Origin of the sequence: Streptomyces sp. AC558_RSS880, assembly GCF_019049255.1 — a bacterium.
GTDB lineage: Bacteria > Actinomycetota > Actinomycetes > Streptomycetales > Streptomycetaceae > Streptomyces.
On the sequence record NZ_JAGMUJ010000134.1, the window covers coordinates 122656 to 170557 of the forward strand.

Here is a 47902-nt window from a genome sequence, read left to right on the forward strand (position 1 = left end):
TGTTCTCCTTCATGGCCGCCTACGCGATCGTTCGCGGTTGGCGCATGCGTGTCCTTCGCGCGATGAACGGGCTGTTCCTCATGGGCCTGGCCATCCCGCTGCAGGCGACGGTGATCCCGGTCTACCTGATCATCATCAAACTGCATCTGTACGACAATCTGCTGGCACTGATCCTTCCATCGATCGCCTTCGCCATCCCGCTCTCCGTGCTGGTGCTCGCCAACTTCATCCGTGACGTGCCCAAGGAGCTGTTCGACTCGATGCGGGTCGACGGCGCCACCGAATGGACGACGCTGTGGCGGCTGGCGGCGCCGCTCACCCGACCGGCCATCCTCACCGTGACCATCTTCAACGCACTGACCATCTGGAACGGATTCCTGCTGCCGCTGGTCCTCACCCAGAGCCCCGACCGCCGGACCCTGCCGCTCGCGCTGTGGACCTTCCAGGGCCAGTACGGGGTCAATGTTCCCGCCGTTCTCGCCGCCGTCGTCCTGACCACACTGCCCGTCCTGGTGCTGTACGCGTTCGGCCGCCGCCAGCTGCTGAGCGGTCTGACCGCCGGATTCAGCCGTTGATCGACACTGACGCTGTGGCCGGTGGCCGGCCTGTGGTGCGAGACGTTCCGTGCGCTCCAGGATCGAACTCCGACAGAACGCGGTGAGACGCGGCAAACCAGGCTCCGCAGCCGTTGCTCGCACGTCCCGATCCCGGCCGGCACCTCGCCCACCGGCTCGGGCGGGACGGCCTGCATCACCCCTGGAGGCATCGGCGGCCTCGTCCCCGGGCGAAGCGGATCCGGGCCGATGCCGGAGCCCGGACGCGACCTGCCCCGCCTTGAGTCCTGCTCGTCTACCTGTTCGCCCGTCGCGCCCCGGCCAAGGGGCTGAGGGGCGTGGGAGGAAAGTGAACGCCAACGTGACTGTAGAGAACACCTCCGGAATCTCCCTCTGGAACGACCCCACCCTTTCCGTCGCCGCGAGAGTCGACGCCCTGATCGACGCGATGACCCTTCAGGAGAAGACCGCCCAGCTGTACGGCGTGTGGGTGGGCGCCTCCGATCAGGGCGGTGAAGTGGCTCCCCATCAGCACGACATGGAGGAGGCCGTCGATCTCGACGCACTCCTGCCCCACGGACTGGGCCAACTGACCCGGCCCTTCGGCACGGTCCCGGTGGACCCCGCCCTGGGTGCGCTCTCCCTGGCCCGCACCCAGACCCGTATCGCCGCCACGAACCGGTTCGGCATCCCCGCTCTCGCGCACGACGAGTGTCTGGCCGGCTTCGCCGCCTGGGGGGCGACGGCCTACCCCGTTCCGCTGTCCTGGGGCGCCACCTTCGATCCGGACACGGTGCGGCGCATGGCCGCCGCCATCGGCCGCGACATGCGTTCCGTCGGCGTCCACCAGGGACTCGCGCCCGTCCTGGACGTGGTGCGCGACGCCCGCTGGGGCCGGGTCGAGGAGACCATCGGCGAAGACCCGTACCTCGTCGGCACCATCGGGACGGCATACGTGCAGGGTCTCGAGTCGGCCGGGATCGCCGCCACCCTCAAGCACTTCGTCGGCTACTCGGCCTCTCGCGCCGGCCGTAACCTCGCTCCCTCCTCCGTGGGCCCGCGTGAGCGCGCCGACGTTCTGCTGCCTCCCTTCGAGATGGCGATCCGTGAAGGCGGCGCCCGGTCGGTCATGAACGCCTACACCGACACCGACGGCATGCCCTCCGCGGCCGACGAGGAACTGCTCACCGGGCTGCTGCGCGACACGTGGGGCTTCGACGGCACCGTCGTCGCCGACTACTTCGCCATCGCCTTCCTGAAGACCCTGCACGGCATCGCAGCCGACTGGGCCGACGCCGCCGGCACGGCGCTGCGCGCGGGCATCGACGTCGAACTGCCCAATGTCAAGGCATACGGCGCGCCCCTGGCCGAGGCCGTCGCCGACGGCCGCGTTCCGGAGGCGTTGGTCGATCGCGCCCTGCGCCGGATACTCACCCAGAAGGCGACACTCGGCCTGCTCGACCCGGACTTCGACCCCGTGCCGACCGCGCTCGACGGGGCAGACCTGGACGACCCGGCCGCCCTGCGCGGACGGATCGACCTGGACGGTCCGGAGAACCGCGCGCTGGCCCGCGCGGTCGCCGAGAAAGCGGTCGTGCTGCTGAGCAACGACGGCACCCTGCCGCTCGAGAGGCCGCGCCGCATCGCCCTGCTCGGTCCCAACGCCGACGAGCCCGTCGCCGTACTGGGCTGCTACTCCTTCCCCCAGCACATCGGCGTCCGCCACCCCGGGACCCCACTCGGCATCGAACTGCCCACGCTGCGCGACGCTCTCGCCGCCGAGTTCCCCGACGCCGAGATCACGGTCGCCCGCGGCACCGGAATCGACGACGGAGACCGCTCCGGCATCCACGAGGCCGCCCGGGTGGCACGCGAGGCCGACATCGCCCTGGTGGTGCTCGGCGACCGCGCCGGGCTCTTCGGGCGGGGCACCAGCGGCGAGGGATGCGACGTCGAGACGCTGGCGCTGCCCGGCGCGCAGCAGCAACTGCTCGACACCCTGCTCGACCTGGAGACACCCGTGGTCACCGTGCTGCTGGCGGGACGACCGTACGCCCTCGGCCGCGCCGTGGAGGAGTCCGCTGCGATCGTGCAGTCCTTCTTCCCGGGTGAGGAGGGCACTCACGCGATCGCCGGGGTACTCAGCGGCCGTACCAATCCCTCCGGACGTCTCCCGGTCAGCGTGCCGCGCAGGCCGGGCTCCCAGCCGGCGACGTACCTCGGGGCGCGGCTCGCTCACGCCAGCGAGGTGTCCAACATCGACCCGACCCCCGCGTTCGCCTTCGGCCACGGCCTGTCCTACACGCGGTTCGACTGGACAGACCTGACCGTGGACGTCCAGGAGGTCCCGACGGACGGCGAATTCACCCTCACCTTCACCGTCCGTAACACAGGCGGACGGTCCGGAACCGAGGTCGTCCAGCTCTATCTGCACGATCCGGTCGCCTCCGTCGTCCAGCCGGTGCAGCGCCTCGTCGGCTACGCCCGCGTCGAACTGAAGCCGGGCGAGGCCCGGCGCCTGCGTGTCACGGTCCCGGCCGACCTCGCCTCCTTCACCGGACGCGACGGTCGGCGCGTCGTCGAACCGGGCGAGCTGGAAGTGCGGTTGGCCGCCTCCAGCGCGGATCCGCGCCTGACGGCCAGGGTCACGTTGACCGGAGCCGAGCGCCACGTGGATCACACGCGGCGCTTGCACGCCACGGTCGGGCAGGAGCCGGTCGACCGGGTATGAACCGGGCGGGCGCAGCGCACGTCGCAGCAGCGGCAGCGCTGCGCACACGGGGCCGCAGGGCGGGACCGCAGGGCCAGGCGTGTGGTGGTCCGAGCCCGGTACTTCCGGGGTGACCCGTGACCACGCGGCGTGGTGCGTATGCACGGGGAGCAACGTGCAGAGCACGCACCCACACCTGGAGGAAGGGGGCCGTATGAGTCTTCGTCATCTCACAGCAGGCCGCGCTGAGCGAGGTTGCGCATCAGCGCTCGTACGCCGAACGTCCAGGGCGCGGCCTGCTCGCTGGGGATGACGGTGTTGACCAGAGCGCCGAGTCGCGGGCTGGAGATCCGCACGACGTCGCCGTACTCGTGGGTGAAGCCCGCGCCGGGTGCCTGTCGGTCCTCGGTGGGGGCGAACAGCGTTCCGGTGAACAGCACGAAGCCGTCCGGGTATTGATGGTGCGGACCGTGCGTGGCAGCCACCAGGTCCAGTACGTCGCGGCTGATCTCGCGCATGGAGCTGCTGCCATGCAGTACGTAGCCGTCCGTGCCGTCGATCCGCAGGTCGATGTCGAGCCCGCGTACGGTGTCGAGGTCAAAGCCCTCGTCGAGCAGGCGGATGAACGGGCCGATCGCGCATGAGGCGTTGTTGTCCTTCGCACGGGACAGCAGCAGGGCGCTGCGTCCCTCGATGTCACGGAGGTTGACGTCGTTGCCGAGCGTCGCGCCGCGTACCCGGCCGCGCGAGTCCACGACCAGGACGACCTCGGGCTCGGGGTTGTTCCACACCGAGGCACCGAGCACTCCGATACAGGCGCCGGTGCCGACCGCGGACAGTACCGGGGCCTTGGTGAACACTTCCGGGTCCGGCCCGATCCCGACCTCCAAATACTGCGACCACAGTCCTTCGGAGACGAGCAGTTCCTTGGCCTTGTCCGCTTCCGGCGATCCGGGACGGATGCCGTCGAGCGTGCCGCCCACCACCTGCCCGACGCGGGCCCGCACCCGTGCGGCCTGCGCCGGGTCGCCGCCCGTGCGCTCCTCGATGACGCGTTCCAGCAGACTCCGGGCGAAGGTGACGCCCGCGGCCTTGATCACCTGCAGGTCGATGGGGGCGAGCAGATGCGGAACGTCACGGCGGCCGGCCGGTGCCGCGAGCAGTGCGTCCAGGCGCCAGGCGTGTCCGCCGTCGGCCTCGCGGACGACTGCCGCCGCGTCGTCGCGTTCCATGAGGTCGGAGACGGTGGGTGCGGTGGCCGTCAGGTCGACGACGTGCTCGCCGCGGACCGCGGCCACACACGGTCCGCCCCGTTCCGGGTCGTGGACGCGCGCGACGAGGGCGGCTCGGTCGGCGTCCTCCGGCAGGACGGAGCCGGTGGTGAGGATCGGACGAGGGTGCGCTGCTGCCGATTCCACGATCGGTGCTCTCCTGGATTCGAGGGGGACGGTCGCCCGGGGCGGACTCAGTGGGAGTCGCGGGGGACCTCGTGGCCACGGCTGCCGCGCAGGAAACCGAAGTCGGCGCCCTGGTCGGCCTGTTCCACGTTCTGGGTGTAGAGCCAGGTGTAGCCGCCGGTGTACCGCTCGGCGGGCGCCCTCCATGTCTGCCGGCGTCGCGTGAGCTCGGCGTCGTCCACGTCCAGGCTCAGGGTGCGGTTCGGGACGTCGAGGACGACGGGGTCCCCGTCGCGCACCAGGGCGAGAGGTCCGCCGACGGCGGCCTCGGGCGCCACGTGCAGGACCACCGTCCCGTACCCGGTGCCGCTCATCCGGCCGTCGCAGACGCGCACCATGTCCTTGACGCCGGCCTTCAGCAGCTTGGCGGGCAGCGGGACGTTGGAGACCTCGGGCATGCCGGGGTAGCCCTTGGGGCCGGCGTTGCGGATGACGACGACGGTGTTCTCGTCGATGTCGAGTTCCGGGTCGTCGGCCACCTCGTGATAGGCCTCGGGGGAGTCGAAGACGCGCGCGGGGCCGCGGTGGGTGAGCAGGTGCGGTGACGCGGCGGACTGCTTGATCACGGCGCCGTCGGGGCACAGGTTGCCGCGGAGGACGGCGATACCGGTGCCCGCCGGCTGGAAGGGGGCTTCGAGGCCGGTGATGACGTCGGAGTCGACGCGTTCGGCATTCCCGGTGTTCTCGGCGATGGTGCGTCCGGTGACCGTGATCTGTTCGCCGTGCAGCAGCTTGCCGCCGAGCAGCTCGGCCATGACGGCCGGCAGGCCGCCCGCGTAGCAGAAGTCCTCCATGAGGTAGGTGCCACTGGGCATCAGGTTGACCAGGGTCGGCACCGCGCGGACCAGGTCGTCGAAGTCCCGCAGGCTCAACTCGACGCCGACGCGTCCGGCGATGGCGGTGAGATGGATGATGGCGTTCGTGGAGCCGCCGATGGCCGCGTTGACCCGGATGGCGTTCTCGAACGCCTCCCGCGTCAGGATCCGCGAGGGGCGCAGTTCCTCCTCCACCATCCTCACGATGCGCTGCCCCGCCGCCTGCGCGGTCTCCATCCGCCGGGAGTCGACCGCGGGCCAGGCCGCCGAGCCCGGCAGCTGCATGCCGAGCGCCTCGGCCATGCAGGCCATCGTCGAGGCCGTACCCATCGTCATGCAGTGCCCGTCGGAACGGGCCATGCACCCTTCCGCGAAGAAACACTCCTCCTCGGTCATCCGGCCGGTCTTCAGGTCCTCCTCGAACTTCCACACATGGGTGCCGGATCCCACGTCCTGGCCCCGGTACTTGCCGTTGAGCATCGGCCCGCCGGTGACCATGACGGCGGGCAGATCGACGCTGGCGGCGCCCATGAGCATGGCGGGGGTCGTCTTGTCGCAGCCGGACAGCAGCACGACACCGTCGAGCGGATTGGCCCGGATCAGCTCCTCGACCTCCATGGCCATGAGGTTGCGGTAGAGCATGGCGGTGGGGCGCATCAGGGTCTCGCCGGTGGCCATGGTGGGGAACTGGAGCGGTAGGCCGCCCGCCTGCCACACGCCGCGCTTGACGGCTTCGGCGACGCGTGTCAGATGGGCGTTGCACGGGGCGAGTTCGGAGGCACTGGTCGCGACGCCGATGACGGGACGCCCGTCGAACACCTCGTGCCCGAGCCCTTGGTTGCGCATCCAGGAGCGGTACAGCATTCCGCTGCGGCCCTGTGCGCCGAACCATGCCTGGCTGCGGCGGCTCGTCTTCTGACCGTCGGTCATGTAGGCACTCCTATGACTCTGGCGTCGTCCGCTTCGCGATGGGGCGTTCTCGGGTGAGGACCTGCAAGCCGTACCCTGTGACACAATCATTAAATGATTCGATGAATGGCGTCCAGGGGGCGAGCGGAGATCGTGGTGCACTTCCTGACCATGCACCAGCGCGTGGTCGACGAACTCGGGCGGCGCATCGTGGGTGGCGCGTGGGAGCCGGGGGATCCGTTGCCGGTCGAGGACGCGCTCGCGGCCGAGATCGGCGTCAGCCGAGGGGTGTTGCGGGAAGCGGTCAAGGCACTGGTGGCCAAGGGGATGCTGCATGTACGCCCGCGCACCGGCACGCGCGTGCTGCCCCCGGAGCACTGGAACCACCTGGACCGTGACGTACTGCGCTGGAAACAGGCCGGGGACGCCACGGCTCTGCTGCGCGACACGGGTGAACTGCGCCGGATCGTCGAGCCCGAGGCGGCCCGGCTCGCTGCCGAGCGAGCCGGGCCCGACGATGTACGAGTCCTGTACGACTCCCTGGCGGCCATGGAGGCGGCAGCGGCGGAACCCGGTCGCAGCGGCTACGTCGCGGCCGACATCGCCTTCCACCGGGCCCTGCTCGACGCCAGCGGCAACCGTCTCCTCGGCTCACTGGGCCGCGCTGTCGACATCGCGCTGGAACACAGCTTCCTCGTCAGCACCCGGACCCCGGGCGCGGTGGAAGCCTCGCTGCCGGGTCACCGCGCCATCGTGCAAGCCGTCGAGGCCCGCGATCCTTCGGCCGCGGCGGCCGCCGTACTGGCCATCATCGAAGCCGCCGAGAAGGAGATCGCCCAGTCACCCGGAATGCCGAGCGATGCCGTATGACCTGTCACGGCTGCGACCCTGCAGTGCCACGGGCAAGGGCACGGAAGCGGTCGCCACGACCGTGACCCGGTCCTTGGGAGCTGCGCTCACCCGGGACGATGCGGGCGTGGACGGCGGAGCGGAAACTTGCGACGTGACCCGCCGGGGATCCGAAGCGGTGACGGAGGGGCCGCCCTTGCTGTCGGCCCCTTGCCATGTGAGGGCGAGGAGGCCGCCCACGAGCGCGCTCGTCACGACCGCGGCCACGACCAGCAGGATGATCACGCGGGGCGTGCGCGAGGGTTCGGCCGGTGCACCCCGGCCGATCTCCGGTCCCGCGTGTCCGTCCAGCAGCGTAGACGAAGACACCGCCCGGCAGTCCGGGAAGCCGGGTTCAGCCGCCGCGCCGCACCCGGGCCGCCCTGCGGGCCTCCGCGAGCTTGCGGGCCTCGCTGCTCTTGCGGGACGACCTGCCGCCGGAGCCGCTCTTCGCGTCCTTGGCGCTGCCCAGACCGCGGAACGGGACGTTGTGGTTCTTGGGGCGCGATACGGCCGGCCCTCCGTCGAGAGGCTCTCCGGAGGGGGCCCTGGCGCCGGTGATCCGGCTCAGCTCCGCCTCACCGGACCGCACTTTGGTGACCTTGGGGGCGACGTCGGCGTCCGCCATGACCTGGCTCGTCTCGCGGCGCTGTGCCGGCAGGACGAGTGTCACGACGGTGCCGGAGCGGCCGGCCCGGGCCGTGCGGCCCGCACGGTGCAGATAGTCCTTCGGGTCGGTGGCCGGGTCGACGTTGACCACGAGGTCGAGGTCGTCGACGTGCAGGCCGCGTGCGGCGACGTTCGTCGCCACCAGCGAGGTGACCTCCCCGTTCCTGAACCGCTCCAGGGTCCGGGTGCGCTGCGGCTGGGACTTCCCGCTGTGCAGGGCGGCGGCCGCCACGCCGCTGGCCCGCAGATGCCGCGTGAGCTGGTCGACACCGTGCCTGGTGTCCAGGAACAGCAGGACGCGGCCGTCCCGGGCGGCGATCTCCGTGGTCACGGCGTACCGGTCCGGGCCGTGCACGACGAAGACGTGGTGCTCGATCGCGGAGACCGCGCCGGACGAGGGGTCCACGGCGTGGACGGCGGGGTCGCGCAGGTAGCGTTGCACCAGCTGGTCGACGTCGCGGTCGAGGGTGGCGGAGAACAGCATCCGCTGCCCGTCGGGACGCACCTGGTCCAGGATCTCGGTGACCTGCGGCAGGAACCCCATGTCACACATCTGGTCGGCCTCGTCCAGGACCACGATGCGCACCCGTCCCAGTCGGCAGCCCTTGCGCTCGACGAGGTCGTGCAGCCGACCGGGCGTGGCGACGACGATCTCGGCGCCGTCCCGCAGCGCGGCGGTCTGCCGTCCGATGGACACTCCGCCCACCACGGTCGCGAGCCGCAGCCGCAGCGCCTCGGCGTACGGGGTGAGCGCCTCACCGACCTGCTGCGCCAGCTCCCTGGTGGGCAGCAGGACGAGCGCCAGCGGCTCTTTCGGCTGCGCGCGCCGCCCGGCCGTCCGGGCGAGCATCCCCAGGCCGAAGGCGAGCGTCTTGCCGGATCCCGTGCGGCCCCGGCCCAGGACGTCCCGTCCCGCGAGCGCGTTCGGCAGCGCCGCCGCCTGGATGGGAAAGGGCACGGTCACACCGTGGTCGTCGAGCACCCGCAGGATCTCGGCCGGCAGCCCCAGTCGCGCGAAGGACGTCACCGTGGGCAGCGCCGAAGTGACCCCCGACACCCCGGGCGCACAGTCCTGCCGCCGGGCATCGCCACGTACTGATTCGCTCACAGAAAGCCTTCCTCCGAAGGGACCGTACCGAGGAAGGCGCGGCGGGGGCGCGGTCACCAGCCAGGACACCGAACGGAGCACCGGCACAGCGACACTGCAAACAGTGAACGCTAGCACGGGGCGCGCCGCGGGCCTCCCCCGGCCGTGCCGCTCAGCCGAGGAACGACGGCGTGACCTGCCTGCGCGGATCGTCCCGACACGTCCGGACCACAACGCCCTCACCTGTGCAGACAGCCCTGCCCCGGACCTCGTGGACGCCATCCGGGCGGCCCGACACGGAAGCCGCTCTTCGTGATCAACGCGATGCCTCGCGCCGCCGTCCGAACTCCGAGTGAACCCGTTGAATCCGTCCCGGACCGAACGGCGTCCCTGTGGCACCGCTTCCGACGGGCGTGTCCGGCGCGCGCTCACCGTGCCGCCGGACCACCGGTACTCACCTCCACGAGGACTCAGTCGTCGTTTCTGGTGTTCTCGCTCGTCTCGCTCGGCAGGAACCTCTGGCGAGCCCAGAGGCTCAGCAGTGCCGTTCCGCCGGCCAACAGCGGTACCGGGTCCCGGGCGAGCGGAGCCAGCACATATCCCAGCGCCGTGACCGTGCAGACCGTCAGGGGAACGAACGCCGCCGCGCCCTCCATCCCCCACCGCAGCGCGGGCTGAGCGATGCCCAGGGCGCTCGCCCCGCCGGGCACCCAAGGGCCGACGGCGAGCACCAACAGTCCCGCGGTGGCGCAGGCGTCGGCCGGCTCACAGGACATCAGCCCGGGGTCGTGCGGGCCGACCGCCCACAGTCGCAGGGTGTCGCCGGCCAGTACGAGGGACAACCCGGCGATCGCGACCCACAAGGTGGCTCTCTGGTCGCTCCGTACGAGACGGCGCAGGGCGAACAGGAAACTCAGGAACACGACTTCCGCGGTCCACAGGACACCCACCAGTCCCGTCCCCAGCCGCCAGCCGTCACCGGCCCCCCGCAGCAGTACCCATCCCGTCATGAACACGGCCCCGGCGGTGACGACCCCGTCGAGCACGCGCCGCAGCAACACGTGCCGGCCCGCACCGGCGTCGGCCGCGACCACCAGACCGGCCATCCCCAGACCGACCGTCAGCGTCACTCCGGCGATCACCAGCGAACTCGGCAACGACCGCGCGTTCCCTCCCGAAGCCGGAGGCTGGACCGACAGCGCGACGACCGCTCCCCGGTACACACCTGCGGCCACCGCGGAACCTCCCAACAGCAGCAGACGCGTCCGCACCCGTCCGCTCGTTCCCCTCGCGCGGAGCATCAGGGAGGCCGCCAGCCCCCAGCAACCGGCGGACGGCCCGAAAGCCACCATCCGCGCCGCCCCGCCACCGGCGGCCCACGCCCCGCCGAACGTCAGCACTGTCCCCACGAGACATGCCACGCCGACCGAGCCCCAGGTCCGACGGCAGCGGCCCGCCCGGGGCCCGAGCGCACCCGGCGCCTTCCCCAACCCCGACATCAGGCGCGCCTTTCCACCGGTCTCCCGCCCGCAGGGCCTCCCCCACAGCCCTCCGGTTCCTTTCAGCAACCGTAAGGACCTGGGCACCGGCTCCGAACGGAACCGTCGGTTCATTCACTCGTACTGCGTACTCAACACACGGAGCACAGTCGTGCCCGTCACCTTCGACAGTCATCGGCCTCGACGCCGGTCCCGGTGGGCAGGTGACCGGCTTGCGCCGAACCGGGTTCCGCGGCCTGGAGCCGGCCGAGGGCGACACGTGCGCCGCGGAGACCTCCGCCCGGAACTTCCCCGACCGCCGGGGCGTCCAGAGCCGCGTAGCGGAGTACCTCCCATCGGGGACCACGAATCTCTGGCGCTCGCCCCCTCAGGGACGCAACCCCCGTCCTCGCTCGCCATGGCGCGTTGCGCGCCCCCGGCGCACAGCAGGTCACCGTGCAACGGACAGTTCGTACCCTGCCCTCCGCCGACTGCCCCGGCCCGCACTCCGAGCCTTAGGCTGGCCGCCCCTTTCGTCACGCCTCGGGGGAAGCGTTCATGGGAGACACCGCCGTACGTCCGGCTGCCCTGCTCGCCGCACGCGGGGAACGGCCGGCGCAAGTCGACACCGCCGCCCGCCGAGGGAGCGCGGTCAGCGCGGGACCGGCCGAACCGGGCCCCTCCCTGCCCCCGATACCCGGATGAGGAGGCCCCCCACGTGGTGGTGACCCGTGACCTGCTGCTGTCCCTTCTCCTCACCGGGCACGGCACGCCCCCGCCCGGCGGCGTCCCGCCGGAGGAACGCCCCCTGGCCGAGGCGGCGGCCGCGCTCGCCGCAGGCGAACCGAAACGTGCGCTGCGGGCCCTGGACTCCGGCGCGGGACCGGCCACCGCCACCTCGCGCACGGCCGTCCACGAGGTGACGGACGCGCTCCGCGTCGCCGCGCTCGCCCAGGACCTCAACTGGTTCCCGGGCGGCGGCGGGGCGGTGATGTCCCAGGAGGACATCGACCGCGCCGTCCGCCCGGTGCCCCGTCCGGTGGCCGACCCCGACGCCGCCCTCCTCGTCCTGATCGCCGCCCGAGTGATACCCGACATCCGGAGCGCCCGGGCCGTCGCCGACAGCTCCCGGACCGCCCAGGACGTCCTCCCGGCCCAAAGGGCGCTGGACCGGCTCACGGCGCGGGACGCCCGACTGGCCGCGCTCGCACCGCCGTCGGTACGCGCCCATCTGTGGATCGCGACGGCGGACGTGGCCCACCGTGCCGGGCTCGTGGACGAGACGGCGGCGGCCCTGACGACCGCCCGGTCCCTCGCGGGCACCGACCCGGCGGCCCTCGCCCGGCTGGAGACCCTCGAAGGGGACATGGCGCTGGAGCCCCGGTCCCGGCCCGAACTGCTGGGCCTGCGCCTGGACACGCCCCTTCCGGACACCGTCCGTCCGGATGCGGAGTCGGCGTGCGCCCGCTACGCCCGTGCCGATGCCCTGTTCACCCGGCTCGGCTCCGGCGGTGGGCGCGCCGCCATCGCACTGCGGCGGGCGCATCTGGCCCGTCGTGCCGACGACTCCACGACGTGTGCGGCGTTCCTGGACGCGGCCGGGCGCGCCGCGCGGGAGTCGGGTGCCGGAGCGCTCGCACGGCTCGTGGAGGCGCACCGGGCCGTCGACCGGATCGGCGGCGGCGAGGACGTCCCCGCCGACGCGCTCGACGCGCTGTCCCGCTGGTCCCGGACCGACGGGAGCGACAGCTTCGCCCGCGGTCTGGTCCGGTTGCTCGTCGTGCGCTCCCGCACCTGGCGGGACGAAGGCGCGGCCCTGCCCTCGCTGCGCTGCCTGCGTCTGGCGCGTCGGCTGTCCGTGTCGCTGGCCGCGCCGGCGGAACGTGATCTGGTCGAGCGGGCCCACGTCGAGCTCGCGGACCGGCTCAACGTCCGCCGGGCCGCGGCCGTGTTGCTCGCCGCCGACACCGCGGAGGCGATCGCCCGACTCGGCGGCGGGCCCGTCGACGCACTCGCCTTCGGGCGCGCCGCGAACCAGGCGATCTCCTTCGACAACGCCGTCCAGGCCCTGGGGGACCCGGATCTGGCCGTCGTCGACGCGGCGCGGCTCGGTGAGCTGTGCCGGCTGTCGGCGCGGGTCACCGACGTCTCACCGATGACCGCGCAGATCATCGCCATGGTGCGTACCGCCGCCCATGAAGCGGTCCAGATGCTCCCCTACCACGAGGGGCAGCGGGCGCTGGCCGCCGGGTACCGCGACGAGGCGCGCCGGCACTTCGCCCTGGCGCTCGCGACGGCCGAGCGGGAGGGAAACGACCTGTTGCGGTGCCTCCTGCTGTACCTGCTCGACCGCCGGGAGGAGGCCCACGAGGTCGCCCTCGGCCTGTTCCTCCGCGGTGCTCTCCCTCCCGACCACGCGGTTTCCCTGTTCCTCCGGCTGGCCGACCCGGCCACCGGGGAGCGGGCGCTGGCCGCGCTCGACCGGGACCGCAGGCCGGGCCCGCCGGACCGGCCGTGGGCGGACCCGGCCCGCCGGGCGGAACTCGCGATGGCACTGGGACGGCACCGCGAAGCGGCCCGGCTCTCCGGCACGGCCCTCGGCCTGTTCGAGCGGCACGCCGCCCAGCTGGTCCGTGACACGTTGCGCAGCGCGGCCACCGACCACGTCGACGTGGCCGGAATGTTCCACACGGCCGTCCGCGCCGGTCTCGCCCTGGCGTCGGAGGACGCGGACCGTGCCGCGCTCGCCGCCTCCTTCGAACTGTCCGACCGCTGCCGCGGTTTCGCGGTCGACACCCTGCGCTCCCTGAGCGGTCTGCCTCCCGGGCCCGCTCGGGACGCCGCGCTCGGCTGGCTCCGGGCGGGCTCCCGATGGGCGGCGACGTACGAGGAGTTGACGGGCGCGGTGCTCACCACGGAGCCCGTGGCCGGCCGCACCGGTTCCGCCCTGCGCCCGGAGGTGCTCGGTGCGGAGGACGCGCTGGACGCGGCGGAGTCCGAGGTGGCCCGCCACGCACCCGCGCTGCTCCTGCACCACCGGGGACGGGAGCGGGGCTCGCTGCTGGAGGAGGTGCGGGCGGCTCTGCCCTCCGACACGGCCCTGCTCATGTACCAGTCGTTCGACCGGGAGCTGATCGTCTGGTCCGTCGAGCGGAACCGGGTTCGTCATCGTCAACTCCCTGTCCGCGCACGGGATCTCGCTTGTGACGTACGCCGGTTCCACACCGCGTGCGCCACGGGCGGCGTGGACGGTGCGGGGGCGTCGGCCCTCGCGGAGCAGCTCCTCGGGCCCGTCGCCGACGCGGTCGACGCCGCCCGGCGGTTGTACGTCGTCCCTCACGGAGCCCTGTCCCTGCTGCCGTTCCACGTGTTGCCCCACCGCGGCCGGCCGCTCGGTGCGTCCCGGACGGTCTCGTACCTGCCGTCGGCCGCGCTGCTGCCCCTGACCGGGGCCGGAGGGCGGCCCCGGCCCGGCGCCCCGCCACTGCTCGTCGGCGACCCCGCGTACGCCCCGGACCGAGGGCTGGCCCGGCTGCCGGGCACGGGGACGGAGGTGGCCGCCGTCGCGCGCGTGCTCGGCGCGGGTCCTCCGTTGACGGGACCGGGGGCGACCGTGCGGAACGTGGCCGCCGGTGCGGCGGGCGCCTCGGTGCTCCACTTCGCGACACACGGCCTGGTGGACGAGCGCGGCCCCCACCTCGGCCGTGTGGCCCTGGCCGGTCACGACCAGCTGTTCGTCGGCGACTTGACGGGACTCGATCTGACCGGGTCTCTGGTGGTGCTGTCGGCATGCCACACCGGGCGCGGCACCGCCACGATCGGCGGTGACGTCGTGGGCCTGACCCGGGCGGCTGTGACGGCGGGCGCCCGGCACGTCGTCGTCTCGCTGTGGCCGGTGGACGACGAAGCGGGCTGCCTGACCATGGTCGCGCTGTACGAGCGGCTGGCCGAGGGCCGGGGGGTGGCCGAGGCCCTGGCCGCCGCCCAGTGCTGGGTGCGCGGTCTCGGCGCGGCAGGCCGGCACGCCGCCTACGAGGCCCTGCGGGCACAGGAGAACACCGCGGCGGCGGCACCCCGGGCGAGGGACGGCCAGGTGCCGCCCTTCGCACGGAAGGAGGACCCGGACGACCTGCCCTACCACTGGGCACCGTTCGTCCACGTCGGCGGCTGACGGGCGGGCCGACCGCCCCGGAGAGGACAAACATGCGCAAAAGGGCGTTGCTGATCGGCTGTCAGACCGGGGGCCTCACAGGAGTGCACGCCGACGTGGAACTCATGGGCGACGTGCTCGCCCCCTTCGGTTTCGAGACCACCCCGCTCACCGGTGAACGGGCGACGCGCCACGGCATCGAGGACGCGTACCGGAGGCTGATCGCCGACAGCCGGCCCGGGGACGCCGCCCTGGTCTACTACTCCGGGCACGGCGGCCGTGCCCGCAACCCGGCGCCGGCGGGCGACCCCTCCGTACCGGCCTGGCTCCCCTACCTGTGCCCCCAGGACCTCGGCGGCACAGGGTTCCGCGGCCTGCTGGCCGCCTCGCTGAGCCGGTACCAGGAGCAGCTGACCCGGCGGACGGCGAACGTCACGACCGTCCTCGACTGCTGCTTCTCGGGACGCATGGCCCGCGGGCGGTCCCTGCCCAAGGCACACCCACGGCCGGGCGAGACGCCCTGGGAGGAAGTGCGTGGCGCCTGGGAGGCGGAACGTGCCGTGTCCGGCGGGGTCGGTGCCCCCGCCGCGGACGCCAACCCCCTGGCCGTCCGGCTCGTGGCCTGCGCCCCGGACCAGAGCGCGTACGAGACCGACGTGCCCGGCCTCGGACGCCATGGGGTGCTCACGGCCTCGCTGGCCCGGCTGCTCCGTCGCCCGGGCAGCTCACGCCTGACCTGGCGTCAGCTGATCGGGCAACTGCGTCCCGCCGTCGCCCATCTCGAGCCGTTCCAGCGCCCGGACGTGGAGGGTCCGGCGGACCGCTTCCTGTTCGACGTGCGCGAGACGTCGGGCAGCGGCGTCCTGCCCGTACTGGCCGCGGGACACGGGGTGTTCATCGACGCCGCAGAGCTCTTCACGGTCGAGGAGGGTGACGTCTACGCCCTGGTGGGGCCCGGCGGAGAGGTCCGCGCACCGCTCGCGACGGCGGTGGTGGAGCGTGTCACCGGCGGCCTGGCCCGGCTGCGGCCGGTGGCCGGCGCCCCGGCGTTTCCTCCGCTGCCCGAGGGGACCGAGGCCCATCCCCTGCGGGTGTCCCTCGGGCGCAGGGCGGTCGCCGTCGTACCGGCGGGTCATCCGGACCGCGAACGCACGGCCCGGGCCCTCATGGACTCGGCGCCCGTACGGATCGTGCGGGCGGAGGAGCCCGTGATGGCCACCGTCGTCCTGTCCGAGGACGGCATCGGGCTGCTGGACGAGCTGGGCGAGCCCCTGCTGGACCGTCCCCGGGCCCGTACCGCGGAGGCACTCGAACTGACCGGCGCCGACCTGCGGCGTTTCGCGAGGGCCGCACAGGTGCGGGAGCTGGCCTCCGGCACGGGGCCGGCGGCGCTCGACGGCGGGCTCGACCTCGACTGCGCACGGCTCCTGCCCAACGGCTCCGAACGGCCGCTGGAGCGCTCCGGCGAGCATCTCTTCCGCGGCGACCAGGTGGTCGTCCGACTCCGCAACCGGGGAACGGCCCGTAGGTTCGTCTCCGTCTTCGACATCGGTCTGCGCGGCACGATCTCGTTGCTGACCACCAGCGAACGGTCCGGGGTCGGCGTCGGTCCCGGCGAGTGCTACGAGCTCTACCGGCACCCGCGGACGCACGAACTGGCCGGCGTCACCCTCTTCTGGCCGGACGGCCTGCCCGAGGGTTCCCCACGACCGGGCACCTTCCTGGCCGTCGTCACCGACCGCCCCCAGGATCTCTCCCGGCTGGCGCAGGAGGGCGTCAGGCACACGCCCGAGGCACGGGACTCGTCCCTGCAGCGTCTCCTGGGCGATCTGCTGAACGGTGTGCGCGACGGGCACGCCCCCGCGTGGGCCGACGGAGGGAACCAGGTGGTCCGGTACCGGGTGGAGCGGTTCGAGGCGTACCTCCACCCGGAGCGGCGCGCGGATCCGCGGTTCTGACCGCCTACCCGTCTCGGGTCTGTCAGGAGCTCTCAGTGAGGGAAGGTGCGGGGCGGCCGGGTCACCGTGGATTCGCGGAACTCGGCGATCCGGGAGTGGACTTGACGCATCAGATAAGTGTCCTCGATGCGGTCCAGGTAGAGGCACCGGGCAGCCAGGCCCGGCAGGTCGAAGGCGAAGTACAGGGACATCAGCGGGTTCACGAACAACTCGCTGCCCCGAGTGCGGTCGGTGAACCGGACGTCGCCGAACGAGCCGCGTACGGCTGCCGCGATCGAGCCGTTCACGATGCTGGGGCGCTCGGGGGTGTGGTGCTGGGCGTGCGCCACCGCGTCCAGGTACAGGGCGCCTTCGCGGGTGGCGCGTGGTATCGAGAACGCGCCGAGGTACGCGCCGTCGCGCTCCAGTGCGGCGATGTTCTCCAGGACCTGTACGTGGTTCACGCCGTGGTGGGCGTCCACGCCGAAACCGACCGACACCACGAGCCGGTTCGGTATGCCGTCCAGCGCGGCGAGCGCCGCCACGCTGGTCAGGTCCTCCTCCGGTGTGCCGAGGCCGGCTTCGTCACCGCGCAACAGGATGTCGGTGCCGCCGTCGACCAGCACCACGGCGTCGATGCCGTGCAGTTCGATCAGTGCCCGGTAAGCGGCGCGCAGCGGGCGTACGCCAATCTGCGGGAAGGCGTACACGGTGGGCGGGTAGCCGTGCCGGCGCAGCCACTGGGCGAGGGTCCGCTCCGGGAAGTAGCTCTGGTGCGGGGCGGAGTCAGGAGTGACGGCGGCGAGGTCGTCGGCGGCCCAGTTCTCGGCGGGAAGACCGGCGAGTGCGCTGAAGGAGAGGTTCGCGAGATACACCTCCTTCTCCTGGTGCAGGAGGGAGAGGGCCAACGGCAGGCCGGAGTAGATGTCGAAACCGCCGCCCGCGCCCGCGACGAGGATCCGTCGGGAATCGGCGAGCCGGGTGAAGAGCGGGTTGCTGTGGAGGGATGTCACGACGGTCATTGTCGTCCGGCGCCCCTCGGTCGTGCCGCACGGTGCGGGGCACAGGTGCGCGGAGGTGTCGCGGGAGTCCCGCGGCCCGGTGGCGGAAGGGCCGGACGGGGCCCGGGCACCTGCCGCGAACCGGCGGCAGGTCCTCGGACGACGGGCGCTGCCCCACATTCCGTGATGCACGCGGACCGGGCGTGCGATCATGCCGTCCCATGACCCCACGCGACCCGAAGGCCGGGATACGGGAGCTCCTCCACGAACTCTGCGTCGACCTCGGCTTCTGTCTCCCGCCCCACGAGCAGCGGCGTCTGCGGGAGGCACCGCCCGCCGACGCGGACGGCTTCACCGACGCCGTGTTCGCCGCCGAGGGAATGGACCCCGGCCATCACCCGCGACTGTGGCACCAGGTACGGGAGAGGGTCGACCGGCACCTGCACGGATGAGGAAACCCCGGGCGCCGGAGGAAGGGCCGCTGACCGGGCGCTCACGGTCACCGCACGCCGTCGCCCGGTGCCCCGGTGCGGACGGGCCGAGCCGACGAGGCCCCTGCCCGGACGGCTCTCCGGCCGGGCGGGGGCAGGTACTCGAAGGGGCTCCGTACGTCCTCGCGCGGCCACGAGTGCCGCGCGAGGAACGTCCTTTCAGTGCGAGGTCGGGGCCGGGTCCTGGGTGCTGAGCCGCAGTTCGGGTGTGGGACGGCGGAAGCCCTTGGTGATGACGGCGAGGTAGATGACGCCGATGGCGAGCCAGACGAGTCCCAGTTTGGTCGCGGTGGAGCCGAGCTGGGTGATCAGGTAGACGTCGACGGCCGCGCCGGCCAGGGGGAGGATCAGGAAACCGAGCAGTGCGGGGCGGCTTCCGGACCGCCACTGCCGTACGGCGTGGGCGATGACGCAGATGTTGACCAGGGTGAAGCCGAGGAACGCGCCGAAGTTGATGAACGAGGTGGCGTCGGCCAGGGACAGGCTCATCGCCGGCAGCGCGACCGCGGCCACGATCAGGATGTTCGGCACCGGGGTGAGCAGCTTGGCGTGGAGGCGTCCGAAGACGGGGCGGGGAAGGACGTTGTCACGGCCCATGACGAACATCAGGCGGCTGGTGCTGGCCTGGATGGCCACGCAGGAGGCGAAGCCGCCGAGCATGGTGATGGTGTTCGCCACGTCGGCGAAGCCCTGGCCGCCGACGAGGGTGGAGACGGCGTACCCGGCCGAGGACTCGTCGGCGAAGGTGCCCCCGGGATGGGCCCACTGCATCACGAACGAGAGCACCACGAAGATCACGCCTCCTGCCAGCACGGTGAGGACGATGCCGCGCGGGATGGTCCGCCGGGGATCCCGTGCCTCCTCGCTGAGGGTGCTGACGGCGTCGAAGCCGAGGAAGGCGTAGGCGGCGACGGCCGCGGCCGCGGTGATCGCCGAGATGCTGGTGGCGTCGTTCCAGAGCGCGTGTCCGGCCGCCGCGGTTCCACCATGGCCGAAGCCGTGGCGGACGCAGAGCACGGCCAGGACCAGCAGGCAGCCGGTGACGGCGATCAGCAGCGTCCTGTTGACCTTGTCGGCGACCTTGAGGCCGATGATGTTGACGACGGTGGCCGCCACGATGTTGATCACCAGCCAGAGCCACTGCGGTACCGACGGGTACTGCGCGTGCAGGTAGATCGACTGCACCAGGAAGGCCACCATGGGCAGGAACAGGTAGTCCAGGAGCATGGCCCAGCCGGCCAGGAAGCCGAACCGCGAGTCGAGCATGCGCCGCGCGTAGGTGTAGACGGACCCCGAGGACGGGACGATCCGGGCCATCTTGGCGTAGCTGAGGCCGGTCAGCAGCATCGCGCCGGTCGCGACGAGGTACGCGGTGGGGGCGGCGCCGTCGCTGGTCGCGGCGATGACGCCGAAGGTGGAGGTGACGACGGCCGGGGCCATGTAGGCGAGGCCGAACAGGACGATGGACAGGAGACCGAGGTTGCCTCTCATCCGGGTGGGCTGACCGGTCATGGTGTGCTCTCTGCGGGGACGGGGGCGGAGCCGGGGCGGGCGGTACGGCCGCTCCAGGTGGCGGGGTCGATGCGGCCCTGGTAGAGGGGCAGGGCGAGCGGGCTGTCGTCGGGCCGGAACTGCTGCCAGGGGCGGTTCAGGGCGGCGGTGCCGAACTGCCGGATGTTACTCACCTCGTCGAGGTCGATGACATCGGTGAGGGACGTGTCACCGTCGCCCGGAGCCTGCGAGCGGACCGTGCCGGAGGGGTCGACCAGCAGGCTGCGCCCGGTGCCCACGGGGGCGGCGCAGTTCACGCTGGCGGTGAAGACCTGGTTGACGATGGAGTTGGCCCGGGCGAGGACGATCTCCTGGGCCCGGTCGCTGGTTCCGGTCTCGACGAAGTTGAGCACCAGCTCCGCCCCCATCCACGCGAGGTGGCGGGTCGTCTCGGGGAACCACGCGTCGTAGCAGATCGACAGGCCGACACGGCCGACGCCGGGCATGTCGAAGACGGTGAACTCGGCGCCGGGGACCGTGGTCTCGTAGGGCCGCCAGGGGAAGATCTTGCGGTAGGTGGCGACGCGCTCGCCGCGCGGGGAGTACACCGCGGCGGTGTTGTGGACGCGGCCGTCGTCACCACGTTCGTAGACGCTGCCCGGGGCCAGCCACACCCCGAGGTCGGCGGCGATCCGCGCGAGCGCGGTGTCACGGGGGCCGTCCAGCGGTTCGGCGGTGGCCTCCGGCAGGTCCGCGGGGTTCAGCGGGGAGCCGCCCGGCGCGCCGCACAGGTGCAGCTCGGGGTAGACGACCAGCGGCTGCGCGGGCAGGCCCCGCGTGCGCCGGGCGACATCGGCGGCGAAGCCGTCCAGGTCGTCGGCGGGACGCCGGGCGGCCTGGGCCATCACAAGGGGAAGGGGACGCGACATGGAGCACCAGGTGTGTGAGTGGATTAATTAAACGAAATTTAGTTAATGAATCCGCCGGGGGTCAATGGGTGTGCGCCGGGAGAAGGCACCGTGTGTGCGAGCATGTGGACCATGCCCCGACCGAGGAACCAGGTGGAACGGCGTGCCCAGCTGATCGACGCGGCCTCGCGGGCAGTCATCAGCACGGGGGCGACCGCCCTCAAGCTGCGGGACGTGGCCGCGGAAGCGCAAGTCACTCCGGCCTCCGTGCTCTATTACTACTCCGACCTGCAGGAACTCTTCTCAGCGGTCTTCGAGCACGCTGCCGCGACCTACTTCGGCACCCGCAAGGAGGCGATCGCGGCGGCCGAGGGGCCGGTGGAACAGCTGCGGGCGTGCATCCGCAGCGGGGTGCCGTGGCCGGGAGCGGGCGAGCGGAGCACCCGGCTGCTGTTCGAACTCTTCCCCGTCGCCCTGCGCAACGAGGCGGTCGGCCGGGCGCACCGGGTCTTCGTCGACCAGCAGACCGACCTGTACCGCCAGGTCCTCGCACACGGTGAGGACGACGGACACTTCACGCTCACCGCAGCCCCCCGCGCACTGGGCCGGTCCTTCGTCGCCCTGGAGGACGGCTATGCCATGGACCTGCTGATCGGCACCGCGACAGCGTCCGAGATCGAAACACGGCTCCTGGCCCACGCCCGCACGGTCACCGGCAACCCCGCCTTCACCTGACCCGCAGCCGCTCGCCCCCACGACTGAGGGGTCACGTGTTTCCGGGGAACTCGGCCGTCAGAGCCGCATGAGGAGACACCATGAGCAGCCCTCACGACAACGATGTGCTCAGCAATGCCGGTGTGCGGGGCGACGACGCGGTCCCCGGCGCCAAGGACCGGTCCGCAGGGCGTGAGCAACCATGACCGTCTCGATCACTCAGCGGGACGCTGACGCGCTCGGGGGAAGTGACAGCATCCTGATGCGCCAGCGCCGGGATCACGCTCGGCTCGACACGATGATCAGCCGCTGCCGGGCCGAAGACGTCGGGGACGACGAGCTGGACGACCTCTGGCAGGACATCGTCCAGTTGGTGTTCAGTCACGCCTTCGCCGAGGAGACCGTTCTGTGGCCGATCCTTCGACGTGTGGCCCCGGGCGGCGAAGATCTCACCCGCCGGGTCGAGGAAGAGCACCAGGCGATCAACGAGCTGATCGCACGGGTCGAGCGATCCCCGGGCGATCCCCGGCGCGCCACATGGATCCAGCAGGCGTTCGCCCTCATCCGCCAGGACATCCGCGACGAGGAGGACGAACTGCTGCCCCACCTGCGGGACGCCCTCGACGACCGTACGCTGCGGCGCATCGGCGCCGCGTGGGAAGCCGTACGGGCGACCGCTCCGACCCGCCCTCATCCCGGCGTTCCCCGGCGCCCGCCGGGCAACGCCCTGCGAGGAGTCCCCCTCGGCGTCTTCGACCGCCTGCGCGACCTCGCGCCGGGCACCGGCCCCCTCGCGCGCCGCGTTTCCCTGACGATCACCGGCGCGGTTGTCGCCGTGGGTGCCGTCGTTCTGCTGGTCCGCTCCGCACGTCGTCGGACACGCGCTTGAGGGTGAAGCAGGCGTCCGCGGGCCCTGGAGAACCCGAAGGGACTCCGGGCGCACGTTCCGCAGGGCTGCCGAAATGCCGGTCGTCGTCCCTGCTCACACCCGGAGCGACGGCCCCGGCTCACCCGTCCGGGGCGGCACCGACCGCCCGTCGCGCTCGCCCGCGCCGCGTCCGTGGCGGGAGCCGGCGTACGCGGCCTCGCGCAGACGGCTCAGGCGTCGGGTGGGGCGCAGGCCGGGCAGGCTGTGGGCGTAGGGGTCGTAGGAGATCGTGGTGGTGGCGGAGGCGGCGTGCACCTCTTCGAGGGACAGCGCGGCGAAGGTACGCCAGGGTTCGTCGGACGCTGCCGCGCGCAGGTCGAAGCGGACGGGCCGGCGAGCCAGCTCCTGCCACAGTGTCGGCAGGGTGGCTTCCGGCGGGCCGCTCGGGTCCGGGACGGGAAAGGCCGCCAGTACGCGCTCGCGATCACCCACCCGGTAGGAGAGCAGGGTGGAGTACGGTCCGCTCAGGGCGTCGGGCCGCGGGAGGGGCAGATGGCGGCCGAACCGGCCGACGCCGCTCGACGTGAACAGCAGGTCGAGCTCGTCGCCCGGGTCATCGGCGTCCTCGACCCGGAGGGCCAGTCCCAGGGCGTCCGGCAGGCGTCGGGGCAGGCCGAGCGCGCGGGACCAGCGCACGGTCGCCGCATAGGAGCGTGGCCGGTCCAGCCACGGCACGCCCCACTCCGCGCCGGTGCGGCCGCTTACGTCCAGGGTGCCCGAGCACAGCACTCCGTGGGGATGCAGGGCCGGTGCCGCACGCAACCGGGCCAGCCGGTCGGCGGCGCGATGGGTGGCCGCGTCGAGCATCACGGGGGCGTCTCAGTACTCGGGGCGGATGACCGCGCGCACGCAGCCGTCGGTCTTGTGCTTGAACATGTCGTACGCCGTGGGGGCCTGGTCGAGTGAGAGGGTGTGGGTCGCCAGGTGGGCCGTCTCGATCTCGCCGGCGGCGAGCCGCTCCAGGAGCATGGGGATGTAGCGCTGCCCGTGCATCTGGGCGCCGCGTACGGTGAGCCCCTTGTTGATGACGGCGCCGAGCGGAAACTTGTCGACGGCGCCCGCGAACACTCCCAGGATGAACACCGTGCCGGCTTTGCGGCATGCGTGGATGGCCTGGCGTACGGCGGTCGGCCGGTCGGTCTGCAGCCGGAGCTGCTGCTTGGCCTGGTCGTAGAGGTGCATCGGGCCGTCGCTGTGTGCTTCCATGCCGACGGCTTCGATGCATACGTCGGGGCCCCGCCCACCGGTGCGTTCGCGCAGTTCGGCGGCGACGTCCGTGGTGGTGTAGTCGAGGGTCTCCGAGCCGACGTACCGCTCGGTCATCGCCAGCCGCTCGGGGATGCGGTCGATGGAGACGACCCGCTCCGCGCCGAGCAGGATCGCCGCCCTCGCGGCCATCTGCCCGACGGCCCCGCAACCCCAGACCGCCACCACGTCACCGGGTTTGACACCGGCGAGGTCGGCGCCCATCCATCCGGTGGGCACGGAGTCCGAGACGAACAGGGCGCTGGTGTCGTCGATGCCTTCGGGGACGGGGAAGGCGCCGTAGTCGGCGAAGGGGACACGCACGTATTCGGCGTGGCTGCCGCGCAGGCCGCCCATGGCGTGCGAGTAGCCGAAGATGCCGGCGCTCTCGTAGCCGAACAGCGCCTGGCCGATGCCGGGGTTGGTGTTGGTGTTGTCGCACAGGGACCACAGGTCGTTCGCGCAGTACCAGCACCGCCCGCAGCCGACGAACGAGCAGACGACGACCCGGTCGCCCACCTTGTGCCGGCGCACACCGGAGCCGGTCTCCACGACCTCCCCGACGAACTCGTGGCCGATCACGTCCCCGGCGCGCATCGCCGGGATGTAGCCGCCGATGAGATGCAGGTCGGAACCGCAGGTCGTGCCCGCGATCAGCCGCACGATGACGTCCTGGTCGTTGCGCAGTTCCGGGTCCGGGACCTGCTCGACGGACAGTTTGTTCACGCCTTCCCAGCACAGGGCCTTCACAGCACTCCCTCCCCGCCGGACCGGCGGCCGAGCAGTCCCACCAGCCTGCCGCCCGGTGTGTCCCGGGTCGTCGGTGGTGCGTCCGGGCGCAGTACCTCCCCGGCTTCCAGAACGGCCTTGGCCTCGCGCAGGGCGAGCCGGATCTCCTGCCGTGGATCCTGCCCGGCCAGACGCGCGGGTGCGGAGGTCGACCAGGCGGGCGTCGGCTCCTTGGGCCGGACGGCCAGCTCCGTGCCGCGGTCGCCCGGTGCCGGACGTATCCGTACGTCGATCCCGTCCGCGAGGCGCTGCAGGGCATCGGGCAGCTTCCCGTCCTGCCGCACATCCTCCGTCGGGCGGTTGACCGTCACCGTGAGCCATCGGTCGCCCGCCCCGTCGTCGCCGTGCCGCGCCGCCCCGGCCTTCCGCGCCGCCGCGACGCCGGCAGCGACGACCGGAACCATCCACAACGCCTTCTTCATGGGCTGCCTCCCGATCGAACCGGCCGTGACAGTCGTGCGTCGGGTTTCCGCGGCCGTCGAAGCGAAACGGCGACACTCCAGGGCACCGGAATTCACCTGCCGAAGTGAGGGCGGAAGGGGAGGGTACCCGGGGCCGCATGGTGAAGAGCGCACTGTGGCAGGGGTTGGTCGCCGGTACGGCCGGGGTCCTGGTGATGACTCTGGGAGAGAAGGCGGAGCAACGGCTCACCGGTCGTCCCGACTCCCATGTGCCCGCACGTACCCTGGAACGTCTGAGCGGCCTGCCAAAGCGCCCGGGCCGTCAGTCCCTGTCGGCCAACCTGGCCATGCACGTGGGGCAGGGCGCCCTCCTCGGCGTCCTGAGGTCGGTGATGTCGCACGCCGGGCTGCGCGGAGGGTGGCCGTCGGCGCAGTTCGCCGTCGTACGCCTCACCAGCGACCAGATCCTGGAGAACGCCACCGGCGTCGGCGCCCCGCCATCCACCTGGCCCCGCGGCGAACTCGTGATCGACCTGGTGCACAAGACGGTGTACGCCTTCGCCACGGGAGCCGTCGCCGACGCCCTGGCCGCCCGTACGGGCCCCGGCCCGGGGCAGCGCCACGCCGCGGTGCGTCCCGGCCGCCACGCGGACGTGGGACCCTTGCCCCGTGGTCGGGCCCTGGGACGGTGAACGCCGCACGAGGACATCAGCGGGTCACGAGGTGAGGCCCGTCTGCCCGGCGCTTCCGGTCGGCGTTCCTCGCCCGGCGCCGGCCGGTGGCCGTGTACCACTGGACGGCGAGAACCAGCGCCAGCACGACTTCGACCGCGTCACCGCCGTAGTACATGACCTGTGCCCCGAGTCGCAGGTCGTGTGTCGCGAAGGAGGTGCCCGGCGGACCGGTGGCATGGACGCTCTTGGCAAGGACGGCGTGGGCCGTCCCCGCCACAAGCAGCGTCGCCGCCCGCAGCGGCAGGCTCCACCGCCGGCGTACGGGATCGAGCTGGCAGACGGCCGCGGAGAAGAACAGGCCCGCGAGCAGCATGTGCAGTTCGAGGGCCGCGCTCAGGGCGGGGCGGTGATGCGCCGCGGACAGCAGCTCGGTGCGGTACAGCACCCACAGCCCGCCCATGTCGACGGCCGCGGCCATCGGAGGACACAGCAACCACGCGGCGAAGGGAGAGTGCGCCACGCGCAACAGCCCTCGGCGGAGCGGGCCCGGCGGCAGCACGCGCAGGGCGAGGGTGAGCGGGCGCGCGACGACGAGCAGGACAGGGCCGGCCATGGCCACGAGCAGGTGCCGCGCCGAGTGGGCGGTGAGCGGCCCGCCCGGCAGCCGCCCGCACAGTCCCCAGATCAGAGCCGCGCCCCCGGCGACGAAGGCGCAGTCCCGTCGCCACGGCCAGGCGTCGCCGCGGCGCCTGAGCCCGGCGGCGGACGTGGCATACGCGACACAGGCCAGGACGCACGCGAGGACGGCCAGGGGAACGACGGCCGGAAGCGGACGGTCCGTCACGGTGACCGTCGCTCTTGTCGCACGGCTCGGGCGACGACCCCCAGACCGACCAGGAGCAGGGCGAGGCCCGTCAGGTTCCACGCCCAGTCGTACGGGGTGACGTCCACGCCGTAACGGATCTGGTGCAGGCGCAGCAGTTTGTGGTCGACGACGCCGTCGAAGACCTGAAAGGCGCCGAGGCCGAGGAAGATCCCGCCCCAGGCGTGTGCGGGGGACAGTGCGTGACGGCGCCGCAGGTCCGCGAAGAGGAAGAAACCGGCAACCAGCGCCAGCAGCTCCGCGGTGTGCAGCAGACCGTCGGACACCAGACCCGCACCGGAGGTGGAACGGTCGTAGAAGTGATGCCAGTGCAGGATCTGGTGGAAGACGATCTCGTCCACGGCCGCCATCACAGCCGCACCGATCACCGCGCACACCAGCAGCGACCGCCGGGGCCCGGGCCGTCCCGTGTCGCCTCTGTCCGCCCGGTGGTCACGGGTCCTCACGGTGTGCGTCCGCCTTTCCGAAGGAGATCGTCTGCCGCTCTCCGTCTGCCCGCGGAGCGTGAGCCCGGGTCGGCCGGTGTCGTGGACGACGTCCGGCCGACCCGGGCTCATCGGGACATCAGTCTTTCCCCATGGCTTTGCGGACGGTGTCCTTCGTGCGGTCCATCAGGGCGGCGACCGGTCCGAGGGCCACGTTGGCCGCACCGGATTCGACTCCTGGGTGGGGACGGGTGGGCGCCATGGCCTCCGCGGCCTTGATGGCCTTGGCCATGGCGGCCAGGTTGGTCGCACCGGCATTGCGGCGGATGTGGGTGAACTCGTAGCGCTCCTCCGCCCGGGCGTGCATCTGCACGTCTGTGCGCAGCCGCATCAGCTGCGGGAGGAACTCCGGGTCGTCGGTGTCCATCTCGTCGAGGGCGGCGAGGGTTTCCTTGGCCTCGCGTTCCTCGGTGAGCCGGTCCTCGACGACCTGCTCGCCGCCTGGCACCGCCCGCCGTACGAAGGGGTGGACGACCTCCTCCTCGGCGGTCTCGTGGACGGCGAGCAGGCGTACCAGGCGCCGGAAGGCGTCGCGCCGCTCATCGCCGGTGGTGGCCTCGACCTCGTCGAAGAGATTGCGGATGTCGCCGTGCTGACGCATCAGCAGGGCGACCACGTCATCGTCCCGGGCACGATCGTCGCCGGCGTGCGGGGTGTGCAGGTCGGACATTCAGGTCTCCCCTACTTCTCGCGCAGGGCGGGGTCGGGGTGCTCGCCCTCGGTCTGGACGCGGTACTCACGGCCGAACATCTCGTCGTGCTCGGTCATGACCCGGTCGCTCGGCGGCGCCTCCCCGCCGTGGACGGCCTCCTGCATCCGTTCGAACCGCTCGTGCGCCTCGCGCACGTAGCCGGCGCCCAGCGTGGTCAGGTCCATCTGGGTGTCCAGCAGCTCGCGCACGTACTGCTTGTTCGGCTCGAAGGTGAGCACGTTCGGCAGCTCGGGCGCGAGGACCTCCTGCGGCTCACGGCCGTCGTGCCGGCGCATCAGGTCGCAGGCGGCGTGCAGGTGCTCCAGCTCCATGTTCAGGTGCAGCTCCCAGATCGCCTTCACCTTCGGGTCGCTCTCCTGCTCCATGAAGGAGTGGTACAGGTAGCACTCGTTGTACTCGTGGTTGACCAGCTGCTCCCACCACGTCTCACCGGGGTCCACGAGGGACTCGTAGTGGGTGACGTGCTCCTCCTCGATCAGCCCGATCTCCTGGTAGAGCTGGCGGGCGATCGGCTCCATGTAGGTGGGGCCGGTGTTCATGTAGAAGTTCATCGTCTGCTGCTCCGCCGACATGATCGTCAGTGCGTGCAGCTTCGACAACGGGTCCGTCCGGTCCTTCTCGTACGGGTCGCGGACGTTGTCGACCGGATCACGGTGGTGGAACCGCGTGGGGCGGCCCGGCATGACCTCGTTCAGGTTGTCGACGATCGACTCCGCCTTGCGGTGCTCGATCATCTCGTACAGGTTCGCGTACCGGTACAGGTGGTCGAAGTCCTCCAGCACACCGAACTGGTACGCCTGCTTCAGGTACGGGTCCGGCTCCATCCGCGCCACCCACGCCGTCAGGTCGACCGCGACCTGCTCGTAGGCGATCGTCGTCTCCAGCACCGAGGAGACACCCGGGAGCAGCCAGTTGACCGCCTTCTGCTGCTGCGCCTCGATGTACCGCACCCGGGCCAGCTGCCGCTTGATCTCCGGGTCCGCCGTGTGCCGGGCGAGCTGGTGGCTGAACAGGATGGCCTCCACCTCGATCCCGTTCATCGTGATGATCCGGCACCGGGTGTACGGATCACACCGGTCCGGGTCGATCGGCTCCACGTTCAGCTCACGCCAGCTGCGCAGCTGCCGGTCCAGCGGGATGCCCCGCTGCTCCAATGGATTGAACGTCATGGGGAGTGCCTCCTGCGGGCGTGGGTTGCGGGGCGCGCGCCGCGTCGCCGAGGTACCCCGGTGCAGGCAACGAGCACGGATCCGCTCACCAGTCTGTTCATCACAGGTGCTTTTGAGCCACCGCTCACGCGTGCAGGCCTCGTTGTTCCCCTGAACGGGCCAACGAGAGGGGAGGTCCGCGCTCGCCGGTGAAGCGTGCCGGCGTCTCGACGGAAACCCTCGAAACCCCCTGTTCCTCCTTCGAGAGGAACCACCGGTCACCACAGAGGGAAGCTCACGGCCACACGGGTGCCTCGAACGGGGACCGGGTACGTCACCCTGTTCGTCCTTGCCGCCGAGGTCACCGGAGCGGACGCGTCCGTGGCGGAGCCGTTGCCGCGGGCGTCAGTGGCGCACCGGGTGCGTGGGCACGCTGGAGAAGGCGCGGGTTCCGGCCCGTGCCACGCGCCTTCCCGCTCCTGTACACCACAGGGCTCGCGTCCGCGCCGGGATCACTCGCCGGTCGTCCTGTTCACCAGCGCGTTGTACGCCAGCTGCAGCGCGTCCGCGCCGGCCAGCGCGGTGAGCGCCCCCATGGTGGTGCGGGTCGCACGCGGCCAGAGCAACTGTCCGGCCGTGAGGGTCGAGGCCACCCAGACGCTCATGCAGAACGGGCAGGTCACCAGCTCGCCGACCGTGGCGTCGCCGTCGTCGGACCGAGCCTCCTCGTGCAGTTCGGCCGGCCCCTGCGGGCCGACGAACGTGGTGAAGGGGGCCCTCAGCGGACTGGTCACCGACGCCTTGCTCAGCAGCCGGCTCAGCCGGAACGTCGCCACAGCGGTCAGGGCCACGTCCCAGGGCACGGGCCGGTCCGGCAGGGGACGCCCACGCATCCTCACCACCGTCGCCCAACCGGCTGTGTACGCCCCGAAAGCCGCCATGGCCGCCAGATAGCCGCGCAGCGGGCGCTCGTCCCCCGCCGCGTAGGCGTGTTCGGTGCGTCGCAGCAGTTCCCTGAGACGTGGTGCGAAACGGCGGTCAGCTGCTGTGCCCATGACCTCTGCTCCGTCCTGTCCTCGTCACCGGCTCGTCCGTTTCGCCGCCGTCCACCGTCTCCTGCCCCTCCCGGCGCAGGCTGACCTCGACATGCCCGGCGACGACGCGGCTGTCGAAGGCGGGCTGGGGCGCCGTGGCGGGGCCGCGGACGTTCCAGCCGTCCGAGAGCCGGAAGACACTGCCGTGCCAGGGGCACCGGACACACCCGTCGGCGACCGTGCCCTCGGACAGCGGTCCCGCCAGATGACTGCACCGCTCGGCCAGCACGTGGATCGCTCCACCGATCTCGCGCACCACCAGGACCGGCACATCGTCCACGGTGCGCCGTACGGGACGGCCGACGGGGAACTCGTCCACCGTGCCGATCCGGTGCCAGCCCCGCCCGACGATGTGCGGCACCTCCTCGGCGTGGTTGGCACCGGAAGCCTGCCGATACGCCATGTGGCCGCCGAGCACGCCCCCCAGACCGACCGCGGTCAGACCGAGGAAGCCGCACGCGCGGCCTGCCCCGGCCCGCCCGGAGAGGCGAAGGAGGAGTGAGGCGCCGTACAGACCCACGGCCGTCGTGTTGGCCACCGCGTGCACCAGCCCCACCCGCTTCTGCTGACGGTGGAGTTCCGCCCAGTCGACCGCGCCCGCCAGGGCTGCGGGGCCGGCCGCCGCCAGCCCGACGCCCACCAGGAGGCCGGCCTCCCGGGACCGGCCGGGCCGCAGGTCGAGTACCGCGGCGGACATCCAGGTGCCGATCGGCACCTGCACCATCAAGGGGTGCACCGGATGGCCGAGCCATCTTCCGTGCAGCACGTCCCGTGCGCGGCCGAGCGGCAGCGCCCGCACTCCTCTGCCGAGCACGTCGATCACCGCGTCCGTCCTGGGCTCGCGCTCCAGGGCGTCCAGCAGCCACAGCACTCGGTTCTGCCGCATACGGCGGCGACCCGGCTTCTTGTTCATGAGCGCAGGGTCCCCCGAGGGCCGGGGGGCAAACAGCGGCTCCGGCGGCCCTGCCGGCCCGCGGCGTGCGAGGGCTCCGCGTCCGCCGTCCGGTCGCCGGACGCAAGGCGGAGGCAGCCGACGCCGGCCGGGGGTTCCGCCGCTCAGCTCCGCTGGGGTTGTCCACGCCCTGCCGGGCGGCGGTCTTCCGCAGGTCGATCTCGATCCAGGGCTTGCCGCCCGGAGCGTTCCGGCCCGGGACCTTCTGGCAGAAGATCTCGTCGACCACGCGTTGCTCGAGGCTCTCGCCCTGCGCGGTGATGGTCATGACGCTGTCGCCCTCTGCCGGATCGAGGACGCCCTTACCGTCCGACGTGACCGTTTCGCCCCCGCGGCGAGATCTCCTCGACGACCACCGCTCGTCCATGGAACGACGGCGAACCGGCGGCCCTCGTGCCCCTCGGAGAAGCGTGAGAACGCCCCTTTTCAAGGGGGTTGGGGATGCAGGGCTTGATTCGGACGAGTCGCGCCGACGGCACGGAACGGCGCTGTCCCGCCAACAGGGCATCAGCATGAGACACCCAAAGCCGACCGCACACGAATCAGTTAGGAAATGTGATCCGGGGACACACGTACGGCGAACCGACAGCAAGGAGAGTCTGTGATGGGCATCATCGCGTGGATATTCATCGGCCTGCTCGCCGGAGCCATTGCCAAGGCGCTCATGCCGGGCAAGGACCCGGGCGGAATCATCATCACCATGCTCATCGGTATTGCCGGAGGGCTCCTCGGGGGATTCCTCGGCAAGGTGATCTTCGGGGTCGACTCGATCGACGGCTTCTTCGACCTGTCCACCTGGATCGCGGCCGTCGTCGGATCCGTCATTCTGCTGGCGCTGTACCGGCTGTTCACCGGTCGCGGACACGGGCGCGGCCATCGCCGCGGCCACGCCCACGCGTAACGGCCCGGCGGTCGACGCGACCTGGCGCAGGACAAACCGACCATGTCCACGTGGGTGCCCCCGTCTTCGGACGGGGGCACCCACGTGCGACAGGGCGTGATCCGGCGGACGCCTTCGCCGCCGACGCCGCCCTCGCCGCGCGGTTCGGTGGCCTCAGGCGCGCTGGACCCAACTCCGGTCCAGGCGGTCGGCCAGGCCGGCAGCGGTGAAGGCGGCCTCCAGGTCGTCGCGGCCCTCGGTGAAGTGGGCCCAGCTGTCGTGGTGGACGGGGACGACGCTGCGGGCGCCGAGGATCCGGGTGGCTTCCGCCGCCTGGGCGCTGTCGAGGACGATCAGCCCGCCGTCGAAGAGCATGGGGAAGCGAGGGGCTCCGGCGAAGAGGATCGCGGTGTCCAACGGGGCGAAACGCCCGGCGATTTCCCTGACCGCGTCGAGCGAGGCGTTGTCGCCGCTGACGTAGACCGTGGGCAGGCCGTCTCCGGTGAGCACGAAGCCGACGACCTGGCCGGTGATCGGCTCGATCTCTTCGCGTGGGCCCGGGCCGTGGACGGCGGGGACACCGGTGACGGTGACCGTGCCTCCGTCGGGCCGGTCCAGGTCGATCGACTCCCAGTCGGCCAGGCCTCTGGCCGTGCCTCCCAGCCGCTGTCCGCCGCCGGGGGTGGTGAGGGTGAGCGGGACGTCGGCGAGCATGGCGCGTCCGGACGTGTCGAGGTTGTCGGCATGTTCGTCGTGCGAGAGCAGGACCACGTCGACGGGGCCGAGTTCGGCGGGGGTGGCGCGGGAGGCGGTGGTCTTGGTCAGGGTCGGGCCCGGGGAGGCGTAGTCGCCGGGCCCGTCGAAGGTCGGGTCCGTCAGGAAGCGCAGGCCGCCGTACTCGAAGAGGGCGGTGGGACCGCCCAGCGTGCGGACCTGGATCTGCTCGGCGTCGTGCTGGGACATGCGGACCACTCCTGGCTAGTCACGGATGAGAGTCTCTTTTTCCATGACTCACGATAGGAAGGCATCACGGAAAAACGCAAGCGTTACCATGAGAACGTGGAAGAGATCGTGTTCGCCGACGTCACCCCCATCGCGCTGCCCCCGGCTCCGGGCGCCGACCGGTACCGCTCGCTCGACTTCGCCGACACCGTCGCGACCCTCCCAGCCGGCCAGAGTTACGACCTGCTCGCCGCCCCCGAATCCGCCATGCGCTGGCTCGCCGCCCACGACCTGACCGCTCCGGACGTCAGGCTGTACGAAGTGTGCGCGCGGCGGATGCGCACGCTGCGCGGTCATGTGCGGGCCCTGTTCGGAGCCCGCGTCGAGGGCACCGCCCCGCCCGAGCAGTCCCTGCGGGCCGTCAACGAGGCACTCACCGCTGTGCCCACCGCTCCCCTGCTCGCCTGGGACGGACCGCGGGGACCACGCCGCGTCCAGGCGCACCCCACCGACCAGGCCGTCGGCCACGCGCTGGCGACCCTCGCCGCCGACGCCGCCGACCTCCTCACCGGCCGGGACGCCGACCTGCTCGCAGCCTGCGGCTCCACACCCTGCGACCGCTTCCTCGTACGCACTCACGGTCGGCGCCACTGGTGCTCCACCCGCTGCGGCGACCGCGCCCGCGCCGCCCGCGCCCGGCGGACCTCGGAGTGACCGGCAACGCCCGCACCCACCGTCACCGCGAACACGAGGCCGAGCACGTCCCGGCCTTCGCCTCCTACCGGGTGAGGGGCGAGTTCCTGGACGAGGTGCTGCTCGGGCTCCTCGTCCAGGACCGGAAACCGGAGCCGAAGGACGGGGCCGGCCCACGTGACGGCGCGGGAGCCGGGTTCACCGGGTGGCGGCCATGGCGGCGACCGCCGCGCCGGTACGGCATGTCCGGGCCGTCGCCCATGACGTGACCGGGCGGCCGTGCACGACCGCCCGGGTCTTCGACGTGAGGCTTCACAGCCGCCGGACGCGCAGCACGCCGGTCAGCATCGGGAGGGTGAACTCGCCGCGGGCGGTCTCCGGTCTGTTCGCGAGGAAGGCGCGGATCCGGTCCAGCGTGGCCTCTCGTTCATGTTCCGGCATGACCAGCACCCCCGCGCGCGTCGCGAGGGTCGCGACGAGGGAGTCGGCGGTACGGCGCTGCCCGTGCGGGAACTCGGCCTGCTCCGGCGAGCCGAACAGGGCGGCGGCGCCGTTCCCCGGAAGGTGTGCGTCGGCCGTCTCGGCACGCCAGCCGGTGGGCGTGTCACGCGGGCCGACGGCCGCGCTCCCGCTGACCCGCGCGAGCCCGGCAACCCACTCGGCCCGGTCGTCCATGACGTTCCACAGACCGGCCAGGATGCCGCTGGGCGCGAGGACCCTGGCGATCTCGGGGCCGGCGACGGTCATGTCGAACCAGTGCATGGCGTTGCCGGCCAGCACGGCATCGACGGACGCGTCCGGAAGCGGTATCGCCTCGGCGCTGCCCCGCAGGGCACGGACAGCAGGCAGCGAGCGGCGCAGCTCGGCGAGCATCGCCGGGTCGGGCTCGACCGCGACGACTCGGGCGCCCGGTGCGAGCAGCGTGGCGGTCAGCTTTCCGGTTCCGGCGCCGAGGTCGAGCACGCGCGGGCCGGGCGCGGGTTCGAGCGCCCAGCGCACCGCAGCCCGCGCGTAATCCGGACGGTGCTCGGCGTACTCGACCGCCGCCGGCCCGAACGACGAGGCGTGCAGCAGCCGTTCCTCCTGGTCCACACCGTTACGCTAGCAGTGCCCGCGAGGACGAACCGATCCGCCGCCCCTGCGGATCAGTCCCCCGCCGAGCCGGGAGACTCCCGAGGGGAGAGCGGGTGACCGTCCACGGCCGCGGTGGCGGCATCACGGTGGCCGTACCTCATGGAAATCGTGTCGGGTTTGACCGTCACCACCGCTTGAGGCCGTGGGTCGCGGGACACGAGCTCGATGCGCGGCCAGCGCTGGAGGATCGCCGCCAGGATGATCTGCAGCTCGGCCCACGCGAAGTTCTCGCCGATGCATTTGCGGCGGCCGTCGCCGAAGGCGAGGAAGGAGCCGCGGGCGGCCGGAGGACGACGTGGGGCCCAGCGGTCGGGGTCGAAGACGTCCGGGGCGGGAAAGCGGGACGGATCGTGCTGGTGGAGGTACGGACTCCAGACCACGTCGGCTCCTTCGGGGATCCGGTGGCCTCCGAGCTCCACGTCGCGGGTGGCGGTGCGGGTGACCATCCAGGCCGGCCCGTACTTGCGGATGGCTTCCTGCAGCACCTGACGGGCGTACGGAAGCTTTTCGAGGTCCGTGTAGTGCAGTGGGCGGTTGCCGCAGGCGTCCGCCAGTTCGGTGCGCAGGCGCTGCTCGACGTCAGGGTGCCGGCTGATCTCGTAGAGGGTCCACGCCAGGGTCGTGCCGGTGGTCTCGATGGCGCCGGTCAGCAGGGTGATGGCCTCGTCCTGCAGGTGCCGGCGCGTCAAGGGCCGGTCCGCGGTGAGGAGTGCGGCGAACAGACCGCCCTGGGCCGATGGTGCGTGCGGGCACGCCGGGCCGGTGTCCGCGTCGTGGGGCGGCGCGCTCGGCAGGGACGTGCGGTGGTGGTCGATGGCCTGGTCGACGAGATCGCGGAGTTGCGCGACGCGTGCGGCGTGCGCGCGGTTGGCGGGCAGCGGCAGACGGGTGGCCCAGGGCGGCAGGACGGTCTGCCGGATGGTGCCTTTCATGATGGCCGGCATCAGGGCGGTGAACTCGGTCCGCGGGTGCTCGGGCAGGTCGGTGCCGAAGAGGGCGACGAGGAACGCGGCCAGGGTGAGGTCGTTCATGTCGCCGAAGACGTCGCGCCTCTCGTTCTCCCGCCATGCCCCGACCATCGACCGGACCCGGTCGATCATGGCGCTGCCGCGTGTGGCGATGTGCGCCTTGTTGAACATGGGCTGCATGAGGCGCCGGTTGCGCAGGTGCGTGTCGCCGTCGGCGACGGTGGCCAGGCCGTCGCCGAAGAAGACGCGTAACGCGTCGATGATCTTTCCGCCCTTGGCGTAGTGGGCGGCCTCGGTGACCAGGACCCTGCGGGTCAGGTCGGGATCGGTGACGACGTAGGCGGCGGTCGGTCCGATGCGTATGCGTACGACGCTGCCGTGCCGGCGAAGCGACGTGATGAAGGGCAGGGGGTCACGTGCGAGGCGGTGAGCATGGCCCAGCAGGGGCAGGGCTCCGGGCGCGGTCCGTGTGGGGACGGTTATGACGGGTGGGGCGGTCACAGCCGTGGTGCTCCTCGTGTGAGTCCGTCGGGGCGGCCGATGTCTGCCCAGGACCGCGGTGCGGGATGCGGCGGCTCCATGCCGTGTGCGTCACATCCCGCCCGCTCACCGGCTTCGGGGAACGGGCACGCGTCCCGCAGCCCGGCACCGGCGATCCGGTCAGGTCCGCCCCGGCGGTGGGCGGCGCCGGTCCTGAGCAGCGGCTCGGCGCGTTCGTCCGGCACGGTGACCGTGCGGTCATGGCCGGGGGTGTCCGACCGGACCGGCTGCGGGAAGCGGCGGAACGACTCGTCCGGGAGCGTCGTGCGCGGCCGGGCCGTGTCCTCCGGGCCGGTGGCACCGGACAGACCCACGGAAACCTACCGGATCGGGTCCACGTCGGTGTGCAGCATGTCGTGGTCCGAGTACGGGGTGGGTTCCACGCGGTGCTCGAGCGGGGTGATGCCTCGCAGGAAGACGTAGTCGAACTTGCTGCGCCAGTCGGTGGTCGGTTCGCAGGTGCCGGCGTACGAGGGACGGCACCGGGGATCCGTGTCCTCGGCCAGTGCCCAGATCGGGGTCAGTTCGGGAGCGTCCGGCACGGCGTTGAAGTCTCCGAGAACGATTGCGCGGTCGTGCCGGGCGACGACCGCGGCGAGTACGCCGGTCTGGTCCGCCCGTACCGCTTCCTGACGCCGTTCGGCGAGGTGCGTGTTGAAGACCCGTACGGACCGGCCGCCCACCACGGTGGTGACTGCCATGTACCCACGGTCTTCGGATCCTCCGTCGGGGTATTCCACGTTGACCCGGTCCGTCATCGGTGCCGCCGAGAGGATCGCCTGGCCGTAGGCTCCCGGACTCCACGGCGCTCCCCCGCAACGGCCCCAGTTCCGTAGAACCGTCCCGTACTCGACGTGGTAGACCAGTCCGTAGAGGCGCCGCAGATAGTCCCGGATCCTCTCGACGTCCCGCACGCACGCTTCCTGCAGGCCGATGACCTGGGGCGCGTACGTGGCGATCTCCGCTGCCCGGTCGACGTTGCTCGTCTCGCAGGGGTTGCAGATGTTCCACGTCATGACCCGGTTCGGTACGACGTCCTCGACGGCACCGACGGGCAGTGGCCTGGCGAAGGGGACTCCGCTCGGTGCGCTGGGACCGAGGAGCACCACGCAGGCCATGATCACGGCGCCCGTGAGCAACCGCGCGCCCCTTCCGAGCACTGTCGCCTCCTCACTGTGCGGACACCTGGCATCCGGTGCTTCCCCGCACGAGCTTATGGGACGGTGTTGTCGGCAACGCGTGAGTGTCCGGCCGGCGGGACCGTCCACCCTGTCCCCGGGAGCGGGAACGACGCGACCCGGCACGTGGCCGACAATTGCGCCATGGATGTCATCGAGCTGCTCGAATCGGCTTCGCTCCTGGTCCCGGAGGAGGTCGCCACTGAAAACGACCTCACGGTGGGGGACGTCTGGGACCACCTCGCCCACGACGAGTGGCAGATCGCGCTGAACCTGCTGGAGGAGCTCGGGGACGGACATCCGCTGCCCTTGACGTTCTGGGAGCGGCTTGCCGGGGCGGCCGAGCAGCTTCACCTCGAGCGGAGCGCGGCCTGGTGCCACTGGCGGTGCTCCGAGATCCGGAACGGGGTGATCCGGGCCGATCTGACGCTTCGTCCGGTTGCCGAGTCACGGCGCAGGACGCCGATCTCCGGTCATGGTGAGCTGCGGCCCATGTGGGACATCGGGAACCTCTCACCCACCGGTGGTGTCACGGTGAGCATCGCCCGGCTCTGGGTCGAGGACATGCCCTTCCTGGAACCCGGCGGCCGGGCCGCTGTTCGTCTCGTTCCCCTCACCCCCTCGCACTGGAGGCACGTCGAAGCCGGCCGGCGGATCAGCATGCACGAGGACCGGACGGTGGCCGGCACGGCAGTCGTGACGGAGGTTCACCTCCCCCTCTGAATCCTCTGGATCCTCAGCCGGTGTGGAGGATCCGAAAGCGATCGGGGTTCGCCGGATCCCGGTCGACGACCTGGACCGGCGGCCAGGCCCATTGCCGGACGCTGATGCCCGGCGGGCGGGAGAACCGGATCCGCCCGCGGGTGCCTTCGACCGCGACGCACGGCCAGGGTTCGGCCGTGCGCGCCCGTCCCCCGCCGTGAGAACGCAGTACGTCGGCGAGGACGACGACCGTGTCGTAGCCCTCGAAGGCGACGAAGGAGGGTGCTTCGGCCAGCCGCTCGCGCAGCACCGCCTCGACCCGTGCGCCGAGCGGACCGAGGCACTCGGGCAGGTAGCGCAGGAACGGGACCGCGGCGCCCTCGTCGCCCAGCAGCGTCGCCCATCGGGTGAACTCCGGTTGCCCGGCCGGAGCACCGATCATGACCTCGGCGAGGCGCCGGTCCCGGCGGACGGACCTGACGATCGACACGGCCGGTTCCGGGTGGCCGACCAGAAGAAGGAGGGCTGTCGCGCGGTGGTCGACGAGTGCGTCGCACACGGCCGTGGGGGCGAGCGCACTCATGTCGAGTTCGATCACGGTGCCGCCGCGTGGCGCGAGGTGGTCCCGCAGGATGCGGGACCCGGATGCCCAGTAGACACTCGGCTCGGCGGCCACGACGATGCGGCTGTGGCCCGCGCCGAGGAGGAAGTCCGCGTAGATCCGCCAGCCGTGGGACTGTGCCGGGGCGAGGCGCGCGACCCATGGCGTCGGCTGTTCGGTGAGCGCGTCGAGCACCGCCGACGAGCAGAGGAACGGCAGGCCGAGGGCGTCGGCCCGGGCGGCGACGGCGCGGGCGACGACGCTGTGGTACTCCCCCGCCAAGGCGGCCACGCCCAGGCGGGCCAGTTCGTCCACGGCCGCCGCGGCCCGGTGCGGATCGGCCGCGGTGTCCCGGACCACCAGCTCGAGTGGTCTTCCGGCGATCCCGCCGCCGTCATTGACGTCGCGAACGGCCAGCTCGAGTCCGGCGAGCAGGTGCCGGCCCGCCTCGGCCCAGCCGGGCCGGGTCAGCGGTACGAGAGCGCCGATCCGGACAGCCCGTTCGGCTTCGGGCGGCGGTGCTGATGGCGCGTTCATGCGTCGGCGTCTCCTGTGGGGCGGTTCGGTTGCGTGCCGCCCGGATCGCAGAGGGGCAAGGGGCACGCCGGGTCGTCATGCCGGACATCGCATCCACCCCCGTCGCCGGCAGGCAATCGATTATGTGGGGACTGCCTCCTCCCCCACCACTCTCCCGTTCGCTCCGTCGCGCGGGCCCTTCGCGAGCGGCCGTCTCCGTCCCCCGCGGCCCGTCCGGGAATAGCCGCGATCCCGCGCCGTGTTGCCGCGAGCATGACGACGAATGCGCCGCGGCCCGAGGTACTGCGCTACACCGCCTTCTCCAGCAGTCCCGACGGCGGAAACCCCGCCGGTGTCGTGCTGGACGCCACCGCTCTGGACGACGGGGACATGCTGGCCATCGCCGCCGACCTCGGGTACTCGGAGTCCGCGTTCCTCACCGCGCCCCCGGAGGGCCTCGACGGTCCCGAGGGGCGGGTGTACGGCATCCGTTACTTCAGTCCCAAGGCCGAGGTGCCGTTCTGCGGGCACGCCACCGTCGCGACCGCCGTCGCCCTCGCCGAGCGGACGGGCCCCGGGGAGCTGGTGTTCGCGACGCGGGCCGGCACCGTGCCGGTGGAGGTGACCGAGGAGGACGGGACGGTCAGGGCCACGCTCACCAGCGTCGAGCCGCACGTCGCGGAGATCGCCGACGCCGACCTCGCGGAGGCGCTCGCCGCGCTGGGCTGGCCGGCCGCCGATCTCGATCCGGTCTTCCCGCCCCGTATCGCGTTCGCCGGCGCCCGTCACCTCGTGCTCGCGGCGGCGACACGTGCCCGTCTCGCGGATCTCTCGTACGACTTCGCGCGCCTCGAAGCCCTCATGCACCGCCTGGACCTGACCACCGTCCAGTTGGTGTGGCGGGAGTCGGCCACCGTCTTCCACGTCCGTGACCCGTTCCCCGTCGGCGGCGTCGTCGAGGACCCGGCGACCGGCGCCGCGGCGGCGGCGTTCGGGGCGTACGCCCGTGAGTTCGGCCTTGTCCCCGAGGACGCCGTTCTCACCCTGCACCAGGGCGAGGACCTGGGCCGCCCGGGCCGGCTCACGGTGACGCTGCGCGCGGGTGACCCGCGCGTCCGGGTCGGCGGCGCGGGAGCTCGCATCGGCTGAGGGGCCGTTCTCTCGCGGTGCGCGCTCGCCGCCCGACCGGCTCCGCGCCACCACCCGAAGCCGGTCGCCTTCGTCCCGCCCGCCGGTGGCGCCGCGCGAACTGTCCGCGCGTGCGCCGGAGATCGCGCGGGCGTCGCGGCCGACGCCGAGGCGCATGGTGGCGGCCCGTGCGGCTTCGGGCGGAGAACAACCGGCCGTTCGACCGCGGTCCGGACAGAATGTCCTCCCGTGAATCACGTACTGTGCGGGCTCGCCGCCAATACGGCCCTGCCCGTCGAGCTGGTCGACCGGCTGATCCCGGTCGCGGACGCGGACATCGCCGAGAACCTCGCAGGGCGCGCGGATCTCCGTCACGAGCAGGCGGTCGCCCTGGCCTCGCGGATCGGGGAAAGCGCTGTGCTGCTTGCCCGCAGGGGCCTGCTGACCGCCGCCGACATCGATCCCGTCGCATCGCCGGACGCCGCGCTCGCCCTGCTCGACGAGGGGGCCGGTGACCCGGAGTGGGCCCGGCGCTTCGCGGCGGATCCGGACGCGGAGCGCCGGGCGAAGCTGGCCGCCTGCCTTGGACTCCCGCCTGCCGTGCGGGAGACGCTGGCCGCCGACCCGGACGTACGGGTCGTCGCGGAGCTCGCGGCGTGGACGACGGCGGACACGGCCGCCCGGCTCGCGCGGCACCGGCACGCCGAGGTCCGCCGCGCGGTGGCGGCCAACGAGGCGACGCCACCGGACGTGCTGGCGATGCTGGTCACCGGCGAAGGACTGCCTCCGGCGGAGCGATGTCTGGTCTGTGACCGTGAGGAAACGCCCTTCCTGCACGACCCGCGGTGCCCGCGGCCCGACTGCGAGCTGCGGTCCGGTGCCTCCTGTACGGGCTCCCACGAGTCCACCGTCCTCGAGACGGCGGAGCTGGCTCTGCGGAACCCCGCCACGCCCGCCGAAGCCGTCGTCCGGTTCGCCGACCACCCGTCGACGGTGCTGCGCTGCCTGCTCGCGGTCCGCCCCGACCTGCCGCCGGAGACGGCGGTACGGCTCGCCGGTGATCCCGTGCCCGGTGTTCGCGCCGGCCTCGCCGGGAACCCGGCGATCGACGGCGCCCTGATCCGGGCGCTGGAGGCCGATCGTGGCCCTGACGTACGGCGCGGTCTCGCGCACAACCCCCGCGTGCCGCTCGACGTGCTCTCCCGCCTGGCCGGCGTCGTCAGGATCGGCCCGACGCTGCTGCCGAGGATCGCGGCCGCCTCTCCCCTCGAGGTGAGGGAACTGTCCAGGTCGCCGAATCCGGCCGTGCGGATGCTCCTGGCCGAACGACGCGATCTGCCGGCCGAGATCCGCGACGTCCTGGCCGACGATCCCGACGCGAAGGTGGTCAAGTCCATCGCGCCCCACCCGGGCCTCTCCGAGGCACAGCTGCGCCGTATGGTCGAACGGCACGGGGTTCGGGTCCTCGCCCGAGTGGCGGCCAATCCGGACGCACCGCCGGCGCTGCTGGAGGACCTGGCCGCACATGTACCGCCGGTGCGGAAGGCGTTCCGTGAAATCGCCCGGCACCGCAACGCGACGGGCCCGGCGCTCCTCGCCTGCCTGGCGGACGAGCAGGCACGGCCCATCGCCGCCGGGCACCCGTCCCTCCCGCCGTCGGTCGTGGCCGAACTGCTCTCCGCCGACGACCGGCAGGTCGTGGAAGCCGCTGCCGCCAACCCCTCGCTGCCACCGGCCGTGATGTCGGAGGTGGTGCCGGAGCCGCGCGGCACGCAGGGCCGGCGTGGCGCGCCGCCCGGCCGTGCGACCGCTCAGGCCTCGCCCATGACCAGGACCTCGACGGTGTGCCTCCGTGTCCCGGGCTCCGGGACGTCGACGACCCGGCGGTCCGGGTGATGTCGGACCCGTTCGGGCAGGGTCTCCCGGTAGGCCCGCTCACGCCGTCAAGGCGCCCTCCGACGCAGCCGAGGGCCGCGACGCTCACCGTGCGACGGCGACCACTGTCCACGACGGGGCGGCGGCGGACAGGACGGCGCGGGCCCGGCGACACCTGTGCCGGGCCCGCGCGGACCCGGGTCAGCGTCGGCGGGACCAGCCGGTCCCGATTCCCGCCACGTGCAGGGCCAGGGCGGTCAGCCCCAGCAGCATGACGTTCACCGAAGAGAACACGTCGTTGGTGCCGATCTCCGCCGCGTTGATCAGAAACGCGATGAAGAAAAGCACCGCCGCGACCATACCGAGCATGAACGAACTCCTCTCATGGGGTTGAAGCCCGTATGCCCGGCCGTCGCGCTCACAGACGCGGACGCACGCGACCCGGCACCGTGTGGCCCGTTCGCCGACGGCCGCAGGGCACCCGGTGGTCCGCCCCGACCGAGGCGTACGAGGTCCACCGGGCCGGTGCGGGCGTCGGCCGCCGGGCGCGCGACCACCCGCCCGGAACGGCCGTCAGGGCTGCTCGAACCGCGCGTTCGCCGTGCCCGCCATCCGGTCCGCCGGACGGCGCGTCCCTGCTTCCCAGAGGCACCAGGTCGACCACAGCAGCAGGACGAGGAAGACGGCGAGCAGGCCCAACAACACCACGATCTGCCGTGCCGACCCGTTCTCCTGGACCAGGGTCAGCAACAGGCAGAGAGTCCAGGCGACCACGCCGCCCGCATACACGGCTCTGAGCTGTCGCAACTGACTCATCGATTCCACCATCGCCCTCCTGAGCCGTACCGTCACGCGTCACCCAGCCGGTACCCCCGTCGCGCGACTTCACCGCACACGATCGTGGTCGATCCCGCGGTCGGCCGTCGCTCCGACTCGTCCGCCGTGGACGGTGGTTCACGGCAGGGATGTGATCGCCCGCATCGCCCGCACGTCGACCGTGCCGTCCACGGCGAGCGGACGTTCCCGCGGATTCGGTGGCACAAGGCCGGTGTACTGGTGGACAGTCTCCGTATGAACCCGGCAACCGGCCACAGCGGAGAACAAGTCCCCTCCCTCAACTCCCTTCTCGCGCAGTGGAGTGCTCTGGTGAACGATGTGGAAGAGGGCTACTCGTGGTGCGCGCCGGAGCTCAGCAACGACCTCTCGTGCCGAGACGCGCTCGCGAGAGTCTGGCCGCTGCTGTCTCCGCGTGTCCGCACGATCAGGCAACCGGAACTCGACGGCATCGACGACCGCTATCGCCGCGCGACGATTCCGTGGCCCGGCCGTCCGGAGCAGGGCGCTCGATGGTGGACATGGCGTGTTCCCCGGATCCTTGAGGTCGAGGCCTCGGAGCAACGGGATCCGGACTGGCCCCTGGGATGGGAGATGATGCCGTTCCCCCGGCCCGCTTCCGTGGCGGTCGTCACCTATCCCTGACATGCCGGCCTGCTTCCGACCGAGCTGATCGGCAGGTTCGGGACCGACGCCGGGATGCGGCCGGCAGGCGACGCCCACGGCGGTCTCGTCACGTCTCCCCGGCCCGGCGGCCGAAGTTCACCCGCACCCGGGGGGTGAACAGGCGGAAGTCACGACCGACGGGCCGGCGCCCGCCCGGTGAAGGGCGCCGGCGCATCGGTCGTGTGCGGTCAGTGGCCGGCGGTCAGTTCGCCGCTGAGCTTGCCGTGGAGTCGGGCGCTCGGGTCGTTGAGCCCGGTGATCTCTACGGCCTTGCCGCGCTGGGCGTACTTGGTCTCGACGGCGTCCAGGGCCGCGACGGAGGAAGCGTCCCAGATGTGCGCCGAGCTCAGGTCGATGACGACCTTCGTCGGGTCGCCCGCGTAGTCGAACCGGCCGACGAGGTCGCCCACGGAGGCGAAGAACAGCTCGCCGGTGACCCGGTAGACCACGGTGGTGCCGTCGGGGTCGGTGACGGCGGTGACCTCGGCGAGGTGGGCGACGCGCTTGGCGAAGACGACCATGGCGGTGACCGAGCCGGCGACGACACCGACGGCGAGGTTGTGGGTGGCCACGACGCAGGCCACGGTGACCACCATGACGGTGATCTCCCCCGCGGGCATCCGCCGGAGTGTCCTCGGGGCGATGGAGTGCCAGTCGAACGTCGCGAACGACACCATGATCATGACGGCGACCAGGGCGGCCATGGGGATGTCGGAGACGACGGGGCCGAAGACGATGCACAGCACCATCAGGAAGGAACCGGCCAGGAACGTCGACAGACGGGTGCGGGCTCCGGAGACCTTCACGTTGATCATGGTCTGGCCGATCATGGCGCAGCCGCCCATGCCGCCGAAGAAGCCGGTGACGATGTTCGCCACGCCCTGGCCGATCGACTCGCGGGTCTTGGAGGAGTGGGTGTCGGTGATGTCGTCCACCAGCTTGGCCGTCATCAGCGACTCCATCAGGCCGACCAGCGCCATGGCCAGTGCGTAGGGGGCGATGGTGGTCAGGGTGTCCATCGTGAACGGCACATCGGGCAGGCCCGGGACGGGCAGGGAGGACGGCAGGTCGCCCTTGTCGCCCACGGTGGGCACCGCGATGCCGGCGGCCACCGTGATGACGGTCAGGATGACGATGGAGACCAGCGGCGCCGGGATCGCCTTGGTGACCTTCGGGAAGAACACCATCAGGGCCAGGCCGCCGATGATCAGCGGGTAGACCGCCCAGGGCACATCACGCATTTCCGGCACCTGGGCCATGAAGATCAGAATGGCCAGGGCGTTGACGAAGCCGACCATGACCGAGCGCGGCACGAACCGCATCAGCTTGGCCACCCCCAGCACGCCCAGGACGATCTGGAAGACGCCGGCGAGGATGACCGCGGCGATCAGGTGACCGAGGCCGTGCTCGCGGTTGAGCGGAGCGATGACGAGGGCGACGGCGCCGGTGGCCGCGGAGATCATCGCCCGCCGGCCGCCGACGACGGAGATGACGACGGCCATCGTGAAGGAGGCGAACAGGCCGATGGCCGGATCGACACCGGCGATGATCGAGAACGAGATCGCCTCGGGGATCAGCGCGAGCGCGACCACCAGGCCGGCCAGCACCTCGGTGCGCCAGACCTTCGGATCGCGCAGCCAGTCGGGCTTCAGGCCGCGTAGACGCGCGGCCGGGGACGGGACGGAAACAGAGGAGGACAACGAAACAGGTACCTGTCGTGCTCGGGCACGCCCTTCTCGCCGGGCGCGCGGGAGGAACACGGTGGTGCCGGCCGGCACCCCGCAGGCGGCCCGTGGGAAACGGAGCCGAAGTCGAAGAGGGATCCGGCGAGGGCCTGTCAGGACGCGGCCGGGCTCAGATCCGGGGGCGGAGCGTCACGGCGGGCAGGCGGCAGCGCTGGGCGTCATGGGCTCGCGCACACTTGTCTCCTGCCGGGAATCACGTCTTCGCCGGAGGCGCCATCGGCCCCGACACGGCAACGGCGGGACCGCGACAAGGCCGCCCCCGCCATCCGCAACCCTACCCTAACGTTAGAGTAGAGATCGGTGAGGCGTGCAGGGGCGGCTCGCCACGGCGCGGGAAGGACCGGAATGACGGGCTCGGACGGCAGGCACATGCAGATCGGCGAGGTCGCCGCACGTACGGAGCTGTCCCTGCGCACGATCCGGCACTACGAGGAGGCCGGGCTGGTCATCCCCTCCGCCCGCTCCCAGGGCGGCTTCCGCCTCTACACCGACAACGACGTGCAGCGGCTCATGGTGATCCGTCGCATGAAGCCGCTCGGCTTCTCCCTCGAGCAGATGCGCGACCTGCTGGACGCCACCGACCGCCTCGACGCCGGCACGGAACTCGGCGCCGAGGAGCGGGAGATACTGCTGGAGCGCGTCCGCGGTTACGAACGGGCCGCCGGCGAACAGGTCGCCAAGCTCCGCGTCCAGCTCGCCCGTGCCGAGGACTTCGCCACCACACTGCGCACCCGCCTGGAGCAGAACTCTCCCGCGGCCCGCGCCTGAGCCGGGCGGTCGGGCGGTCGGGCAGTTCCTGACTCCCGCGGAACTGTCAGTGGTGGGTGACAGCATCGGAGCATGACGGAGAACTTACCTTTCGACTGGCGGTCCTTCCTGCTCGAGTGGAGCGGGGAGTGGGCGGATTCCCTGCCGGACGGCGAGGCGCGGAGTGAAGAGGACGAGGCCGCCCGGCAGGCGCGGTGGCTGGGGTTCCCGCCCGCGTCCGAGGAGCGGATCACGGCCCTGGAGAAGCGCCTCGGCCGGCGGATGCCGCCCTCGTACCGGGAGTTCCTGAAGGTCAGCGACGGGTGGCGGTACGCGGGCGGGTTCGTGTCGCTGCTGGCGGGGAGCGCGGAGGCGTGCTGGCACAATGACGAGTCGGGACTCGCGGTCATGTTCGAGGAGTACCTGGACGAGGACGCCGAGCCCGAGGAGCGGCGGGAAGCGGACCTCTGGCGGCGCGGGCTGCAGCTCGACGTCGAGTCCGACATCACCTACGTCCTCATGGATCCCGAGGACGTGGACGAGGACGGCGAGTGGGCCGTGTACACGTGGTCGAGCTGGCGGGCCGCGCCACCCGAGCGGCACGCGAGCTTCCTCGCGTTCATGCGGGACATGCACCGGGAGTTCCACAGCCTGCGGGCCCGGCCGGGCGACGGGGAGCCGGAGTTCGTCAACGACACGACGCGGAAGCTGGACGCCCTGGTGGAGGAGGCCCGGCTGGAGGCGCTGCGCGGTGGTTGGGAACGGGCCGTGGAGGCTTTGGACGAGGCCAAGGGGTACGGCAGACCCCGGGCCGCCGGACTGGTCGACCAGATACGCCGGCTGCTCGGGCAGACCTCCCTGGTGTACTTCGACGGCCTGGTGACGGACCCGCGGTACGCGCCCGAGCTGCTGCCGCCCCTGGTCGCCGAGCACGCGGCGCACTCGTACCGGGACGACTCCACACTGAAGTTCCATCTGCGGGGCGCCGATGAGGACCTGCTGTCACTGGCTCACGCGACGCTGGAGCAGGTGCGCGGCGGCACGTACCGGTACACGGCGGACGGACCGTTCGGGGAGGCGGTGGAGCGGGCCCGGGAGCTGGCGCGGTGGGGGGACACCGACGGGGCATGGCGGACCCTGATGGACGCCCTGCCCCTGTGGAAGCCGCTGGGACCGGACCACCTGGCGCCGCTGGGGTGGGTGGCCGACCCCCTGCTCGGGCCGCTGCTGGCCCCGGAGCGGGGCCGCGAGCTGCTGTCCGCTCCGAGGGGCGGGCAAGCGGGCGAGGTACCGGGGCCGACGGCCGGGCTCGACCCGGGCGGCCTGGCCTGGCTCGCGGAGCCCGACCCCGGCAACAACCGTACGTCCTACCGGTTCGTCCTGGTGGAAGGGGTGGAGCCGGAGGAACTGCCCGCTCGCCTGGCGGACGGGGACGACACGGTGCTGAACGAACCCATGACCCTCTGGGAGGCGCGCCACAGGTTGCTGCACCACCGGAGGGAGTTCTCGTCCTACGACGACAAGGCCCTCATGGCGGTCGGCCGGGCCGGCCCCGGCTGGAGTTTCGCCTTCGAAGGCGACCCTGCCGCGTTCGACCGTCGGCGGTTCGTCTCCCCCGCCCCGGCCGCCGGCGCGGGCACCCGCGCGGTGGTGGTGTGGAGCGGCCTCAGGGCATGGCACGGGGAGCCGTTCTTCCATCTCTCGGTGGCGCGCGACGGCGCCGAGCAGTACGCGTTCACCTACGCGGACGGAGAGGTCCGGCGCAGCGGGGACATACCGCGGGCGCTGGACCCGAGCCGGTTCTTCGGCACCCTGGAGGACTCCGCCGAGGTGGAACGGTCGCTGCTGGAAGCGGTGGCCGGGGAGTTCGGTGCGCAGGTGCCGCGCCACGCGATCGTCAGCGGGCGGCTGCACACGTTCACCACCCGCTCCTGGACACGGCCACCGAAGGACGGTGAGACGTACGCGGTGATCCGCATGGGCTGAGGAGCCGTGCCCCTGACGGACAGCGGGCGGACGGACGACGGTCCGGAAAGCAGGTGAAGGCCGGCCGGGGCCACCGGGCCGGCCTTTCGCTCTCAGCTTGACTCTGAAGCTTCTATAGATCGTCAAGCTGTAGGAGACGGCCCGGGTGTGCCGCTGAATGCGCTGGTCAGGTGGTGGTAGACCTCGCGCGCGACGAA

At 72.0% G+C, this 47902-nt stretch carries 43 protein-coding genes (1 of these 43 cut by a window edge); 18 read left to right on the forward strand and 25 right to left on the reverse strand.

Translation table 11 applies throughout. From position 1 onward, the window contains the following. Together KUM38_RS32675 and KUM38_RS32680 are read left to right on the forward strand one after the other, a co-directional pair. Positions 1-575, forward strand: partial view of a carbohydrate ABC transporter permease gene (locus KUM38_RS32675; protein WP_217134848.1) — the 3' portion only. Its footprint begins 322 nt before the window's first position; only the last 575 of its 897 coding nucleotides appear in the window; its start codon lies off the left edge, out of view; it ends in the stop codon at positions 573-575. A gap of 328 nt (positions 576-903) precedes the next feature. Continuing rightward, the gene (locus tag KUM38_RS32680; protein WP_217134850.1) at positions 904-3285 is read left to right on the forward strand and encodes a beta-glucosidase; all 2382 of its coding nucleotides are present in this window, start codon (positions 904-906) and stop codon (positions 3283-3285) included. Positions 3286-3494: 209 nt separating this feature from the next. Here the strand turns inward: KUM38_RS32680 and KUM38_RS32685 are convergent, their stop codons facing one another. Further along, positions 3495-4682 (reverse strand): fumarylacetoacetate hydrolase family protein, encoded by a 1188-nt coding sequence (locus KUM38_RS32685; RefSeq protein ID WP_217134852.1) that lies wholly within the window; start codon positions 4680-4682, stop codon positions 3495-3497. A 47-nt stretch (positions 4683-4729) separates the two neighbouring features. Then, positions 4730-6466: an IlvD/Edd family dehydratase gene (locus tag KUM38_RS32690; protein ID WP_217134854.1), complete on the reverse strand. Its 1737-nt coding sequence runs from the start codon at positions 6464-6466 to the stop codon at positions 4730-4732. 105 nt (positions 6467-6571) lie between these two features. On the opposite strand from KUM38_RS32690, the gene KUM38_RS32695 reads away from it, so the two are divergent. After that, positions 6572-7315: a FadR/GntR family transcriptional regulator gene (locus KUM38_RS32695; protein WP_217134856.1), complete on the forward strand. Its 744-nt coding sequence runs from the start codon at positions 6572-6574 to the stop codon at positions 7313-7315. 373 nt (positions 7316-7688) lie between these two features. Here KUM38_RS32695 and KUM38_RS32700 read toward each other — a convergent pair whose 3' ends face one another. Both KUM38_RS32700 and KUM38_RS32705 read right to left on the reverse strand, forming a co-directional pair. Continuing rightward, positions 7689-9059: a DEAD/DEAH box helicase gene (locus KUM38_RS32700; RefSeq protein ID WP_308409117.1), complete on the reverse strand. Its 1371-nt coding sequence runs from the start codon at positions 9057-9059 to the stop codon at positions 7689-7691. A gap of 500 nt (positions 9060-9559) precedes the next feature. Next, the gene (locus tag KUM38_RS32705; protein ID WP_254398100.1) at positions 9560-10246 is read right to left on the reverse strand and encodes a hypothetical protein; all 687 of its coding nucleotides are present in this window, start codon (positions 10244-10246) and stop codon (positions 9560-9562) included. A 1039-nt stretch (positions 10247-11285) separates the two neighbouring features. Between KUM38_RS32705 and KUM38_RS43385 the strand changes: the two genes are divergently transcribed. Both KUM38_RS43385 and KUM38_RS32715 read left to right on the forward strand, forming a co-directional pair. Then, on the forward strand, positions 11286-14738 hold the full coding sequence (locus KUM38_RS43385) for a CHAT domain-containing protein (RefSeq protein WP_217134860.1): 3453 nt from the start codon (positions 11286-11288) through the stop codon (positions 14736-14738). 32 nt (positions 14739-14770) lie between these two features. Further along, on the forward strand, positions 14771-16675 hold the full coding sequence (locus KUM38_RS32715) for a caspase family protein (protein WP_217134862.1): 1905 nt from the start codon (positions 14771-14773) through the stop codon (positions 16673-16675). A gap of 32 nt (positions 16676-16707) precedes the next feature. On the opposite strand, the gene KUM38_RS32720 is transcribed toward KUM38_RS32715, so the two are convergent. Next, positions 16708-17676 (reverse strand): DUF1152 domain-containing protein, encoded by a 969-nt coding sequence (locus KUM38_RS32720; RefSeq protein WP_217134864.1) that lies wholly within the window; start codon positions 17674-17676, stop codon positions 16708-16710. A 200-nt stretch (positions 17677-17876) separates the two neighbouring features. On the opposite strand from KUM38_RS32720, the gene KUM38_RS32725 reads away from it, so the two are divergent. After that, on the forward strand, positions 17877-18107 hold the full coding sequence (locus KUM38_RS32725) for a hypothetical protein (protein WP_217134866.1): 231 nt from the start codon (positions 17877-17879) through the stop codon (positions 18105-18107). A 198-nt stretch (positions 18108-18305) separates the two neighbouring features. Here KUM38_RS32725 and KUM38_RS32730 read toward each other — a convergent pair whose 3' ends face one another. Continuing rightward, positions 18306-19658, reverse strand: a complete 1353-nt coding sequence (locus KUM38_RS32730; RefSeq protein WP_217134868.1) for an APC family permease — start codon at positions 19656-19658, stop codon at positions 18306-18308. Then, on the reverse strand, positions 19655-20566 hold the full coding sequence (locus KUM38_RS32735; RefSeq protein WP_217134870.1) for a carbon-nitrogen hydrolase family protein: 912 nt from the start codon (positions 20564-20566) through the stop codon (positions 19655-19657). Before KUM38_RS32735 ends, KUM38_RS32730 begins: the two co-directional genes overlap by 4 nt. Before the next feature lie 111 nt (positions 20567-20677). Here KUM38_RS32735 and KUM38_RS32740 point away from each other — a divergent pair, with 111 nt between their 5' ends. Next, positions 20678-21280, forward strand: coding sequence for a TetR/AcrR family transcriptional regulator (locus KUM38_RS32740; RefSeq protein ID WP_254398101.1), 603 nt, complete (start codon positions 20678-20680; stop codon positions 21278-21280). Positions 21281-21461: 181 nt separating this feature from the next. Continuing rightward, positions 21462-22148, forward strand: a complete 687-nt coding sequence (locus KUM38_RS32745; RefSeq protein WP_217134872.1) for a hemerythrin domain-containing protein — start codon at positions 21462-21464, stop codon at positions 22146-22148. A 93-nt stretch (positions 22149-22241) separates the two neighbouring features. Here KUM38_RS32745 and KUM38_RS32750 read toward each other — a convergent pair whose 3' ends face one another. The 3 genes from KUM38_RS32750 to KUM38_RS32760 are packed head-to-tail and all read right to left on the reverse strand — an operon-like array spanning position 22242 to position 24643. Next, complete coding sequence (locus tag KUM38_RS32750) at positions 22242-22994, reverse strand: phosphodiesterase (protein ID WP_254398118.1); 753 nt, start codon at positions 22992-22994, stop codon at positions 22242-22244. A gap of 12 nt (positions 22995-23006) precedes the next feature. Then, positions 23007-24158, reverse strand: a complete 1152-nt coding sequence (locus KUM38_RS32755; RefSeq protein WP_308409112.1) for a zinc-dependent alcohol dehydrogenase — start codon at positions 24156-24158, stop codon at positions 23007-23009. A 20-nt stretch (positions 24159-24178) separates the two neighbouring features. Next, the gene (locus KUM38_RS32760; protein WP_217134879.1) at positions 24179-24643 is read right to left on the reverse strand and encodes a hypothetical protein; all 465 of its coding nucleotides are present in this window, start codon (positions 24641-24643) and stop codon (positions 24179-24181) included. A 137-nt stretch (positions 24644-24780) separates the two neighbouring features. Between KUM38_RS32760 and KUM38_RS32765 the strand changes: the two genes are divergently transcribed. After that, the gene (locus tag KUM38_RS32765; RefSeq protein ID WP_217134881.1) at positions 24781-25314 is read left to right on the forward strand and encodes a hypothetical protein; all 534 of its coding nucleotides are present in this window, start codon (positions 24781-24783) and stop codon (positions 25312-25314) included. Positions 25315-25330: 16 nt separating this feature from the next. Here KUM38_RS32765 and KUM38_RS32770 read toward each other — a convergent pair whose 3' ends face one another. The 6 genes from KUM38_RS32770 to KUM38_RS32795 form a co-directional block, all read right to left on the reverse strand. Continuing rightward, positions 25331-26140 carry a cytochrome c oxidase assembly protein gene (locus tag KUM38_RS32770; protein ID WP_217134884.1) on the reverse strand — a complete coding sequence of 270 codons (810 nt, stop codon included), beginning with the start codon at positions 26138-26140 and terminating at the stop codon, positions 25331-25333. Continuing rightward, positions 26137-26529 (reverse strand): DUF2243 domain-containing protein, encoded by a 393-nt coding sequence (locus KUM38_RS32775; RefSeq protein WP_254398121.1) that lies wholly within the window; start codon positions 26527-26529, stop codon positions 26137-26139. Before KUM38_RS32775 ends, KUM38_RS32770 begins: the two co-directional genes overlap by 4 nt. Positions 26530-26743: 214 nt before the next feature. Then, entirely contained in the window at positions 26744-27334 is a 591-nt protein-coding gene (locus KUM38_RS32780) for a hemerythrin domain-containing protein (protein ID WP_217134888.1), read from the reverse strand. An 11-nt stretch (positions 27335-27345) separates the two neighbouring features. Beyond that, complete coding sequence (locus KUM38_RS32785) at positions 27346-28545, reverse strand: hypothetical protein (RefSeq protein WP_217134890.1); 1200 nt, start codon at positions 28543-28545, stop codon at positions 27346-27348. A gap of 491 nt (positions 28546-29036) precedes the next feature. Further along, positions 29037-29579, reverse strand: coding sequence for a DUF1360 domain-containing protein (locus KUM38_RS32790; protein ID WP_217134891.1), 543 nt, complete (start codon positions 29577-29579; stop codon positions 29037-29039). After that, positions 29563-30531: a Rieske (2Fe-2S) protein gene (locus tag KUM38_RS32795; RefSeq protein WP_254398102.1), complete on the reverse strand. Its 969-nt coding sequence runs from the start codon at positions 30529-30531 to the stop codon at positions 29563-29565. The genes KUM38_RS32790 and KUM38_RS32795 overlap by 17 nt, the downstream gene beginning before the upstream one ends. Before the next feature lie 643 nt (positions 30532-31174). Between KUM38_RS32795 and KUM38_RS32800 the strand changes: the two genes are divergently transcribed. Then, the gene (locus KUM38_RS32800; protein ID WP_217134892.1) at positions 31175-31471 is read left to right on the forward strand and encodes a GlsB/YeaQ/YmgE family stress response membrane protein; all 297 of its coding nucleotides are present in this window, start codon (positions 31175-31177) and stop codon (positions 31469-31471) included. Between the two features lie 153 nt (positions 31472-31624). On the opposite strand, the gene KUM38_RS32805 is transcribed toward KUM38_RS32800, so the two are convergent. Continuing rightward, positions 31625-32413: an MBL fold metallo-hydrolase gene (locus KUM38_RS32805; protein WP_217134893.1), complete on the reverse strand. Its 789-nt coding sequence runs from the start codon at positions 32411-32413 to the stop codon at positions 31625-31627. Positions 32414-32509: 96 nt separating this feature from the next. On the opposite strand from KUM38_RS32805, the gene KUM38_RS32810 reads away from it, so the two are divergent. After that, the gene (locus KUM38_RS32810; RefSeq protein WP_308409114.1) at positions 32510-33106 is read left to right on the forward strand and encodes an ABATE domain-containing protein; all 597 of its coding nucleotides are present in this window, start codon (positions 32510-32512) and stop codon (positions 33104-33106) included. Then, the gene (locus KUM38_RS32815) at positions 33103-33354 is read left to right on the forward strand and encodes a hypothetical protein (protein WP_217134894.1); all 252 of its coding nucleotides are present in this window, start codon (positions 33103-33105) and stop codon (positions 33352-33354) included. The genes KUM38_RS32810 and KUM38_RS32815 overlap by 4 nt, the downstream gene beginning before the upstream one ends. Positions 33355-33397: 43 nt before the next feature. Here KUM38_RS32815 and KUM38_RS32820 read toward each other — a convergent pair whose 3' ends face one another. From KUM38_RS32820 to KUM38_RS32835, 4 genes are read right to left on the reverse strand one after another with little or no spacing between them, the layout of a single operon-like run. Further along, the gene (locus KUM38_RS32820; RefSeq protein WP_217134897.1) at positions 33398-34177 is read right to left on the reverse strand and encodes a class I SAM-dependent methyltransferase; all 780 of its coding nucleotides are present in this window, start codon (positions 34175-34177) and stop codon (positions 33398-33400) included. 53 nt (positions 34178-34230) lie between these two features. Then, on the reverse strand, positions 34231-35688 hold the full coding sequence (locus KUM38_RS32825) for a cytochrome P450 (RefSeq protein ID WP_217134899.1): 1458 nt from the start codon (positions 35686-35688) through the stop codon (positions 34231-34233). Next, the gene (locus KUM38_RS32830) at positions 35685-36041 is read right to left on the reverse strand and encodes a hypothetical protein (RefSeq protein ID WP_217134901.1); all 357 of its coding nucleotides are present in this window, start codon (positions 36039-36041) and stop codon (positions 35685-35687) included. The genes KUM38_RS32825 and KUM38_RS32830 overlap by 4 nt, the downstream gene beginning before the upstream one ends. A gap of 6 nt (positions 36042-36047) precedes the next feature. Next, complete coding sequence (locus tag KUM38_RS32835; RefSeq protein ID WP_217134934.1) at positions 36048-36845, reverse strand: endonuclease/exonuclease/phosphatase family protein; 798 nt, start codon at positions 36843-36845, stop codon at positions 36048-36050. 204 nt (positions 36846-37049) lie between these two features. Here KUM38_RS32835 and KUM38_RS32840 point away from each other — a divergent pair, with 204 nt between their 5' ends. Next, positions 37050-37628 (forward strand): hypothetical protein, encoded by a 579-nt coding sequence (locus KUM38_RS32840; protein ID WP_217134903.1) that lies wholly within the window; start codon positions 37050-37052, stop codon positions 37626-37628. A 13-nt stretch (positions 37629-37641) separates the two neighbouring features. Here KUM38_RS32840 and KUM38_RS32845 read toward each other — a convergent pair whose 3' ends face one another. Then, on the reverse strand, positions 37642-38745 hold the full coding sequence (locus tag KUM38_RS32845) for an ABC transporter substrate-binding protein (RefSeq protein ID WP_217134905.1): 1104 nt from the start codon (positions 38743-38745) through the stop codon (positions 37642-37644). Positions 38746-38997: 252 nt separating this feature from the next. Between KUM38_RS32845 and KUM38_RS32850 the strand changes: the two genes are divergently transcribed. Both KUM38_RS32850 and KUM38_RS32855 read left to right on the forward strand, forming a co-directional pair. Further along, on the forward strand, positions 38998-39873 hold the full coding sequence (locus KUM38_RS32850) for a PhzF family phenazine biosynthesis isomerase (RefSeq protein ID WP_217134907.1): 876 nt from the start codon (positions 38998-39000) through the stop codon (positions 39871-39873). Positions 39874-40101: 228 nt separating this feature from the next. Next, positions 40102-41748: a hypothetical protein gene (locus KUM38_RS32855; RefSeq protein WP_308409115.1), complete on the forward strand. Its 1647-nt coding sequence runs from the start codon at positions 40102-40104 to the stop codon at positions 41746-41748. A gap of 180 nt (positions 41749-41928) precedes the next feature. Here the strand turns inward: KUM38_RS32855 and KUM38_RS32860 are convergent, their stop codons facing one another. Both KUM38_RS32860 and KUM38_RS32865 read right to left on the reverse strand, forming a co-directional pair. Further along, positions 41929-42096: a hypothetical protein gene (locus KUM38_RS32860; RefSeq protein ID WP_167353471.1), complete on the reverse strand. Its 168-nt coding sequence runs from the start codon at positions 42094-42096 to the stop codon at positions 41929-41931. Between the two features lie 204 nt (positions 42097-42300). Next, the gene (locus KUM38_RS32865) at positions 42301-42543 is read right to left on the reverse strand and encodes a hypothetical protein (RefSeq protein WP_217134909.1); all 243 of its coding nucleotides are present in this window, start codon (positions 42541-42543) and stop codon (positions 42301-42303) included. A gap of 255 nt (positions 42544-42798) precedes the next feature. Between KUM38_RS32865 and KUM38_RS32870 the strand changes: the two genes are divergently transcribed. Further along, positions 42799-43206, forward strand: a complete 408-nt coding sequence (locus tag KUM38_RS32870) for a hypothetical protein (RefSeq protein ID WP_217134911.1) — start codon at positions 42799-42801, stop codon at positions 43204-43206. Positions 43207-43415: 209 nt separating this feature from the next. On the opposite strand, the gene KUM38_RS32875 is transcribed toward KUM38_RS32870, so the two are convergent. Then, positions 43416-44927 carry a SulP family inorganic anion transporter gene (locus tag KUM38_RS32875; protein ID WP_217134913.1) on the reverse strand — a complete coding sequence of 504 codons (1512 nt, stop codon included), beginning with the start codon at positions 44925-44927 and terminating at the stop codon, positions 43416-43418. Between the two features lie 390 nt (positions 44928-45317). Between KUM38_RS32875 and KUM38_RS32880 the strand changes: the two genes are divergently transcribed. Together KUM38_RS32880 and KUM38_RS32885 are read left to right on the forward strand one after the other, a co-directional pair. Next, complete coding sequence (locus tag KUM38_RS32880; RefSeq protein WP_217134915.1) at positions 45318-45740, forward strand: MerR family transcriptional regulator; 423 nt, start codon at positions 45318-45320, stop codon at positions 45738-45740. Positions 45741-45812: 72 nt separating this feature from the next. After that, the gene (locus KUM38_RS32885; RefSeq protein WP_217134916.1) at positions 45813-47705 is read left to right on the forward strand and encodes an SMI1/KNR4 family protein; all 1893 of its coding nucleotides are present in this window, start codon (positions 45813-45815) and stop codon (positions 47703-47705) included. Positions 47706-47902: the final 197 nt, after the last annotated feature.

Coding starts and splice junctions, on each gene's coding strand:
- KUM38_RS32790 (WP_217134891.1), bottom strand. CDS start 29,579: ATGGGCACAGCAGCTGACCGCCGTTTCGCACCACGTCTCAGGGAACTG.
- KUM38_RS32750 (WP_254398118.1), bottom strand. CDS start 22,994: ATGCTCGACGCGGCCACCCATCGCGCCGCCGACCGGCTGGCCCGGTTG.
- KUM38_RS32690 (WP_217134854.1), bottom strand. CDS start 6,466: ATGACCGACGGTCAGAAGACGAGCCGCCGCAGCCAGGCATGGTTCGGC.
- KUM38_RS32735 (WP_217134870.1), bottom strand. CDS start 20,566: ATGTCGCGTCCCCTTCCCCTTGTGATGGCCCAGGCCGCCCGGCGTCCC.
- KUM38_RS32885 (WP_217134916.1), top strand. CDS start 45,813: ATGACGGAGAACTTACCTTTCGACTGGCGGTCCTTCCTGCTCGAGTGG.
- KUM38_RS32835 (WP_217134934.1), bottom strand. CDS start 36,845: ATGGCCTGCGTGGTGCTCCTCGGTCCCAGCGCACCGAGCGGAGTCCCC.
- KUM38_RS32845 (WP_217134905.1), bottom strand. CDS start 38,745: ATGAACGCGCCATCAGCACCGCCGCCCGAAGCCGAACGGGCTGTCCGG.
- KUM38_RS32765 (WP_217134881.1), top strand. CDS start 24,781: ATGGTGAAGAGCGCACTGTGGCAGGGGTTGGTCGCCGGTACGGCCGGG.
- KUM38_RS32860 (WP_167353471.1), bottom strand. CDS start 42,096: ATGCTCGGTATGGTCGCGGCGGTGCTTTTCTTCATCGCGTTTCTGATC.
- KUM38_RS32850 (WP_217134907.1), top strand. CDS start 38,998: ATGACGACGAATGCGCCGCGGCCCGAGGTACTGCGCTACACCGCCTTC.
- KUM38_RS32840 (WP_217134903.1), top strand. CDS start 37,050: ATGGATGTCATCGAGCTGCTCGAATCGGCTTCGCTCCTGGTCCCGGAG.
- KUM38_RS32805 (WP_217134893.1), bottom strand. CDS start 32,413: ATGTCCCAGCACGACGCCGAGCAGATCCAGGTCCGCACGCTGGGCGGT.
- KUM38_RS32785 (WP_217134890.1), bottom strand. CDS start 28,545: ATGACGTTCAATCCATTGGAGCAGCGGGGCATCCCGCTGGACCGGCAG.
- KUM38_RS32870 (WP_217134911.1), top strand. CDS start 42,799: ATGAACCCGGCAACCGGCCACAGCGGAGAACAAGTCCCCTCCCTCAAC.
- KUM38_RS32695 (WP_217134856.1), top strand. CDS start 6,572: ATGGCGTCCAGGGGGCGAGCGGAGATCGTGGTGCACTTCCTGACCATG.
- KUM38_RS32730 (WP_217134868.1), bottom strand. CDS start 19,658: ATGACCGGTCAGCCCACCCGGATGAGAGGCAACCTCGGTCTCCTGTCC.
- KUM38_RS32865 (WP_217134909.1), bottom strand. CDS start 42,543: ATGAGTCAGTTGCGACAGCTCAGAGCCGTGTATGCGGGCGGCGTGGTC.
- KUM38_RS32795 (WP_254398102.1), bottom strand. CDS start 30,531: ATGAACAAGAAGCCGGGTCGCCGCCGTATGCGGCAGAACCGAGTGCTG.
- KUM38_RS32800 (WP_217134892.1), top strand. CDS start 31,175: ATGGGCATCATCGCGTGGATATTCATCGGCCTGCTCGCCGGAGCCATT.
- KUM38_RS32725 (WP_217134866.1), top strand. CDS start 17,877: ATGACCCCACGCGACCCGAAGGCCGGGATACGGGAGCTCCTCCACGAA.
- KUM38_RS32760 (WP_217134879.1), bottom strand. CDS start 24,643: ATGAAGAAGGCGTTGTGGATGGTTCCGGTCGTCGCTGCCGGCGTCGCG.
- KUM38_RS32715 (WP_217134862.1), top strand. CDS start 14,771: ATGCGCAAAAGGGCGTTGCTGATCGGCTGTCAGACCGGGGGCCTCACA.
- KUM38_RS32780 (WP_217134888.1), bottom strand. CDS start 27,334: ATGTCCGACCTGCACACCCCGCACGCCGGCGACGATCGTGCCCGGGAC.
- KUM38_RS32745 (WP_217134872.1), top strand. CDS start 21,462: ATGACCGTCTCGATCACTCAGCGGGACGCTGACGCGCTCGGGGGAAGT.
- KUM38_RS32775 (WP_254398121.1), bottom strand. CDS start 26,529: ATGGCGGCCGTGGACGAGATCGTCTTCCACCAGATCCTGCACTGGCAT.
- KUM38_RS32720 (WP_217134864.1), bottom strand. CDS start 17,676: ATGACCGTCGTGACATCCCTCCACAGCAACCCGCTCTTCACCCGGCTC.
- KUM38_RS32880 (WP_217134915.1), top strand. CDS start 45,318: ATGACGGGCTCGGACGGCAGGCACATGCAGATCGGCGAGGTCGCCGCA.
- KUM38_RS32740 (WP_254398101.1), top strand. CDS start 20,678: ATGCCCCGACCGAGGAACCAGGTGGAACGGCGTGCCCAGCTGATCGAC.